We start from the raw sequence: 55,357 nt of genomic DNA, 5'->3' as shown, positions 1-55,357 counted from the left end.
CCGGTTGACCTGCCCGAGAACCTCGTGGGTGTGGCTCGACCAGCGCGACGTATCCTCGATCGTGGAGAGGTTGCGAAGCATCAGACCGGATGTCGCGAGGCCGGTGACGCTGATGAGCACCAGGACAACGCCCACCTTGACGGCGATTTTCAGATTGCGGACATGCGAGATCATGACGGATCCGGAGGCCTTGGGAGGGATATGGCCTCAGCAAAGACTTCCGGCATTAAGATGAGGTTACCGGGCCCACCAACATCGCACGATAGCACCCGAATTCTTGTCCGATGACCCCAAAATCGCGGCGATACCAAGTCGGAGCCAGCAAAAGAAGATTTGGGGCAACCAACACTGAAGAACGTCCGAAACAGGCATGGGTTCCCGGACGACCTCTGCGTCAGCGGAACGGCGGCTCGTCGAAGCTGCGCAGCTTGCGCGAATGGAGGCCGCTGCGGTCGCGCCGGAGGGCGTCGAGGGTGGCGAGGCCGATCAGCAGGTGCTCGCCGATCGCCCGCTCGTAGAACGCGTTGGCGGCACCCGGCAGCTTGATCTCGCCGTGCAGCGGCTTGTCGGAGACGCACAGCAGCGTGCCGTAGGGCACCCGCAGCCGGTAGCCCTGCGCCGCGATCGTGCCGCTCTCCATGTCGACGCCGATCGCCCGCGACAGGTTGATCCGCCGCCGCTCCTGCGACCAGCGCAGCTCCCAGTTGCGGTCGTCGTAGGTGACCACCGTCCCGGTGCGCAGGCGGCGCTTGAGCGCCTCGGCGCGCTCGCCGGTGACCGCGGCGGCGGCGTCCTGGAGCGCGACCTGGACCTCGGCGAGCGCCGGGATCGGCACGTCGGGCGGCACCAGCTCGTCGAGGATGCGGTCGCGGCGCAGGTAGCCGTGGGCGAGGACGTAGTCGCCGATGGTCTGCGACTGGCGCAGGCCGCCGCAATGCCCGACCATCAGCCAGCAATGCGGCCGCAGCACCGCGAGGTGGTCGGTGATCGTCTTGGCGTTGGAGGGGCCGACGCCGATGTTGACCAGCGTCGTGCCCTGCCCGTCGCGGCCGACGAGGTGGTAGGCCGGCATCTGGTAGCGGTGCCAGGGCGAGGCGGCGATGAGGGCCGCCGGGTCGGCCCCGGCGGCCTCGCCCGCCTCGACCGCGATGCCGCCGGGCAGGATCAGGCGCGCGTAGCGGTCGGGCGAGCCGGCGAGGGCCGACAGGCCGACGCGGACGAACTGGTCGACGTAGCGGTGGTAGTTGGTGAGCAGGATCCACGGCTGGATCCCGCGCCAGTCCGAGCCGGTGTAATGCACGAGCCGGCGCAGCGAGTAGTCGACCCGCGGCCCGTCGAACAAAGCGAGCGGCCGCGACTCGTCGGGCACGTCGAGCCACAGCCCGTCGGCGATCTCGTCGCCGACGCTCGACAGCATCGGGGTCGGGAACCAGCGGGCGAGCTCGCTCGACGTCGAGTCGCCGCGGTTCAGCTCGGCCCCGGGCTCGACCACGTAGGGGTACGGGATCTCCTGGGCGCTCAGCCCGACCTCGATCGTCGCGCCGTAATCCGCGATCAGCGGGTGCAACTGCTCCAGCAGGTAGGCGCGGAAATGGTCGGGCTGGGTGACGGTCGTGGCGTAGAGGCCGGGCCCCTGGAACTTCGCGGTGGCGCGCTTGATCCGCGGCATCGGCCCGGTCGGACGGTAGTTCAGGCGCAGCTCCGGGTAACGGAAGCCGAGGCGCTCGGTCGCGTCCGGCGGCGGCCCGCCGGCGAGGAAGCGCGACAGCGCCTCCCGCAGGGCCCCGGTCGCGGTCTCGTGCAGGGCGACGAGGCGGTCGACCGCGGTCTCCGGGTCGGCCACCGTCTCCATCGGCCTCAGCTCGTCGGCGTACTCGGTCGGCACGGAACCTCCTGTCGATGATCGCGTCTGCCGCGACCCTAACCCGGCAGGCGCGGCGGCGCGACGACATCTCACCCGGCCCGGTCGGCCTCGTCGCGGGCCATGTCGCCGGCGCGTTCGGCGAGGTCGTCGAGGTTGCGCCGGAGCTGGTCGAGGGAGAACGCGATCCAGAAGATCCGCCCGATCCCGTCGGTGGTGAGGGCGTCGGTGCGGTGGCTGCGGTGCATCTCGTCGATCGCGCCGCGATAGGCGGAGACAGCCTCGGTCAGGTCGCGGCTCTCGGGGGCGGCGGCGCGGCCTCCGGCCAGGGCGGCGGCGATCGCCCGCAGCCGCTCGGCGCCGGCGCTGGCGGCGGCGGCCCACGGCGCCGCGACATGCGCCCGCATCACGTCGGTGCCGGCCTCGCGCACGGTCCGGCGCAGCATCACGATGTCGTGGCGCAGGCGCAGCAGGGTGCGCAGCAGCGGGTCTGGATCGGCCAGCACCGCGAGGCGGCTGCGGCGCTCGCGGTCGGCCTCCGCGACCAGGGCTTCGAGCCGCGCGAGGCTGCGCCGGGTGGCGAGCGGCAGGGCGAGCGCCTCGACCGATTCCTCGGCCTCAAGGGTGGCGAGCGCCGCGAGCTGGTCGGCGAGGAGCTCGGCGGTGCGGCCGGCCTGCGCGACGAGGGCCCGCGTCGCCCGGGCCGGCGCGACGACGAGCGACACCAGCAGGCCGACGGCGCAGCCGAGGCCGACCTCCAGCAGGCGGTCGAGGGCGAAGGCCAGCGGTCCGAGCGTCGCCCCGGTGGTGCCCAGCAGCACGATGACCGCGGTGATCGGCGCGATCCGGAAACCCGCCGAGGCCGCCGCCGCGACGGCGAGCGGCGCCACCGCGAGACTCAGCGCGAGGGCGCTGGTCCAGCCGCCGTGATGGGGCACCACGAAGGTCACGAGGCCGCCATAGGCCGCGCCGAGCACCGAGCCGAGGAAGCGGTCGAAGGCGGCCTTCAGCGAGCTGCCGAGGCTGCTCTGCGTCACGATGATCGCGGTGATGACCGCCCAGTAGGCCTGCGGCAGGCCGAACGCCTCGCCGAGGCCGTAGGTGGCGAGGCTCGCCACCGTCATGCGCAGCGCCTGGACCAGCTTGGGCCGGTGGCGGAGGAGCCGGGACCGCACGCTCGCTCCGTTCACCTCGCCGTCACCCCGCTGTGCATCCCGCCCCGGATCGAGGGCGGACCGCCCGGATTGTCAAGCCTCGCGCCGCCGACCTTTACGGCCGCGCCGCCATCCGCGATGACTCGGCCCGCCCGGCGCCGTCTGCCGGGTCGGGAACGCCTCAGACGCCATGCGCCACGCCTCCATCGCCGCCCTCGCCCTTCTCGCCCTCGCCGCTCCGGCCGCCGCGCGCCCGCTCGCGGCGATCAGGCAGGACGGCACCCTGCGGGTCGGCCTCACCGGGGATTACGCCCCCTACTCGCTGCGCCGCGACGGCGGGACGTTCAAGGGCGCCGACGTGACCATGGCCGAGGACCTCGCCAAGGCGCTCGGCGTGAGCCTGACGATCGTGCCGACGACCTGGAAGACCCTGAAGGACGACCTCGTCGCCGACCGCTACGACGTCGCGATGGGCGGGGTCAGCGTGACGCCGGACCGGGCCGCGGTGGCGGATTTCTCGGTGCCGGTGATGACCGACGGCAAGCGGCCGGTGGTGCGCTGCGCCGACCGGGAGCGCTACGTCTCGATCGCGGCGATCAACCGGCCCGACGTGCGGGTGGTGTTCAACCCCGGCGGCACCAACGAGCGCTTCGCGCGGGCGAACTTTCCCGACGCCAACCAGCGCCTGCACCCGGACAACCGCACGATCTTCGAGGAGGTGGCGGAGAACCGGGCCGACGTGTTCGTCAGCGACGGCGCCGAGGTCGACTACCAGTCGCGGCGCCACCCCGGCGTGCTGTGCCCGGCGGCGGTGCCCGACAGCTTCGACCACGCCGACAAGGCGTACTGGATGACCCGCGACCCGGCCCTGAAGCAGGCGGTCGATGCGTGGCTCGCCCCGGCGCTGAAGAGCGGCGCCTACGAGCGGGCGCTGGCCGCGGCGGCGGAATAGCGGGCCGGCGGGAGGGGATTCTCCTCCCGCCGCTTCGTCAGCTCGCGAGCGCGTCCGGCGCCGCGGCGCGGGCGGCCTTGGGGACCGCGTCGTTGTAGGGGGCGTTGTAGCAGCGCCGCACCGAGGCCCAGTACGCCTCGCGCTCGGCCGGCGGGAGGCGCGAGAGCGCGGCGTTGAGGGCGGCCTCGCCCGCGGCCTCGTAGCCGCGCTGCTGTTCGGCGGTGAGGGAAGTGCCTGTGGTCATGGACCGACGATCCCGAGCGGAAGAGACTGGCGCCCTCCATGCCATAATCGTGCCGGAACCGCCACGCCTGCGCGCGGCTATCCTCGTTGTCCCGCAGGGCCGCGCCGGCCGGGCAGCACCCGCAGGCGGTCCTTGAGGTCGAGGATCTTCTGGACCTTCGCCCCGAGGGTGAGGAGCTGGACCAGCCGGTCGGTCTCCAGCCGCTGCACGTCGGCGTACCAGCCGGCGAACAGCTCGAACAGGTCGTGCATCTCCCGCAGGCGGTCCTGGGCGTGGCGCTCCTCGGGGCTGTGCGGCTCCTGCATCAGGAGTTCGCGCAGGAGGGTCAGGGTCGGGTCGACCTCGCGCTTCTTGCGCTCCTCGACCAGGGTGCGGACGATCTGCCAGATGTCGTCGGGCGTGGCGAAGTAGTCGCGCCGGTCGCCCGGCACGTGCTGGAGCCGCACGAGGTTCCAGGCCTGCAGCTCCTTCAGCCCCATGCTGACGTTGGAGCGCGAGACGCCGAGTCGCTCGACGATGTCGTCGGCATTGAGCGCGCGCTCGGCGACGAACAGCACGGCGTAGATCTGCCCGACCGTGCGGTTGATGCCCCAGCGCGAGCCCATCTCGCCGAAATGGAGCACGAAGGTCTGGACCAGCGGCGGCAGTCGCATCGTGTCAGCCCATCCTCAGCCAGGCCCGCAGGATCGTGGCGACGATCCCCAGGACGACGACGCTGCCGCCGTAGAGCGCGGCGAACCACAGCAAGCGCCGCCACAGCGGAGAGTGGGGAGCCCCGGCGCTCAATGGTAGCCCGCCGCGTCCACCTTCCCCCGGAACACCCAGTAGGAATAGGCGGTGTAGAGCAGGATCACCGGGATCAGCACCGAGGCGCCGACGAGCATGAAGATCTGGCTCGCCGGCGGGGCCGCCGCCTGCCAGATCGTGATCCGGCCGGGCACGACGTCCGGGAAGATGCTGATCCCGAGCCCGGCGAAGGAGAGCAGGAACAGCCCGAGGGCGATCAGGAACGGGGCCCTGTCGGCGCCGCCGCGCAACTGGCGGTAGAATGCCCACGCCGCGACGGCGACGAGGAGCGGCACCTGGGCGGTCAGCAGCACGCCCGGCATCGCGAACCAGCGCTCCCAGTACTTCCCTTCCAGGAACGGCGTCGCCGCGCTCACCGCCGCGATGGCGGCGAGGGTCGCGCCGGCGAGCCAGAACGACAGGCGGCGGGCCTTGTCGCGCAAGGCCCCTTCGCTGCGCATCACCAGCCACGTCGCGCCGAGGAGCGCGTAGGCGCAGACCAGCCCGATCCCGACCATGACGCTGAACGGCGTCAGCCAGTCCCACCAGCCGCCGGCATAGGCCCGGCCCTCGACCCGGATGCCCTGGAGCAGGGCGCCCAGCGCGATCCCCTGGGCGAGCGCCGCCACCACCGAGCCGCCCGCGAAGGCGACGTCCCACAGGGCGCGGTGGCGCGGGTCGCGCCAGCGGAACTCGAACGCGACGCCGCGGAACACCAGCCCGAGCAGCATCGCGACGATCGGCGCGTAGAGCGCCGGCAGGATCACCGCGTAGGCGAGCGGAAAGGCGGCGAACAGGCCCCCTCCCCCGAGCACGAGCCAGGTCTCGTTCCCGTCCCAGACCGGGGCGACCGAGTTCATCGCGGTGTCGCGCTCGGGACCCGGCCGCAGGGTCGGGAACAGGATGCCGATGCCGAGGTCGAAGCCGTCCATCACCACGTAGGCGAAGACCGCGAAGGCGATGACGAAGGCCCAGACCACGGTGAGGTCGATGCTGGCGATCATGACGGGCCTCCTCACTCGGCCGGATGGAGGACGCGGTCCGGATGGACCGACGGCGCCGGGGTGATGCCGGCGGTACGGATCGGCAGGCCGGGCTCGACGCCGGGCTCGCCCCGGTGCGGCGGCCGCGAGGCGAGGCGCAGGATGTAGATCACGCCCATCGAGAACACCGCGAAGTAGATCACCACGAAGGCGAGGAGCGAGGACGCGACCGCCGGCGCCGAGAGCGGCGAGGCGGACTCGGCGGTGCGCAGCAGCCCGTAGACCGTGAAGGGCTGGCGCCCGACCTCGGTGGTGATCCAGCCCGCCAGCACCGCGACGAAGCCGGCCGGTCCCATCAGGACCGCGAAGCGGTGCAGGAGCGCCCAGTCGTGGAGCCGGCCCCGGACACGCGCCCACAGGCTCAGCATCCCGAGGCCCAGGATGGCGAAGCCGAGGCCGACCATGACCCGGAACGACCAGAACACCACCGGCACCGGCGGCCAGTTCTCCCGCGGCACGGTGTCGAGGCCGGCGAGCGGCGCGTCGAGGCTGTGCTTGAGGATCAGCGAGGAGAGCTTCGGCACCTCGATCGCGTAGCGCACGGTGCCGGCGGCCTCGTCGGGCCAGCCGAACAGCACCAGCGGCGCCCCGTCCGGGTGGCTGCGGAAATGGCCCTCCATCGCCATGACCTTGGCGGGCTGGTGCTCCAGGGTGTTGAGGCCGTGGGCGTCGCCGGCGAGGATCTGGAGCGGCGCGACGACGGCCGCCATCCACATCGCCATCGAGAACATCGTGCGGGCGCCCTCGTTGTCGGGGGTCACCGCCCGGGTGCGGTCGCGCAGGAGGTGCCACGCCCCGACGGCGCCGACCACGAGCGCCGTCGTCAGGTAGGCGGCCAGCACCATGTGGACGAGGCGGTACGGGAACGACGGGTTGAAGACGATCGCCCACCAGTCGAGGGGGACGAACTGGCCGGCCTCGTTGACGCCGTGCCCCTGGGGCGTGTGCATCCACGAATTGACCGACAGGATCCAGAACGCCGAGAAGAACGTGCCCAGCGCCACCATCAGGGTGGCGAGGAAGTGCAGCCGCGGCCCGACCTTGTGCATCCCGAACAGCATCACGCCGAGGAAGCCGGCCTCCAGGAAGAACGCCGACAGCACCTCGTAGGCCATCAGCGGTCCGAGGACCGGCCCTGTCCTGTCGGAGAAGACCGACCAGTTGGTGCCGAACTGGTAGGACATGACGAGGCCGGACACGACGCCCATGGCGAAGGCGACGGCGAAGATCTTGATCCAGTACTTGAACAGGTCGAGGAAGACCTGCCGGCCGGTGGCGAGCCAGAGCGCCTCCAGCACCGCCAGGTAGCTCGCCAGCCCGATCGAGAAGGCCGGGAAGATGATGTGGAAGGCCACGGTGAACCCGAACTGGGCCCGGGCGAGAAGCAGCGCGTCGACCTGCGACAGCATGGCGGATCCCTCGGACGGACGAGCGCGGCCGACGGGGGCGGCGCCGGGCTCGGCGACCGCATATTACAAGTTTCAGAATTTTCTGAAAGATCAAAACGGACGGCGGACGGCCGCAGGGTCCCGGCCGGAGCGGATCCGGCCGGGAAGGGCGCCTCAGCGCGTCGCCGGCGGCGCCGTGGGGGCGGCGTCGGGCGGCGGGGCGCGGTCGCTCGAGACGTAGCGGCTGTCGCCGTAGAGCAGGGTGAGGACGAGCGAGACCGTCGCCAGGATCGCCGCCAGCAGGGCCGGCACCAGGAAGGCGGACTCGCCGTAGAACTGGTGCAGCGTGCCGCCGACCACCGCGCCGACCGTGAGGGCGAGCCAGAGCGGCGCCTGGAGCCAGAACGAGGCCGCCGGGTGGCCGAGCAGCATGTTGGCGAGCCCGGTGCCGAACCGCACCACCGCGCCGGTGACGTAGGTCAGGGCAATGCTGCGGCCCTCCTCGTCCTGGAGCACGGCGTTCTGGAGCCCGAGGGCGAACACGATCGGGTAGGCGTGGAACGGGAAGGCCATCGGGCCGCGCGGCAGCGTCATGCCGATGCCGAGCAGGGCGGCCTGGAGGCCCAGCAGCACGGCGAGCCGCCAGTGCCCGACCGCCGCGGCGAGCAGCGTGCCGGAGAAGGCGCCGAGGCAGAACACCAAGATCGTGGTGCCGACCCGGATCGCGTTGTCCCATTCGCCGAGGCTGATCGCGACGCCGAACCGGGTGGTGTTGCCGCTCATGAACGACATGAACAGCTCGGCGAATGCGAGGAAGCCGATGGAATCGGCGCAGCCCGCCAGGAACGACAACAGGATCGCGAACGGGATCCTGGTCTGGCCGCTCGCCGGAAACGCCCGCGTCTCTGCCTTCATCCTCGCATCCATCCTCGCTGGCCGGCCAGGCCGCGCGCCGGCCGTGACCGGACGTTCCGCAGCAGCACGATCCGGGTTGACCCTGTGCCGAACCGTGGCGGTCCGGCGCCCAGCGGAAGGATCTAGGTCAGGCGAGATAGGCGTCGAGTAACTCCGGCAGCGGCAGATGACGCGACAGGCCCGGAACTGTCGGCGGCTCGGCGCTCAGCGTGCCGCTGCCCGGATCGAACCCGTCGAAGAACATCACCGGCACGCCCTCGTGGCGCAGTTGCGCCGCCAGGGCGACGCCGAAGCCCGAGCCCGACAGGCTGTCGACGATGGCGAGTTCGGCGACCTCGTCCTGGGCCCAGATCAGCGCCTCGGCCTCGGTGGCGAAGGCGGTGACGACGCAGCCGAGGCGCTCCAGGGTCTCGGCGAGCTGGGCGCGCACCCGCGGCTCCGCCGCGAGCAGGAGCACCATGCGGTAGTAGTACCGGCCGCTGTTGGGCATCTCACTCCCTTCCATGCGCGGCCCCGCCCGGACGGCCATGCCGGCCGGACGAGAACTTCGCGACAGGATCGTTGGCGGCGGGCTCGCCGGCCCGCCATTGCGGCGCGAGGAGCCACGCGATTGCGGCCATTCCTGGGTGCGGACCGCCATCCGCGCCAGAAAACACGCGGAAATCAGCTTGCCGGCAACTTGACCGCCCGGGGTTCGTGTCTGGGGATGACCGGCACGATGCTCGTGCCGGACGGCGATCCGCCGGCCGGCGACTTGGCCGGTCGGGGATCCGGCGGGCCGGCAACTTGGCAGGCCGGCAACTTGGCGGGGCCGGGTCCCTGGTGTGCAGAACGTCCGGACCGGGGCGAAGATCCGCGGATCCCGCGCCTGCGGCGCTTCAGCGCCGCAATCCCAGGCCCGCCGCCCCCTGCGGCGCCTGCCGGACCAGGACGTGCGACCCGAGCCGGCCGCCGATCGAGACCGTGAGCCGGTCGCCTTCGAGGAGGCCGACGTAGCGCCGCGCCCCGATGTCGAAGATGATGACCGAGCCGCTGACGTCGATGATCGTCAGCGCGCTCCACTGGAACGGCTTCGACGGGTCGTCGTTGGCGAGCACGGCGTCCTGGTCGATGCGCAGTTCGAGCGTGTCGCCGACCCAGCGCCCTTCGAGGATCCGCCGCAGGCCGTTCAGCACCCCGGGCGCCGGCGAGGCGGCGAGGAGCGCACCCGCGCCGGCCGCCAGGACGAGGCGGCACACGACGCGGCGGGCGGGCCTCAACGCGGTCCCGGTGCCGCGACCGGCTGGCGGCCGGCGCAGATCCCGTCGAGCTGCGCCTGGAAGCGCGCGTCGCTGAACCAGCCTTCGGCGTCGCGGAAGTCGAGGTTCCGGCGCAGGATCGGCAGGATGCTGGAATGATCCCGGTGCTCGCCGCTGCGGGCGAGCGCCCGGGCGGCCTTCAGGGCCTGCCCGCGGCGCCTCGACAGTTCACCACCCATGCTCGCGCTCCCGGCCGCCCCCGGCGATAGGGTGAGCATGGTTAATGCGGCGCTAAGATGAAGGCTCAGGCGCCGGCCTCGGCCCGGTGCGCCGCCGCCAGCTCGGCCATGCCGGTGAAGCGGAAGTCGTAGCGCGGCATCGCGCCCGGGTTCATGGTCGCGCCGAAGCCCTCGTCCCCGTGCCGCCGGTGGATCCAGCACGAGGCGAGGCCGGCGGCGTTGGCCGGCTTGTGGTCGTGGAACAGGCTCTCGGCGGTGTGCAGGATCTGGTCCTTGCGCACGCCGAGACCCTTCAGCTTGCGCAGCATGTAGTCGAAGTTGCGCGGGCTCGGCTTGTAGGCGCCGATGTCCTCGGCGGTGTAGACCGCGTCGAAGGCGACGCCGAGCTTCCGGTTGCTGTGGCCGAACGACTCGTTGTCGACGTTCGACAGGATCACGAGCTTGTAGTGCTGCTTGAGGTAGGCGAGCGCCTCGGCGCTGTCGGGAAAGGCCGGCCAGTCGCGGACCGAGCGGCCGTAGGCGACGCACTCGTCCCAGGTCACCGGCACCGCCCATTCCTCGGCGAGGCGCTTGTACACCACCGCGAGCACGTCGCGGTAGAGCCGGCCCGGGATCTGCTCCTGCTGGGCCGATTCGTGGCGGGCATGCGCCTCCAGGATCGCGTTGCGGGTCAGCGGCGTGGCGGCCCGACCGGTCAGGCTCTCGAGCGCCGTCACCATCCCGGTCTCCCAGTCGATCAGCGTGCCGTAGCAGTCGAAGGTCAGGGCCTTGAAGTCGCGCAGCTTCATCGGTGGGTCCCTCAGTGGCGGCCGAGATAGAGGTCGGCGGCCCGCTCGTCGGCGAGCAGCGTGGCGGCGTCGCCCTGCAGCGCGACCCGGCCGCCGTCAAGGATGCAGCCGCGATGCGAGATCGCCAGCGACTGCCGGGCGCGCTGCTCGACGATCAGGGTCGAGACGCCGAGCGCCGGCATCCGGGCGATGAGCCGGAAGGCGTCCTCGACCTTGGCCGGCGAGAGCGCGGCGGTCGGCTCGTCGAGCACCATCAGGCGCGGACGGGCCATCAGGGCGCGGGCGAAGGCGAGCTGCTGGCGCTCGCCCCCCGACAGGCTGCCGGCCCGGGCTCGGCGGCGCTCGCCGAGCAGCGGGAACAGCCCGAACATCTCGTCGATCCGGCCTTTTCGGTCCTTCACCCCGGCGACGACCTGGAGGTTCTCGAGGATCGACAGGGCGCCGAACACGTTCGCGACCTGCGGCACGTAGCCGATGCCGGAGGCGGCGCGGGCATGGGCCGGCAGGGACAGGATGTCCCGGCCCGCCACCCGCAGGGTGCCGGCGACCCGCGGCAGCAGCCCGACGATCGCCTTGGCGAGCGTCGACTTGCCGGCGCCGTTGGTGCCGGCGACCGTCAGGATCTCGCCCTCGGCGAGGGTGAGGTCGATGCCGTCGAGGATGTCGACCTCGCCGTAGCCGCCGCGCAGGGCGGCGATGTCCAGGACGGTGGTCACGCCACGCCTCCGAGATAGGCGGCGCGCACGCCGGGATCGTCGAGCACCGCCGCCGGATCGCCCGAGGCGAGGATGCGGCCGCGGTCCATGACGTGCAGGACCGGCACGAGGCGGGTGAGCGCCTGGAGGTCGTGCTCGATGACCAGGAAGCCGATGCCGCGGGCGTTCAGCTCGCGGATGCGCTCGACGATCTCGGCGATCAGCACCGGGTTCACTCCGGCGAAGGGCTCGTCGAGGAGGATCGTGCGCGGCTCGACCATCAGGGCGCGGCCGAGTTCGAGCAGCTTCTTCTGGCCGCCCGACAGGCGGCCGGCCGGCACGTCGGCGACGCGGTCGAGCTTGAGGAAGGCGATGATCGCGTCGGCCTTCTCCGTCACCGCCCGTTCCTGGCGGGCGACCTCGCCGGGGCGGAAGAACAGGCCGACCAGCCCCTCCCCCACCTGCCCGGGCGCCGCCGCCCTGAGGTTGTCGCGCACGCTGAGATGCGAGAACTCCCGCGGCACCTGGAAGGTGCGCAGCAGCCCGGTGCGGGCCCGGGCCGAGGGCGAGAGGCCGTCGAGGGGCGCGTCGCCGAACCGGACCTCGCCGGAATCGGGGGCGATGAAGCCCGACACCACCGAGAACAGGGTCGACTTGCCGGCGCCGTTCGGGCCGATCAGCCCGACGAGATCGCCCGCCGCCATCGACAGGGTGACGCCGTCGAGGGCCTGGAAGCCGCCGAACGCCACGCGGATGTTGCGGATCGCGAGGGTCATTTGCGGGAAAAGTCCCCCATCAGGCCCTGCGGGCGGTAGATCGTGAACAAGACCAGCAGGATGCCGATGACGCCGAGGCGGATCGAGGCCATCTCGACCTCGGAGATGCCCGGCACCACGTCGCGGATGAAGCGCGAGCCTTCGAGCAGGATCATCAGCAGGGCGGTGCCGACCACCGCGCCGGAGATGCGCCCGACCCCGCCGATGATGATCGCCATCCAGACGTAGAAGGTGACGAGCGGGATGAACTGGTCGGGGACGATGTAGGTGATGTAGTGGGCGTAGAACGCCCCGGCGAGGCCGGCGAGGCCGGCGCCGAGGATCAGCACCTGGACCTTGAACCGGGCCGGCTCCTTGCCGAGCGCCCGCAACCCGTCCTCGTTGTCGCGGATCGCCTCGATGATGCGGCCGAACGGGCTCCTGACGATGCGCCGCATGGCGAGCACCGCAGCCCCCGTGACGGCGAGCAGCACCGCGAGGACGGCGAGCTGCGCGCCGATGCCGACGGTGAGGCCGGAGAACAGCCGCGGGATCGCCGGGATGCCCTGGACGCCGTTGGTCAGCCACTTCTCGCTGGTGATGACGAGGCGCACGGTCTCGGAGAAGCCGAGCGTCACGATGGCGAAGTAGTCGTCGCGCAGGCGCAGGGACACGAGGCCGATCGGCCACGCCGCGAGGCCGGCGAAGAACGCCGCGGCGACGAAGCCGAGGACCAGCGGCGCACCGTGGGTGGCGAGGATCGCCGCGGCGTAGGCGCCGATGGCGAAGAAGCCGACATGGCCGAAGTTGATGAGCCCGGTCAGGCCGTATTGCAGGGTGAGCCCGAGGGCGAGCAGGATGTAGATCAGCGCCACGATGGCGATGGCGGCGAGATAGGCGTCCATCAGCGCACCCCCTCGATGCGGCCGAACAGGCCCCGCGGCCGCACCAGCAGGACGGCGAGCAGGACGACGAAGGAGATCGCGAGCTTGTAGGTGAAGCCGACGAACGGCGTGGACAGTTCCTGCGCCACCCCGAGCAGCAGCCCGGCGAGCAGCGCGCCCAGCGGGCTGCCGATGCCGCCGAGGATCGTCGCGGCGAAGGCCGGCAGCAGCATCTCCCAGCCGAGGTCCGGCGACACTACGGTCTTCATCCCGAGCATCATCCCGGCGATGCCGGTGACGGCGCCGACGAGGAGCCACAGCGCCACCATCACCCGCTCGGGGCGGATGCCCGAGACGAGCGCGAGGTCGCGGTTGTCGGCGACCGCGCGCATCCGCCGGCCGATCGGGGTGAGGTGGAGGAGGCCGAACACGGCGGCCAGCATCACGGCGGCGACCGCGGCGAGCTGGAGGTCGAACGGGTTGACGATGACCTCGCCGAGGCGGATCGGGCGCACCAGCGGCACCGAGAAGAGCTGCTGGCCGTGGCCGAAGCCGAGGCCGAGCCCGGCCCGGATCGCGAAGCCGACGCCGATCGAGGCGACGAGGAGCGCCACCGCCGAGCGTCCGGCGAGCCGGCGGAACACCAGCGCGTAGCTGCCGAGCGACAGGGCGGCGGTGGCCGCCATGGCGGCGAGGCCCGCGGCGGCGAGCGACCCGGTGAGGCCGTGGCCGAGGAGGGCGGCATAGGCGCCGAAGGTCATCGCGTCGCCGGTCGCGGCGTTGGCGAAGCGGCCGATGCCGAAGACCAGCGTGATCGCGAGGGCGGCGAGCCCGACGATCAGGCCCTGCAGCAGCCCGTTGACGACGAGTTGGGCGTAGAACACGCGGGGATTCCTGATGGTGGGGAGGCGCGACCCGATCCTCCCCCTGCGCGCAAGGCTGTCCGGGGGAGCGTCCGGTGGACGAGATGGGCGCGGATCGTCTCCTCTCCCCACGGGCGGGGAGAGGACGGCGGACCCCTCGTCGGGTCCGCCGTGAGCGCAGGCGTAAGCCGGAGCGAGGGTGAGGGGGTGGTGCCGGAGGAGTCTCATCCGGAGACACCCCCTCACCCTCGCCCTGCGGGCTTCCCGAGTACCCAACAAGGGGTACTCGGGCCTCTCCCCGCCCGCGGGGAGAGGGGAAGACCCGCGTCTTTCCCTCCTGCGGACGCCTCCACTCGCAGCGGAGCTTCCGAAGCCCGGCCGGTCCCGGCCTAGATCTCGACCACGTATCGCCGCACCAGCTTGCCGCCGGTGACGAACGAGGCGCCGAAGTTCGGGGTCACGTCCCCGTACTGATCGAAATCCAGCGCCGAGGACGCGCCCTCGAAGTTGATCTTGCCGGCCTTCAGCGCCGCCTTGCCCTCGGCGAAGGACGACACGGCGGTGCCGGGCGGGTTGGCGACCTCGCGCAGCTTGGCGACCACCGCCGGCATCTCGGCGGTGCCGGCGGCCTCGATGGCGAGCGCCAGCACCGTCATCATGTCCCAGGTCATCGCCGCGTAGGTATTGGCCGTCCCCGGCTGCTTCATCGCCTTCTGGTAGTCGGCCTCGTAGAGCTTGAACGCCCCCGACCCCTCGTTCGAGATGCTCTCGACCGAGATGATGCCCTCGGTGACGTCGGGGCCGAGCGCCTTGATGAGCTCGGGGTTGGCCGCCCAGCCCGGGATGATCCAGCGGACATTCTGGCCGCTCTGGAACCACTCGCGCAGGATGATGGTGGTGTCGGCGAGGTAGGAGCCGGTGACGATCACGTCGGGCTTGGCGGCGAGCACCTTCATCAGCTCGGAGCGGTAGGTCGCCTGGTTCGGCTCGTAGACGACGCTCTCGACCACCTGCCCGCCCTTGGCCTTCCAGGCCCGGGCGAAGCCCTCGGTGTTGCCGATGCCCGAGGCGTTGTTGAACGCCATCGTGGCCGGGCGCTTGAAGCCCTCGCGGGTGCAGATCTCCGCGAAGGCGCGGCCGAAGCGGTCGTTGGTGGCCTGGAAGCGGAAGCCGAGCCCCTTGGCGTTGGCCGGCGGAGTCGACAGCGCCGGGGCGCCCGAGACGTGGAAGAGCGGGATGCCGGCATCGTTGCACAGCGGGATCACCGCCAGCGACACGCCCGACGCGAAGGTGCCGAGGATCGCCTGGACCTTGTTGGCCTCGATCAGCTTCTTGGCCGCCAGCACCGCCGCCTGCGGGTTGGTCTGGGTGTCCTCGGCGACGATCTCGATCTTACGGCCGGCGGCACCCCCGGCGGCGTTCACCGCCTCGGCGACGGCGACGATCATCTTCTGCATCCCCGAGCCGTAGGGGCTGCCCGAGCCGGTGATCGGGTTGAGGGCGCCGATGCGGATCGGCCCGCTGCCGCCCCCCTGCGCGCGGAGCGCCGCCGGGGCCGACAGGAGGAGGCCGGCGCCTGCGGCGCCGGTGAGGAGGGTGCGACGGTCGAGCATGACGTTGAGAAATCCTCGTGAGCGGGGGCGGCGGATTCAGGCGGCGAGCGCGTCCTTGACGAAGCGGCCGGCCTTCAGGATCGCCGGCATGTGGCGGCCCTGGCCGGTGAGCAGGGACAGATCCTCGAGCGGGTCGCCGTCGACGACGATCAGGTCGGCATGCGCCCCCGGAGCGATGACGCCGAGGCGGCCCTCCTGGCGCACCACCTTCGCGGCGTTGACGGTCGCCGAGCGGATCACCTCGATCGGCGGCAGGACCCGGCCGCGCAGCACGAACTCCTCCGACTGGTGGCGGTGCATCCCGCCGAGCAGGTCGGTGCCGTAGGCCATCATCACCCCGGCCTCGCGCAGGATTTCGAGTGCCGCAAGGCCCTGCTCGCGCACGTCCTCGATCTTGGCGACCGAATCCGGCGGCAGGCCGAGGGAGGCGCCCTCCTTGGCCAGCGCGTCGAAGGTGACGTTGGTCGGCACCACGTAGGCGCCGCGCTCCTTCACGAGGCGGGCGGTCGCCGGCGTGATGAGGTTGCCGTGCTCGACCGAGACCACGCCGAGCTCCACCGCCCGGCGGATCGCGTCGTCGGTGTAGAGGTGGGCGGCGACGTAGGTGCAGGCGCCGTTCGCCTCCTCGACCGAGGCCCGCACCTCGTCGGAGGACAGGCCGAGGAACGCGATCGGGTCGGTCGGCGACGAGACGCCGCCATTGGCCATGATCTTGATGAACTGCGCCCCGGCCTTGATCTCCTCGCGGCAGGCGCGGCGCACCGCGTCGACCCCGTCCACAACCCGCCCGAGGGTGCCGGCGCGGTCGCGGTAATACTCGACGTCGCGGGCGTGGAAGCGGCCGCGGTAATCGGTGTGGCCGCCGGTCTGCGACAGCGCCTTGCCGCAGATCACGAGGCGCGGCGCCTCGATCAGCCCCTCCTCGATCGCCATGACGAGGCCGTGATCGGCGCCGCCGAGGTCGCGCACGGTGGTGAAGCCGCGCATCAGCATCTCGCGCATGATCTTCGCCGAGCGCAGGGCGACCAGGGTGTTGGGCAGCTCGGCGTTGCGGCCGAGATCGGGAATCGACGCGATGACGTGGACGTGGCAGTCGATCAGCCCCGGCATCAGGGTCCTGCCGGCGAGATCCACGACCCGGGCCGAGGCGGCCCTGATCGGCCGGTCCGAGACCTCGCGGATCAGGCCGCCCTCGACGAGGACGTGGTGGTCGGCGAGCGCGCCCTCGGCGGTCCCGTCGAGGAGGGCGGCGTTCTGGAACAGGATCGTCGACATGGCGGCTCCGGGAAGTGCGAGGGGGTGCGCTCAGGCGGGCGGGGCGGCCCGGAACTCCCGGCGGAGGTTGTCCTTCCAGAAGTCGAGCAGGGCGCGAAAGTAAGCCGGGTCGTCCTTGACCGGGGTCTGGGCGATCATCCCGCGGATCATGCACATCGTCGCGTTCATCAGGACGAGGGCGCGGCCGACCTCGACCCCGGCCTGGGCGGCGAGTTCGGCCCAGACGGCGTTGAGGCCGTCGTGGAACTCCTTGACCACCGGGACGATCGCGGCGCGGAACGGCGGGTTGTGCCGCGCCTCGGGCAGGTACTCCATCGTCACGTAGAACAGGCGGTCGGTCATCATCGCCCAGATGAAGTCGACGATCTCGTCGGTGGTGCCGCCGGACGCCCGGATCTCACCGGCCATGGCGTGCAGGGCGGCGGTGGAGCGGCGGAGCTGGTCGGCGATCGCCGCGACGATGATCTCCTCCTTCGAGGCGAAGTGATGCGTCAGCGCCCCGCGCGACAGCCCGGCCTGCTCGGCGATGTCGGCGGTCGAGAGGCGCGAGAAGCCGCGGTCGTGCAGGAGGTCGATCGTCGCCTCCAAGAGCCGCGCCGTGGTGTCGGCGCTGCGCTCCTGCTGGGTCTTGCGGGTCCGGCGGACGGTCGTCGCTGCCTCGGTCATGCGGACACTGTGACGTGCGGACGAAGAAACCGTCAATCCTGTTTGTACAGGCAGGCCCGTTTATATCTGCGCCAAGTCATGCCGCATACCTGGGCAGGCTCTCCGGTCCGCGCCCTTGCGCCGCTCCCGCGCTTCTGCGACGGCGGGGCCTCGTCCGCGTCCGTCGAGGAAGCCCCATGAGCACCGATGCCCCCCGTTCCTGGTCGAAGCGCAGCCTCGCCGCGCAGGCGATGGGCCATGTCGACCTGCAGACGCGGGCGGTCGTCGCGCCGATCCACGTCTCGACCACCTACATCCGCGACCCCGACAACCAGTACAGCTCCGGCTTCGTCTACGGCCGGCCCGACAACGCCACCGTGCGCGAGGCCGAGGCCGTGCTGGCGATGCTGGAGGAGGCGCAGGCCGGCGCCCTGCTGTTCTCGTCCGGCATGGCGGCGGCCACCGCCGTGTTCCAGGCCCTCGACCCCGGCGACCACGTCGTCGCCCCGACGGTGATGTACTGGGCCCTGCGCCGCTGGCTGTCCGAGGAGGCGACCCGCTGGGGCCTCGAGGTCGACTTCGTCGCCACCGACGACCTCGACGCGCTGCGCGCCGCGATGCGGCCGGGCCGGACCAAGCTGGTGTGGATCGAGACGCCGTCGAACCCGCTCTGGACCGTCACCGACATCGCCGCGGTCGCCGAGATCGCGCACGCGGCCGGGGCGCGGCTCGCGGTCGACTCGACCTGCGCCTCGCCGGTGGTCACCCGCCCGCTGGCGCTCGGCGCCGATGTGGTGATGCACGCCGCCACCAAGGTGCTCAACGGCCATTCCGACGTGATCGCGGGCGTGCTCGCCGGGGCGGCGCCGGACGCGTTCTGGACCCGGATCCAGCGCATCCGCTCGGGCCAGGGCGCGATCCTCGGGCCGTTCGAGGCCTACCTGCTGCTGCGCGGCCTGCGCACCCTGCACGTGCGCATCGCCGCCCAGATGGCGGGCGCCGCCGACCTCGCCCGCCGGTTCGAGGCGCATCCCTCGGTGCACGCGGTGCTGTATCCCGGCCTGCCCGGGCATCCCGGCCACGCGCTCGCGGCGCGCCAGATGCAGGGCGGCTTCGGCACGATGCTGTCGATCCGGGTCGCCGGCGGCGCGGCGGCGGCGGTGGCGGCGGCGGCGGCGGTCGGGCTGTGGAAGCGGGCGACCTCGCTCGGCGGCGTCGAGAGCCTGATCGAGCACCGCGCCTCGATCGAGGGGCCGGGGACGCCGTGCCCGGACGACCTGCTGCGCCTCTCGGTCGGCATCGAGGACCCCGACGACCTCTACGCCGATCTCGACCGGGCGCTGAGCGCGCGCTGACCCGGCGCAAGGGGCCGCCGGGGAACCGGCAGGACAATCGCTTCAGCGATTGTCCTGCGGTCGCCCGCAGGGCGACACTGTATGCCGGGCGCGAAGAGCGCCCCGCGGAGCGGGTTCGAGGGGACGCTTGTCCACTCGAACGCAGAGCGGAGCGGAAGCCAAGTGAGCGGACGCGAACGCCGGCGCCTGAGGCCAAGCAAGAAACCAGGGTAATCGCTCTGAAGCGATTGCCCTGGGGGAACCGGCGGCCGGTCCCGCGCGTCGGTACGGCAAAGCCGCCCTGCCCCAGGACCCGACCATGCCTGCCGCCCTGCCCCTCGCGCTCTTCGGGGCGCATCTCGTCCTCGCCGCCGCCGACGGCCCGCCGAAGCTCGACATCGAGGGCACCTGCAACTCCGCCGGCCGGACCTCGGTCAGCCAGGACGCCAGCAGCGACGGCTGCCTGCGCTCCGAGCGCTCCGCCGGCGACGAGCTGCGCAAGCGCTGGGGCGACTTCTCGGCCGCAGCCAAGCGGCAATGCTCGGGCCAGTCGCAGGCCGGCGGCTTCCCGAGCTACGTCGAGACGCTGACCTGCCTCGAACTCGCCAGCGGCAGCGTGCCGACGACCAGCCCGTCCAACGGCGCCACCGCCGGCCCCGGCGGCCCGGCCACGACCGGCAGCGTCGGCCGCGGAGCCGGCCAGGAGGGCAGCCGGATGACCCGCGAGCCCGACCCGAGCCAGCGCACCGATCCGCTCAAGGTGCTGGGCAAGCCGGCCAGCTGAGGCGGCGCGGCCGTCCCACGGGGACGACCGCTTGCCACTCCTTCACCGTATAAAATATACGGATCGAACCTCCGCCGGTCCTGCGGGCGGGGCGTCGAGACCCGTGCCATGCCTCCTGCCGCCCAACCCACCACCGCCCGAGGCGGCCTGCGCCACAAGACCATGGCGGCGGCCGTGGCGGACGCCCTGCGCCAGCGGATCCTCTCGGGCGAGGCCGCGCCCGGCACCCAGTTGCGCCAGGACGCCCTGGCGGAGGAGTTCGGCATCAGCCGGATCCCGGTGCGGGAGGCGCTGCTGCAACTCGACGCCGCCGGCCTGGTGCGGATCGTCCCCCACAAGGGCGCGGTCGTCGCCGGCCTGTCGGTCGAGGAGATCGAGGACGTCTTTCGGCTCCGGGTCGACCTGGAGCCGCAACTCCTGGCCGCGTCGGCGCAGCACTTCACGCCGGCGGATTACCGCGACCTGCGCGGCATCCGCGACGAGTACAGCGCCGCCCTGGCGGCGGGACAGGTCGACCAGTGGGGCGAGCTGAACCGCCGCTTCCATCTCGGCCTGCTGCGCCATGCCGGCCGGCCCCGTTCGCTGTCGATCGTCTCGGCCCTGCTCCAGGATTGCGACCGCCCGACCCGGCTCCAGCTCTCGGTCAGCGGCGACGTCGCCCGGGCCGACCGGGAGCACACCACGATCCTCGACCTGTGCGAGGCCGGCGACATCCCCGCCGCCGCGGCGCTGCTGCGCGGCCACGTCGAGCATGCCGGCCGCTCGCTGATCGCGATCTACCGCCAGTCGGCCGCCGCGACGGCGTGAGCCGGCGGCGGTCGGCCGCTCACACCCGGCGGTCGACGACCTGCCCCTGGCCGGCCGGGGCCGGCGGCGCGGCCGAGGCCGCGGTCTGGGCGACGAGGTCGGCCACCGCGCGCTGCGACGCGAATTGCTGGCGCAGGACGGCGGTGCCGACCTGCTGGTTGACGGCGGAGGCCATCATCTGGGTGGCGGCGGCGGCAAGCGAGGACATCCCGCGAGGCTGGGCGCGATCCGTCACCGAAGGGTTACCGAGCGCGGCCCGCGCCCTCGCCATCCCCGATTGACACTCGGAATATTTTATACAATCTACGGAGCCGCAGACTAGAGGCGGGACCGTGGCGGCACACGCGCTGGAGACGAGGGGACTGACGAAGGCGTTCGGCGGCTTCACCGCCGTGCGCGACGTCGACCTCGCGGTCCGCCGCCACGCCATCCACGCGCTGATCGGGCCGAACGGCGCCGGCAAGACGACGTTCTTCAACCTGCTGACCAAGGTCCACAAGCCGACCGGCGGGCGGATCCTGTACGAGGGGGCCGACATCACGGCCGAGTCTTCGGCGGCGATCGCCCGGCGCGGCATCGTGCGCTCGTTCCAGATCTCGGCGACCTTCCCGCACATGAGCGTGCGCGACAACGTGCGGGTCGCGCTGCAACGGCGGCTCGGCACCCAGTACCGGTTCTGGCAATCGTCGCGCTCGCTCGCCGTCCTCGACGACGAGGCGATGCGGCTGCTCGCCGATGTCGGCCTCGCCGAGGCGGCGGAGGCCCAAGCCGCCGACCTGTCCTACGGCCGCAAGCGGACGCTGGAGATCGCCACGACGCTCGCCCTCGACCCGCCGCTGCTGCTCCTCGACGAGCCGACGCAGGGCATGGCGATCGACGACGTCGACCGGATCAAGCGGCTGATCCGCCGGATCGCGGAGGGCCGCACGATCCTGATGGTCGAGCACAACATGTCGGTGGTGGCCGACCTGTGCGACACGATCACGGTGCTCCAGCGCGGCGAGATCCTGGCCGAGGGCTCCTACGCCGAGGTCTCGCGCGATCCGGCGGTGCGCGCCGCCTATCTCGGGGGCGGTCATCTCGGGGGGACTCATGGCTGAGCGCCCGGTCGTCCTCGAAACCCGCGGGCTGGAGGCCTGGTACGGCGAGAGCCACGTCCTGCACGGGATCGACCTCGCGGTGCGCGAGGGCGAGTGCGTCACCCTGATCGGCCGCAACGGCGCCGGGCGCACCTCCACCCTTCGGGCGATCCTCGGCCTCACCGACCGCCGCGCCGGCTCGGTGCGGGTGCGCGGCCAGGAGGTGATCCGGCTGCCGCCCCATCGCATCGCTCGGCTCGGGCTCGGCTACTGCCCGGAGGAGCGCGGCGTCTACAAGTCGCTGACCACGCACGAGAACCTGACCCTGCTGCCGCGCCTCGGCGGCGACGGCATGCCGCTGTCGGAAGTGCTGGCGATGTTCCCCAACCTCGCCGAGCGGGCCGACAGCTACGGCGGCCGGCTCTCGGGCGGCGAGCAGCAGATGCTGGCGATGGGCCGCATCCTCACCACCGGCGCCCGCATCCTGCTCCTCGACGAGATCACCGAGGGACTGGCGCCGGTCATCGTCGAGGCGCTCGGCCGCGCCGTGTCCCTGCTCAAGAGCCGCGGCTTCACCATCGTGCTGGTCGAGCAGAACTTCCACTTCGCCCGCCACCTCGCCGACCGGCACTACGTCGTCGAGCACGGCCGGGTCGCGCTGGAAATTCCCGCCGCGGATCTGGCCGAGCGGGAAGAGGAGGTCGGCCGCCTGCTCGGCGTCTGACGGTGTTGCGCGGGCCATGGCCTGCGCCTGACGTTGCGTTCTCTCGGTCCTGTCCCAATCGGAGGCGAAGTCATGCGGTCGCGTGTCATCGGGTGTGCGCTCGGGCTGTCGCTCGCGCTGGCGTCGGCGGCGTCCGCCGCCGACAAGGTCAGCGACGGGGTCGTCAGGATCGGCATCCTCAACGACCTGTCGGGCATCTATTCCGACTTCACCGGCCGCGGCTCGGCGGTGGCGGCGCAGATCGCCATCGACGAGATGGGCGGCAAGGTGCTGGGCGCACCGGTCGAGCTGGTCGCCGCCGACCACCAGAACAAGCCCGACATCGCGGCGAACCTCGCCCGCGAGTGGTTCGACCAGGGCAAGGTCGACATGATCGCCGACTTCCCGACCTCCTCGACGGCCCTCGCCGTGATGGAGATCGCCAAGCAGAAGAACCGGGTGACGATGCTCTCGGCCGGCGTCGCTATGGCGGCGATCACCGACAAGTGCTCGCCGCTGAACGCGCAATGGATGGTCAACACCTACGCGCTCGCCGCCGGCACCGCCAAGGCGCTGCTCAAGGCCGGCAGGAAGAGCTGGTACTTCGTCACCGCCGACTACACCTTCGGCCACTCGCTGGAGAAGGACGCCTCGGCGGTGGTCGAGGCCGAGGGCGGCAAGGTGCTGGGCGTCTCGCGCCATCCGTTCCCCGGCGGCGACTTCTCGTCGTTCATGCTCAAGGCCCAGGCCAGCGGTGCCCAGGTGATCGCCCTGGCGAATGCCGGCAACGACACCATCAACGCGGTCAAGCAGGCGGCCGAGTACGGCATCGGCCGCTCCGACAAGCAGGTGATCGCGCCGCTGCTCACCTACATCACCGACGTCAAGAGCCTCGGGCTGGCGAAGGCTCAGGACATGTACCTGACGGAAGCGTTCTACTGGGATTACGACGACCGCTCGCGCGCCTTTGCGGAGAAATACTTCGCCAAGATGAAGCGGATGCCGAGCGCCTCGCAGGCGGCGGTCTACTCGGCGGCGCTGAACTACCTCAAGGCGATTCAAGCCGCCGGCACCGACGAGGCCGGCGCGGTGATGGCGACGCTGCGCACCATGACGATCGACGACGCGGTGATCCGCAACGGCAGGCTCCGCGCCGACGGGGCGCTCGTCCACGACCTGCTGCTGCTCCAGGTCAAGAAGCCGGCGGAATCGAAGCGCGACTGGGACTTCTATGACGTCCGGGCGGTGCTGAAGGGCGACGACGTCTATCCGAAGCCGAGCGACGCCTGCCCGCTGAACGCGAAGGGGTGAGGCGACGGTCCTGCCCCTCCCCCCTCCGCGGGGGAGGGTGGCGAACGCAGTGAGCCGGGAGAGGGGACGCCGCTTCCGGAAGGGGCTGAGCCTTGATGAAGGGCGCCACGTTCTGAGCCGTCGCGCTCCCCTCTCCCGACCCGGCCTGCCGGCCGGGCCACCCTCCCCCGCAGAGGGGGGAGGGACAACCCGATCCTCCCACCCGCCGGTCCCCATGTCCGACATCACCCTCCAGGCCTTCATGGCCCAGCTCACCGTCGGGCTCATCGGCGGCTGCTTCTACGCGATGCTCAGCATGGGCCTCGCGATCATCTTCGGGCTCCTGAACATCATCAACTTCACCCACGGGGCGCAGTTCATGATGGCGGCGTTCCTGGCCTGGATCGGGCTGACCCAGGTCGGCCCCTGGCTCGGCCAGCCCGACCTCCAGGTCAATTTCTGGCTCGCCCTGGTGCTGGCGCCGGCCCTCGTCGCGGTGTTCGGCATGGCGATCGAGCGCACCCTGCTGCGCCGGCTCTACCATCTCGACCACCTCTACGGCCTGCTGCTCACCTTCGGCGTCGCCCTCGTGATGGAGGGCGGGTTCCGGTATTTCTTCGGCGTGTCGGGCCAGGGCTACGAGCCGCCGGAGATCCTCCAGGGCCCGGTCGATGTCGGCTTCATGCTGCTGCCGAAGTACCGCGTCTTCGTGGTCGTCGCCTCGCTGCTGATCTGCTTCGCCACCTGGTACCTGTTCGAGCGCACCAAGCTCGGCGCCTATCTCCGCGCCGGCACCGAGAACCCGCGCCTGCTCCAGGCCTTCGGCATCAACGTGCCGGTGATGATCACCCTGACCTACGGCTTCGGGGTGGCGCTCGCCGGCATCGCCGGGGTGCTGGCCGCCCCGATCATGCAGGTGACGCCGCTGATGGGCGGCAGCCTGCTCAACATCGTGTTCGCCGTGGTGGTGATCGGCGGCCTCGGCTCGATCCTCGGCGCGATGGTGACCGGGCTCGGCCTCGGGCTGATCGAGGGCCTGACCAAGGTGGTCTACCCGGAGGCGTCCACCGTCGTGGTGTTCGTCATCATGGCGCTCGCCCTGCTGGTGCGCCCCGCGGGCCTGTTCGGACGCGAAGCGTGAGGCACCCGATGACCTCGACCCAGAAGATCTTCGCCGCGCTGGTCCTCGCCGCCCTGGTGGTGCCGTTCGTGCCGGGGCTGATCTACCCGATCTTCGTCATGAAGGTGATGTGCTACGGGCTGTTCGCCTGCGCCTTCAACCTGCTGCTCGGCTTCACCGGGCTGGTCTCCTTCGCCCACGCCGCCTTCCTGGGTACCGCCGGCTACGTCACCGGGGCGCTGATGATCCGGTTCGGCGCCCATCCCCTCGGGGTGCCGGCGGCCTTCGCGGCCGGCGTCGCGGCGGCGGCGCTGGTCGGCTTCGCCATCGGCGGCCTCGCGATCCGGCGCCGCGGCATCTACTTCGCGATGATCACGCTGGCGCTGTCGCAGATCGTCTACTTCCTGGCGGTGCAGTTCCGCTGGACCGGCGGCGAGGACGGGCTCCAGGGCATCCCGCGCGGCTCGCTGCTCGGCCTCGACCTCGCCTCCGACACGGTGATGTACTACGTCGCCCTGGCGCTGTTCTGCGCCGGCTTCCTGTTCGTCGAGCGGGTCGTGCACTCGCCGTTCGGCCAGATCCTCCAGGCGGTCCGCGACAACGAGGCACGGGCGACCTCGCTCGGCTACGATGCCGGCCGCTTCCAGCTCCTCGCCTTCGTGCTGTCGGCGGCGGTGGCGGGCTATGCCGGCGCGCTCAAGGCGCTGGTGTTCGGGCTCGTCTCGCTCAACGACGTCTCGCTGCACACCTCGACCGAGGTGGTGCTGATGACGCTGCTCGGCGGCGTCGGCACCCTGCTCGGGCCGCTGGTCGGCGCCGCCCTGGTGGTCGGGTTGCAGAACTACCTCGCGACGATCGGCGACCTCGTGACGGTGGTGATCGGGCTGATCTTCATCGTCTGCGTGTCGTTCTTCCGCCGCGGCCTCGTCGGCGAGTTCCTGCACTGGCGCCGCCGCCGGGCCGAGCGGGCGCGCCCGCTGCCGGCCCGCGAGCCGCCGGTGGTCGCCAAGGTCGCCTGAGCGTTTCCGCCGCCGCGCAGGGCCGATGCGCGCGGCGCCCCTCTCTTCCTTCGGCCACTCCCTTTCGAGGATCAAAGACCATGTGGAACGGTGTCATTCCGGCCGTCACGACCAAGTTCACCCCCGACGGCGAACTCGACCACGCCGAGATGGAGCGCTGCTTCGCGCTCCAGATGGAGGCCGGCTGCGACGGTCTCATCGTCTGCGGCTCGCTGGGCGAGGGCCCGATGCTGTCGCAGGACGAGCGGCTGGCGGTGCTCAAGACCGCGCAATCGGCGGCCAAGGGCAAGCCGGTGCTGATGACGGTCTCGGAGGCCGGCACCCGCGAGGCCTGCGCGCTCGCCGCCAAGGCCGCCAAGGCCGGGGCCTCGGGCCTGATGGTGGTGCCGAGCCCGATCTACCACACCGACGAGGCCGAGACCGTCGCGACCCTGCGGGCGGTGGCCGCCGCCGGCGACCTGCCGGTGATGATCTACTCCAACCGCGTCGCCTACCGGGTCGACGTGACGCCGCGCATCATGGAGGAACTCGCCTCCGACGCGCGCTTCGTCGCGATCAAGGAATCCTCCGACGACATCCGCCGCACCACCGAGATCATCAACCATCTCGGCGACCGCTACGCGGTGCTGACCGGCGTCGACAACCTCGCCTTCGAGGCGCTGAGCGTCGGCGCGGTCGGCTGGGTCGCCGGCCTCGTCGTCGCCTTCCCGGCCGAGACGGTGGCGATCCACCGCCTGCTCAAGCAGGGCCGCGCCGCCGAGGCGCTGGAGATCTACCGCTGGTTCCGGCCGCTGCTCGACCTCGACGTCTCGACCTTCCTGGTCCAGAACATCAAGCTCGCGGAGGCGCTGGCCATCGGATCGACCGAGCACGTCCGGGCCCCGCGCCGCCCGCTGGCCGGCGCCCGCCGGGCCGAGGTCGAGGCGATCGTGCGCCGCGCCCTGGAGCGCCGCCCGGCCCTGAAGCTGGCCGCGTAAGCGGAGACACGCCATGGAAGTCGCGGTCGTCGGGGCGGGCATCGTCGGCCTCGCCTGCGCCTTCCACCTCCAGGCGGAAGGGATGTCCGTCCGCCTGATCGAGCGCGGCGGCATCGCCGAGGGGGCGAGCTTCGGCAATGCCGGCGCCTTCGCGTTCTCCGACGTGCTGCCGCTGGCCTCGCCGGGCATCCTGCGCCGGGCGCCGGGCTGGGTGCTCGATCCCCTCGGGCCGCTGGCGATCCCGCCGGCCTACCTGCCGCGGATCGCGCCGTGGCTGCTGCGGTTCTGGCGCGCCAGCCTGCCCGACCGCTACGCCCGCTCCCTCACCGTGCAGGCCGGCCTGATGCGGCTCGCCGCCGCCGCGATGGAGCGGATGGTGGCGGGCGCGGATCTCGGCGCTCACCTGCGCCGGGACGGCAACCTCGAACTCTACGAGAGCGAGGCGCAGGTGCGGGCCGCGCTCCCCGGCTGGGCGGCGCGCGAGCGCGAGGGCATCGCCTTCGAGCACGTCCGCGGCGCCCGGATGGCCGCGTTGCAGCCCGGGCTGTCGCCGCGCTTCGTCGCCGGCACCTTCACGCCGGGTTGGATCACCGTCGCCGACCCGCACCGGTTCGCCCTGGCGCTGCACGACGCGGTGCGGGCCGGGGGCGGCCGCGTCGAGCGGGCGGAGGTCGTCGGCCTGACTCCCGCCGGGGAGGGCGTGCGGATCGCCCTCGGCGACGGGCGGAGCCTGCACGCCGACGCCGTCGTGCTGGCGGCGGGCGCGTGGTCGCGGGCCCTGGCACGGGGGCTCGGCGACCGGATCCCGCTCGAGACCGAGCGCGGCTACAACACCACCCTGGCCCCGGACGCCTTCGACCTGCGCCGCCAGCTCACCTTCGGCGGCCACGGCTTCGTGGTGACGCCGCTCGCCACCGGGCTGCGGGTCGGCGGCGCGGTCGAGCTCGGCGGGCTCGGCCTGCCGCCGAACTACGCCCGCGCCGACGCGATGCTGAGGAAGGCCGCCGCGTTCCTGCCGGGGCTGCGGGTCGAGGGCGGCCGGCGCTGGATGGGCTTCCGGCCCTCGCTGCCCGACAGCCTGCCGGTGATCGGCCCCTCGCGGGCGAGCGGGCGGGTGGTCTACGCCTTCGGCCACGGCCATCTCGGCCTGACCCAGAGCGCCGCCACCGGCCGCCTCGTCGCCGACCTGATCGCCCGGCGCGCCCCCGCCCTGCCGCTGGCGCCGTTCCGGCCCGACCGCTTCTGACCCGGAGACACCGCCATGGCGCGCCACAGCTTCTTCTGCATCGACGGCCATACCTGCGGCAATCCGGTGCGGCTGGTCGCCGGCGGCGGCCCGGTGCTCTCCGGCGCCACGATGATCGAGAAGCGGGCGCATTTCCTGGCCGAGTACGACTGGATCCGCACCGGGCTGATGTTCGAGCCCCGCGGCCACGACATGATGTCGGGCTCGATCCTCTATCCGCCGACCCGGCCCGATTGCGACGTCGCGATCCTGTTCATCGAGACCTCGGGCTGCCTGCCGATGTGCGGCCACGGCACCATCGGCACCGTGACCATGGCGATCGAGCACGGGCTGGTGACGCCGAGGACCCCGGGAACGCTGCGCCTCGACACCCCGGCCGGCCTCGTCACCGCGACCTACCGCCAGGAGGGCGGCCACGTCGAGGAGGTGCGGATCACCAACGTGCCGTCCTTCCTGTTCGCGCAGGGGCTGACGGCGCCCTGCGCCGGGCTCGGCGAGCTCACGGTCGACATCGCGTACGGGGGGAATTTCTACGCCATCGTCGAGCCGCAGGCCGGCTTTCGCGACATGGCCGACCACACCGCCGGCGACCTCGTGCGGCTGAGCCGCTGCCTGCGCCGCGCCCTCAACGAGCGCCACGAGGCGGTGCATCCCGAGAACCCGGCGATCCGCGGCATCAGCCACATCCTGTGGACCGGCGCCCCGACCGAGGAGGAGGCCCATGCCCGCAACGCGGTGTTCTACGGCGAGAAGGCGATCGACCGCTCGCCCTGCGGCACCGGCACCTCGGCCCGCATGGCCCAGCTCGCCGCGACCGGGCGGCTGACGGTCGGCGACGACTTCGTCCACGAGAGCATCATCGGCTCGCTGTTCCGCGGCCGGGTCGAGGCCGAGACGCGGGTCGGCGACCGCCCCGCCATCGTGCCGTCGATCGGCGGCTGGGCCCGGACGACCGGCCTCAACACGATCTTCATCGACGACCGCGACCCGTTCGCCCACGGCTTCGTGGTGACGTGATACGGTTTCCGATTGATCGCTCGGCGATCCCTGCGGGATCGCTTTCGCGATGCGGAAACCGGCTTCGCTCAAGCGCCGCGCGGGCTGGTGATACGAATTCCGAAAGCGATCTTCCGGATTTCGTATCACTGGGATGGACGCCAACGGCTCCCTACCTATCGGGTCGACCCGCCGCGCCGGCGGATCCCCCCGGGAAGGGCTGGCCATGGAATACGTCTGCGACGCCCCCGACGGCACGACCTGGTTCCGGATCGAGACCGAGGCCGAGGCGATGCGCGAATCGGCCCTGATGGGCCACGCCGTCGAGAAGCACTACCGGCAGGCGCAGGAGCGCGCCGCCGCGAGCTACGTCCCGCCGGCCGGCGGGCCGTGGATCGAGCAGGAGATCGGCAAGAAGGCGCATCTGCGCCGCACCATGCCGGTCTTCTTCACCCTGCGCGGGCCGGACGGCACCGGCCTCGCGACCGCGATGCTGCCGGGCGGGGACGGCGGCACCCTGTGCCCGGTGATCGTCGGCCCGGGCAACCGCGACCCCTACGCCGACCACGCCGAGGCGATCGCGGCCCTCGGCCGGCATGTCGGCCTGCGGCTCGACCGCGGCCGGTGCTATCCCTACGGGCAGCGAGGGTGACCTCGCGCGCTCACGCCGCGTCCTGCGCCTGCGCGACGGGCTCGATCGGCACCTCCCGCGGCGCGAGCGGCACCGTCACCGTGCAGACGAACCCGCCCGGCGCGTAGTCGAGCGCGGCGGTGCCGGCGAGTTCGCGCTCGATGCTGGCGCGGATCAGCCGCGTGCCGAAGCCGGCGCGGGCCGGCGGCGCCACCGGCGGGCCGCCGGTCTCGCTCCAGCGCAGGGCGAGCCTCCCGTCCTCCACCCCCCAGCGCACGGCGACCCGCCCCTCGGGCACCGAGAGGGCGCCGTACTTGGCGGCGTTGGTGGCGAGTTCGTGCGCGACCATGCCGAGCGGCACCGCGACGGCGGGCGGCAGCGCCACCGCCTCGCCCTCCAGCACCACCCGCTCGGGCACGGTCCCGGCATAGGGCTCCAGCTCCGCCGCCAGCAGGGCGGCGAGGCCGACGCTCTGCCAATGGTTGGCCGTGAGCACGTTGTGGGTCTGCGACATCGCCAGCAGCCGGGCCTCGAACGAGGCGATGAAGGCGTCGAGGGAGCCGGCGCCGCGGGCGGTCTGGCGGGCCATCGACTGCACGGTGGCGAGCGTGTTCTTCACCCGGTGGTTCAGCTCGTGGATGAGGAGCTGCTGGCGCTCGTCGGCCTGCCGGCGCTCCTCGGCCTGCCGGCCGAGGCTGTCGGCGGCGGCGGCGAGCGCCTGCCCGATCGCCTGCGTCTCCCGCACCGCGGTCTCCGGCGGCCGGACCCGCCCGCCCTGCGCGAGGGCGGCCGCCGCCACCGCGAGGCGGCGCAGGGGGCGGGCGAGGAGACCGGCGGCGTACCAGCCGATCAGGCCGGACACCGCCGCGACCGCGACGCCCCACAGCAGGATCTGCCGGCGCAGGGCGGTGACCGGCGCGAAGGCCCGCTCGGCGTCCTGGCGCACCATCACCGACCAGCCCAGGCCCGGATAGTCGCGGTAGCCGCGGGTCGGGTGCAGGCCGACGAGGTAGGTGTTGCCGTCCGGCCAGCGTTCGGTGGCGGCGCCCGCCCGCCGGGCCGCCTCGCCGGGCGGCTCCGCCGCGCCCGGCACCGTGCCCTTCAGGTCGGGCGGCCCGAGCAGCACGGTGCCGTCGCGGGCCAGCACCATCACGTCGATGCCGGGCCGGTCGCGGGTGGTCTCGCGCCGGAAGCCGGATTCCACGTCCCGGGCCCAGGCCCAGTCGAGATGCGCCACGACGATACCCGCCAGCCCGCCCTCCGCCGCGTGCACCGGCGCCGCGAGGTCGAGCACCCGCGGCGGGTCGGACGAGTCGCGGTCGGGCTGGAGGGTGGCGAGCAGTCGGGCGTCGTGGACGTCGATCGCCACCGGCCCCTCGCGGCCGCGCACGACGTAGTCGCGGTGGGACACGTCCAGCCCTTCGAGGACCCCGCTGCTGGTGACGAGCACCCGTCCCTCCGGCGAGATCAGGCCGAGGATCGCGTAGTCCGGATAGGTCTCCTGGGCCCGGCGCAGGACCCGGCGCTTGTGCGACAGGTCGGCGGCCGGGTCGCGGATGGTGTCGTTCTCGGCCAGGATGCGCATGTCGCGCCAGCGCTCGAACATCGACCGGTCGAGCTGGTGCGCCATCTGGCGCGCGAAATCGCCGAGTTCGCCCTCGATCCGGGCTTCCAGCCGCTCGCTCGCCGCGCGCGACGCGACGAGGGCGAGGACCAGGGTCGCGAGCAGGCCGGCCGCGCCGAGGCCCAGGGCCAGGAAGACGCGCAACGGCGGTGGCGGCATCGTCCGGGCTCCTCGTCGCAACCCCGCGGGCGCGCGGAGCTTAGCGGGACTCGCGCCGGTGCGGGGCCGATTCCCGCATGCGGCACGAAGCCGCCATGGTGGCGGCCGCGGCTTGCGCGACCGCGGGCTGCCGGCTAAAGTCCTGAAAGTGCTATAGTTTTCAATCGTTCTAAGGAACCGGCGACCAAACCGGACGGTTGGTTTTCCGCTCCCGGAGGCGGTGCGCGACACTCAGCATGATCGTCTGCTCCTGCAACGTCCTGTCCGACGGACAAGTCCGTGCGTGCCTGCTCCCGGGCCCCGGCTGTCCGCGAACCCCCGCCCAGGTCTATGCCTGCCTCGGCTGCAGCCCGAAATGCGGGCGCTGCGCCCGCACGATCCGGGGCATCCTGCAGCGCTCGGCGAGCGAGACCCACGCCGCCTGCGCCACCGCCTGCAGCGCGGCCTGTCCGCTCGGGACGGCCGCGGCGGAGCAGACCGCCGCGGCCGCGTGACCCGCGACTACTCGGCCTCGGGGGCGATCGGCTCCAGCCCGCCGATGTGGCGCTGGGAGTAGAGCGGCAGGCCGATCTGCTTGATGAGCTCGAGCTGCGTCTCGAGGAAGTCGATGTGGCCCTCCTCGTCGGCGGCCAGCTCCTCGAACAGGATCTTCGTCACGCGGTCGTTGATCGAGTCGCAGTACTTCGCGGCTTCGAGGTAGAGCGCGCGGGCGTCGACCTCGGCCGAGAGATCGCACTCGATGATCTCCTGCACGGTCTGGCCGATCCGCAGCGGGTCCAGCTCCTGGAGATTCGGGAAGCCGTCGAGGAACAGGATCCGGTCGATGAACCGGTCGGCGTGGTTCATCTCCTCGATCGACTCCTTGCGCCAGAACTTGGCGAGGTCGATGTAGCCCCAGTCGTTCAGGATGCGGAAATGCAGCCAGTACTGGCTGACCGCGGTCAGCTCGCTGCGCAGGCCGCGGTTCAGGTATTCGATGACCTTGGTGTCACCCTTCATGGTCGACCCTCCTTCTGCGCCACGGACGGACCTCGCCGCGGCGAAAACCGGCATGGCTTCCCATGGCACAGGCGGGATCGGCCGCCAAGGGTTATTTTTAGAATGGTTATAAACTGAGCCCCGCTCCCATGAGCCGAGGCCCGCTCAGGCGTGGGCCTCGGCGTGGGCGCGGCTGCGCGCGTCGGGCGACCCCGCCGGGTCGCCGCCATGGCCGCGGCCGCCGGCGCCCCGCGGCGGCGGCTTGATCCGGTACCAGCCGACGTAGAGGGCGGGCAGGAAGAACAGGGTCAGGAAGGTCGCCGCGATGATGCCGCCGATCATCGCGTAGGCCATCGGCCCCCAGAACACCTCGCGGGCGATCGGGACCATGCCGAGGCTGGCCGCGGCGGCGGTGAGCAGGATCGGTCGCATCCGGTGGCAGGTCGCCTCCACCACCGCGTCCCACGGCGCCATGCCCTCGGCCTCGTACTCGTCGATCTGGGTGACGAGGATCACTGCGTTGCGGATGATGATGCCGATGAGCGCCAACACGCCGAGGATGGCGACGAAGCCCATCGGCGCGCCGGACGGCAGCAGGGCCGCGACGACGCCGATCAGCCCGAGTGGCGCGACGCTGACGACGAGGATCGTCTTCTGGACGCTCTGGAGCTGCACCATGAGGAAGAACAGCATGACGAGCAGCATCACCGGCACCACCGCGGCGATCGGGCCCTGGCCCTTGGCGCTCTCCTCGACCGCGCCGCCGGTGGCGAGGTCGTAGCCCGGCGGCAGCTCGGCCTTGAAGCGCTCGATCGCCGGTTCGAGCGCCGCCACGATGGTCGGCGGCTGGGTCGCGTCGGCGATCGCCGCCCGCACGGTGATCGTCGGCATCCGGTCGCGGCGCCAGACGATCGGCTGTTCGAGGTCGTAGTGCAGGCGTGCGAAGGCGAGCAGCGGCACGGTGGAGCCGTTGGCGAGCGGGACCTGGAGCGCCTGGAGCGTGTCGACGGAGTTGCGCTCGACCGCCTGGGCGCGGCCGACCACGTCGACGAGGTAGATCGCGTCGCGGACCTGGGTGATCGAGGTGCCGCCGACGATGCCGTTGAGGATGCCGGCGATGTCCTGGCTCGTCACGCCGAGCTGGCGCGCCTTGTCCTGCAGGATCTCGACCCGCAGCACCTTGCCGGGCTCGTTCCAGTCGAAGGTCGGCACGCCGACGCTCGGGTTGCCGGCGACCACGGTGGCGAGCTTCAGCGCCTGGGCCCGCACCACCTGGAGGTCGGGGCCGCTGATCCGGTACTGGATCGGCCGCCCGACCGGGGGCCCGAGGTCGAGGGGGTGGACGAACACGTCGGTGCCGACGAAGTCGCGCCGGGCGAGGTCATTGAGCCGCGCCATCGTGCGGTCGCGCGCCTCCAGCGACGTCGTCTCGACCACGATCTGGCCGAAGAAGGCGTTGGCGAGCTGCTGGTCGAGGGGCAGGTAGAACCGGATCGCGCCCTGTCCGACATAGGAACTCCAGCGCCGGATGTCGGGGTCGCCCTTCAGCGCCGCCTCGAAGCGGTCCATCTGCACCTTGGTCTCGCCGATGCTGGCGTTCTGCGGCAGGGTCAGGTCGACCAGCACCTCGTTGCGGTCCGAGGACGGGAAGAACTGCTGCTGGACGTGGCCCATGCCGACGATCGAGAGCCCGAGCAGCCCGACGCAGAACGCCACGGTGAGCCAGCGGAACCGCATCGCCGGCAGCAGCATCGCCCGGAAGGCGGCGAGCAGGCGGCTCGGTTTGTCGTGGTGGCCCTTCATGGTCTTCGGCAGGATCTTCACGCCGATCAGCGGCGCGAACAGCACCGCCACCACCCACGACACCAGCAGCGAGGCGGCGATGACGACGAACAGCGAGTAGGTGTACTCGCCCGCCGCCGAGCCGTTGAAGCCGATCGGCAGGAAGCCCGCCACCGTTACCAGCGTGCCGGTGAGCATTGGAAAGGCGGTCGAGGTGTAGGCGAAGGTCGCGGCCTTGTGCAGGCTGTCGCCGAGTTCGAGCCGGGCGACCATCATCTCGACGGTGATCATCGCGTCGTCGACGAGGAGCCCGAGCGCGATGATGAGGGCGCCGAGCGAGATGCGCTGGAGCGTCACGCCCATCACGTCCATGACCACGAACACGATCGCCAGCACGAGCGGGATCGAGAACGACACCACCAGCCCGGCCCGCACCCCGAGGCTGAGGAACGACACCACCAGCACGATGACGACGGCCTCGACCAGCGCCTTGGTGAAGCCGCCGACCGCCTCCTCGACGATCCTCGGCTGGTCGGAGACGAGGTGGATATGGACGCCGACCGGGAGGTTGGCCTCGACCACCCGCATCCGCGCCTTGAGGTCCTCGCCGAAGGTCAGCAGGTTGCCGCTCGCCTGCATGGCGATGGCGAGGCCGATCGCCGGCTGGCCGTTGAACCGGAACAGCGATTCGGGCGGGTCGGTGTAGCCGCGATGGATCTCGGCGACGTCCGAGAGCCGGAAGAAGCGGTCGTTGATGCGCAGGTTGATCGCCTTGAGGCTGTTCTCGTCGGCGAACTGGCCGCCGACCCGCACCGAGACCCGCTCGGGCCCGGCCTGGATCACCCCGGACGGCGCCACCGCGTTCTGGGCCTGGAGCGTGCGGATCAGCGACTGCACGTCGATGCCGAGGCCGGCGAGCTTGCGGGTCGAGAAGTCGAGGTAGATCACCTCGTTCTGCGCGCCGAGGATCTGGGTCTTGCCGATGTTGCGGACCTTGATGATCCCGGTGCGGACCTGCTCGACGTAGTCGCGCAACTGGCGCATCGACAGGCCGTCCGCCGTGAAGGCGTAGACGTTGCCGAACACGTCGCCGAACTCGTCGTTGAAGAACGGCCCCTGCATGCCGGACGGGAAGGTGCCCTTGATGTCGCCGAGCCGCTTGCGCACCTGGTAGAACAGCCACGGGATCGTCTTCGGCGGCGTCGTCTCGCGCAGCTGCACGAACACCGTCGCCTGACCGGGCGTGGTGTAGCTCTTGGTGTAGTCGACCGCGTTGATCTGCTGCAGTTCCTTCTCGATCCGGTCGGTGACCTGATCGAGGGTGTCCTGGATGGTGGCGCCGGGCCAGTTCGCCTGCACCACCATGGTCTTGATCGCGAAGGCCGGATCCTCCTCGCGGCCGAGGTTGCGGTAGGCCATGGCGCCGGCGACGATCGACACCGCCATCAGGAACCAGACGAAGGAGCGGTGCGACAGCGCCCACTCCGAGATGTTGAACGATTTGAGCATGGCGGCGCGGTTCAGAGCGGGGACGGGGGCAGTCGGACGGCCTGACCGTCCTCGAGGCTGTGGGCGCCGGCGACTGCGACCCGCTCGCCGGCCTTGAGTCCGTCGGCGAGGGTCACGCTGGCGCCGTCGCGGCCGATCACCGTCACCGGGCGCAGCGCGACCGTGGCGCGGCCGTCGGGCGTCCCGGCGGCGGTCACGACCCAGACCCCGGTCCGGCCGTCGCGCTCCAGCAGGGCGGTCGCCGGCAGGGTGACCTGCGGGGCGATCGGCCGCTCCAGCGCGACCGTGACGGTGGTGCCGAGCCGGAACGCCTCGGGCGGGTCGACGAGCGTCATGCGCACCCGCCGGGTCCGGGTGGCGGCGTCGGCCAGCGGCCCGATCTCGCGCACCCGCCCCTGCGCGGTGATGGCGGGCGCCGCCTGGAGCGTGACGGTGAACGTCACCCCGGGCTTCACGTCGCCCATCAGCGCGTCGGGAATGTCGACCACCGCCTCGCGGATGTCGGGGCGGGCGACCGTCACCACCGCCTGCCCGGCGGAGACGACCTGCCCGACCTCGGCGCTCCAGGCGGTGACGACGCCGTCGAAATCGGCCTTCAGGGTGGCGTAGCCGAGCTCGTCCTCGGCCTTCTGGAGCGCCGCCTTGGCCTGCGACAGCCGGGCCGCGGCGGTGTCGCGGTTGGCGACCGCGGTGTCGAGCTGGGCCTGGGTGACGTTGCCGCCCTCGAACAGGGTGCGCTGGCGCGACTCGGTGGCGCCGGCATTGGCGAGCTGGGCCTCGGCGTCGGCGACGTCGGCCCGGGCCCGGGTCAGGGCGAATTGCGGCACCACCGGGTCGAGGGCCGCGAGCCGCGTGCCCTTGGCGACGAGGTCGCCGACGAACACGTCGCGGGCGACCATGCGGCCGGCGATGCGGAACCCCGCCTGGGTCTGGTAGCGCGGCTCGATCGAGCCGGCGAACGGCCCGAACGTCTCCGTGGTCCGGGGCGCCACGGTGGCGGTCAGGACCGGGCGCGGCGGCAGCGGCGCCTCGGCGTGCTCCTGGCAGGCCGCGAGGGCGAGGAAGGGCAGCACGAGGCCGACCCCGTTCCGGAAGGAGTTCCTCACAGGGCGCCCTCCCCCACCACGGCGACTTCCTGGCCCGGGCGCAGGAGCTGGATGCCGGCGCTCACCACCTGCTCGCCGCCCTCGACGCCCCCGGCGAGGACGAGGGCCGAGCCGGCGTAGCGGGCGATGCGGACCGGCCGCGGCTGCACCGTGCGGGTGGCCGGGTCGAGCACCCACACCGCCGGCCCGTCCTGCCAGCGGAACAGCGCGCTCCACGGCAGGGTCACGGCGTCCTGGGGGCGGAAGCGGCCGCGGCCGATCACGACGGCGCCGAGGCCCATCTCGGGCGGCACGCGGTCGAGACCGATCTTCACCCGCACGCCGCCGCTGTTGGGGTCGATCGCCGGCGAGATCTCCCGCACCGTGCCGGTGGTGCGCACCGCGGGGTTCGACTGGAGCACGATCTCGACCTGCTTGCTCTCGGGCGGCACCGCGAGCAGCGTCTCGGAGACGGTGAACACCGCGTCGCGCGGCCCGTCCTGGGCCAGGGTGAACACCGTCTGGCCGGCCTGCACGACCTGCCCGGCCTCGGCGTTGCGGGCGGTGACGATGCCGGCGACGCCGGGCGTCAGGTCGGTGTAGGACAATTGCTCGCGGGCGGTGCCGAGCGCCGCCTGGGCCGACTCGACCGCGGCCTGGGTCGTGCGCAGGGTCTGCTCGGCCTGATCGTAGGCGCTCCGGGTGGTATAGCCGCTGCGCATCAGCGTCTTCTGGCGTTCGAAGGTCAGCCGGGCCTGGGTGAGCTGCGCCTCGGCCGAGACCAGGGCCGCCTGGGCGGTGTCGAGGTTGACCTTCTGCTCCTGCGGCTCGAGGCGGGCCATCACGGTGTCGGCGGCGACGTGGTCGCCGACCTCGACCTTGCGCTCGGCGATCTTGCCGCTCACCCGGAACGAGATGTTGCTGAGGAACTTCGCCTGCACGTCGCCGGTGAGCACGACGGTGTCGGCGACCGGCTTGACCCGGGCCGTGACGGTGCGGATCTCGGCCAGACCCGGCCGGGACGGCGCCCGCACCGGAGCCTCCGCCGCCCGGTCCGGGCCGGCGGCGGGCACGGCGCCCGCCATGGCGAGCGTGGCGGCCAGAGCCGCCGGCAGGGCAACGCCCAGTCGCATCGTGGTCCTCGTCCTCCGGGCGCACGGCCTCGGCGCTGGATCGTGAAGGAGCGGCCGCGAGGGGGCGAGAGCGGCCGCTCCTTCCAGGAACCACGACCGTCCGGCCGCGCGTTCCTGTTCCTGGGCCCGGCGCGAGCCGGGCGGTGTTCCGACCGGGGGGCGGGCCTGCCGCTTGCCCCCGATGCGGACGCTGTACTATTGACTGACTGGTTGGTCAATAAGGAGGGGAGATGGAAGTGGCCCCGGCGGAGCGCCGACGCCGGCGCAAGGAGGCGCGGCCCGGCGAGATCCTGGATGCGGCGTTCGAGGAATTCTCGGCCGCCGGCTTCGCGGCGACGCGGCTCGAGGACGTGGCGAGCCGGGCCGGGATCACCAAGGGGACGATCTACGTCTATTTCCCCAACAAGGAGGAGCTGTTCCTGGCCACCATCAAGGAGCGGATGCGCCCGACGCTGGAGCACATGGAGGCGCTCACCGCCTCGCCGAGGGGCAGCGCGATGGACATCCTGCGCGAGCATTTCGGCTTCGTGTACGGCCGGATGGTCGAGGATCCGCAGGGGCGCGAGATGCTGCGCATGCTGATCGCCGAGGGCGGGCGGTTCCCGACCCTGACCGAGCGCTGGCACGCCGAGGTCATCAACCCGTCGGTCGAGGCGCTCCGGCGGGTGGTGCGCTACGGGATCGACCGGGGCGAGTTCCACGCCACGGCGGCGGAGGAGTTCCCGCACCTGATCTTCTCGCCGGTGATGATGGCCTGCACCTGGAAGACCCTGTTCGGCGACGCCCACCCCCTCGACATGGCCCGCTACCGCGAGGCGCATCTCACCATGCTGGCGCTCAGCCTGGAGCGGCGCCCCGGGGACGCCGCGCCGGGCGGATGACGCTCACGCCTCCGCGCTCTCCCCGAGGGTGTCCTCGACGTAGAGGCGGTCGAGCAGCACCTTGGCCACCGCCATGATCGGCAGCGCCAGCGCGATGCCCCACAGCCCGAACAGCACCCCGAGCAGGATCTGGCCGGCGAAGATCGTGGCCGGCGGGATGTCGATCGCCTTCTTCTGCACGAACGGGGTGAGGACGTAGCTCTCCAGCGCCTGCACCAGCAGGTAGACCGCGACGGCGCCGATCACGCCCTTGAGCCCCGAGGCGAGGCTCGCCAGCACGATGACGAGGCCGGCGACGAGCGCCCCGACCGTCGGGATGAAGCACAGGAGCCCGGCCTGGAGGCCGAGGATCAGCGCGCCGTCGAGGCCGAGCAGCGACAGGCCGAGCCAGACGCAGACGAAGATCGCCGCCATGATGACGAGCTGGCCGAACAGCCAGTGGCGCAGGGTCGTGCCGAGGTCGTCGGCGACGGTGGCGGCCCGCGCGCGGTGCCGCGGCGGGACGAAGCGCAGCAGCCCGTCGCGGTAGCTCCTCGGATCGGCGGCGACGAACACGCCCAGCACGATCACCACGAACACGTTGCCGATGGCGCCGAACACCCCGAACACGATGGTCGAGGCGCGACCGAGCACGCTGCCGGCATCCGACAGCAGGCTGCCGGGGCTCGGCAGCTCGCCGCCGAGCGGAGAGGACGTGCGCCCGTCCCCCGACTTGCCGCCTTCGGATTTGCCGCCGTCGGATTTGCCGCCGTCCCGGTCCGATTGCGGCAGCGGCAGGTCGATGCCGCGCTGCTTGAGCCACGTGCTGACCTCGCCCGCCTGCTGCTGGAGGGTGCGCCCGAGGCTGCCCGCCTGCTGCGACAGCGTCGCGCCGCCGAGGCCGAGGAGGCCGAGGAACAGGGCCGACAGGAGGACGGTCACGATGGCGAGGCGGACGCCGTGGCCGAGCGGCACGACGCGGCCGAGGTAATGGGTCAGTCCGTCGAGGAAGACTGCGAACAGCAGGCCGGCGAAGATCAGCAGCAGCGTGTCGGAGGCGTGCCAGACCAGGGCGAGCAGGACGACGAAGCAGACCACCCCGATCCCGGCGAGCAGGAGCGGCCGCGCGCCCGTCCCCGTCCGGTCGCCGGGGCGCGTCGGCCCCTCCCCGGTCTGCGCCCGTTCCTGCATGCCCGTCCCCCGTCGCGGACCGTCCCGCGCCGGACAGATAGGGCGGCGGCGCCCCGGCGGGCGCCGCGGCAACAAAAAACCCGGCCTCGCGGCCGGGTCCTCAATAAAAAAACCCGGTTTCGCGGCCGGGTTCCTGGACGCACCGTCCGGCGAGCGGGCTCGCCGGACGGTTCGTTCGGACGGATCCTACCAGGTGCCGAACTTGTAGTTCAGGCCGGCGCGGACCACCGCGAACTCGATGTCGCGGCGGGTCTGAGCCGTCTGGACCACGACGACGTTCGGGTTGGCGAGGTTGATCACCGCGCCGGCGTTGTTGACCGCGAACGCGCCGTTGAGGCCGTTGCCGCGATCCAGGTTCACGTACAGGCCTTCGACCTTCACCGTCACGGCCGACGACTTGAAGAAGTTCAGGAACGAGTCGGTGGGCAGGGCGTATTCGAGACCACCGCCGACGGTCCAGCCGGTCTTGAAGTCGTCGACCGAGGTGTTCGGCAGGCCGAAGTCGCGACCGCCACCCGAGCCGTAGGCGAAACCGCCGGTGGCGTAGATGAGGGTGCGGTCCCAGGCGTAGCCGAGGCGGCCGCGCACGGTGCCGAAGAAGTCCAGGCCCGAGATGCCGGCCGGGTTGAACACCTGCTGGGCGGCCAGCGGGCCGGTCGAGATGAAGCGGTTCCGGTCACGGCCGAAATCGACGTACTGGGCGTCCGCCTCGAGACCGACGACGATGCCGGAGCCCGGGGTGAACTGGTAGTTGTAGCCGATCTGGCCACCGCCGACGAAGCCGTCCGACGAGCGCTGGCCCGGGAAGGCGATCACGGTCGGAGCGACGACGAGGCCGGTGCCGGGACCGACGCCGACGATGGTGGCGCGGTTGTTGTCCTCGGTGGCGAAGCCGTAGCCGGCGTTGAAACCGGCGTAGAAGCCGGTCCAGGTGAACACCGGAACCGGCGTGAACACCGGCGGCGGGGCGACGCGGCGCGGAAGGTCGGCGGCCGAGGCGGCGGCGGTCAGCGCCGTGAAGGCTGCCAGCGAAGTCAGAAGCTTTTTCATCAGTGATCCCCCGAGAAAGTCCCTCATCGACTCGCAAGCTAGACCATTCCGGTGCTACCGGATGTAGCGCGGGGGTCACACCGAGGACGCGGCGACACAATCGCGCCCACGGCTTCGCGCCGCTCAGGCCGGGGGCGTGCCGTTGGCGGTGAGGACCGCGCCGGCGAGGTAGAGCGAACCGCAGATCAGCACCCGGGGCGGGCGCTCCCACTTGCGGTCGCCGAGGCCGGCCAGCGCCGCCTCGATGCTCGGCGCGGTCTCGGCGCGCAGGCCGATGCCGGTCGCGATGGCGGCGACCTCCTCGGGCGGCCGCGCCGCCATCTGGCCGCCGATCGGCACCGCCACGAGGGCGCGGGCGAGGCCGACGAAGTTGCGCAGGAAGCCCTCGGCATCCTTGGTCCCGAGCAGGCCGGCGACCAGCACCAGGGGCGCGTCGCCGCGCTCCTGCAGGTCGGCCATCGCGGCGGCGAGGATGCGGCCGCCATCGACGTTGTGGCCGCCGTCGAGCCACAGCTCGGACCCCGCCGGGACGAGTTGCGACAGCCGGCCGCGGGCGAGGCGCTGGAGCCGGCCGGGCCAGTCGATCGCCGCGAGCCCGGCCTCGAACGCCTCGGGACCGATGTCGCCGAAGCCCGCCGCGCGCAGGGCCGCGATGGCGGTGCCGGCGTTGACGATCTGGTGGCGCCCGGCGAGGCGCGGCCGCGGCAGGTCGAGCAGCCCGTCCTCGTCCTGGTAGACGAGGCGGCCGCGCTCCTCGTGGGCCGAGAAATCCTGGTTGCCGACGAGGATCGGGTTCGCGCCCGACGCCTCGGCGCGCTCGCACAGCACCCGGTCGGCGTCGGGATAGTCCTGCGGGGCGATCACCGCCGGGCAGCCGCGGCGGAAGATGCCGGCCTTCTCGCCGGCCACCGCCGCGACGGTGTCGCCGAGATACTCGGCGTGGTCGCGGCCGATCGGCGTCACCACCGCCGCGGCCGGGCGCTCGATGACGTTGGTGGCGTCGACCCGCCCGCCGAGGCCGACCTCCAGCAGCAGCACGTCGGCGGGATGCTCGGCGAAGAGCAGGAAGGCCGCCGCGGTGGTGATCTCGAACACGGTGATCGGGTCGCCGGCATTGACGGCCTCGCAGCGGGCGAAGGCCTCGGCCAGCCGGTCCTCGGCGACGAAGCGCCCGCCGCCGACCCGGCCCAGCCGGATCCGCTCGTGGAAACGCACGAGGTGGGGCGAGGTGTAGACGTGGGCCGCGAGCCCCCCCGCCTCCAGGATCGCCCGCATCGTCGCGATGGTCGAGCCCTTGCCGTTGGTGCCGGCGACGTGGATCACCGGCGGCAGCCGCCGCTCCGGATGGTCGAGCCGCGCGAGCAGCCGCTCGATCCGCCCGAGCGACAGGTCGATCGTGCGCGGATGCAGGGCGAGGAAGCGCGCCATCAGCGCGTCGGTGGACTCCATCGGAGGCGTTCCGTGCTCGGTCTCGGAGGGGAGCGGCGCAGTCTCGGTACGGCACGACGTCATGGGAGCCCCGGAGTCAGGGCGGCCGGTTCGGACGCGGCCGTGTCCCGGCAACTGGAGCGAAGACGAGGTCCCCCAACAATCCGACTTAAGGGCGGGCGCCGCCGATCAGGCGGCCTCGATCGTCTCCGGGGCGCGGGCGGGAACCGGCCGCTCGACCGGCGCCTGCATCAGCAGCCCGCACAGCCGCGCGATGGTCGGCTTCAGGTCTCGGCGATGCACGACCTGATCGACCATGCCGTGGTCGCGCAGGTACTCGGCGCGCTGGAACCCGTCGGGCAGCTTCTCGCGGATGGTCTGCTCGATCACCCGCGGGCCGGCGAAGCCGATCAGCGCGCCCGGCTCGGCGAGGTGGACGTCCCCGAGCATCGCGTAGGAGGCGGTGACGCCCCCGGTCGTCGGATTGGTCAGCACCACGACGTAGGGCAGCTTGGCGGCGTTGAGCCGGCGCACCGCCACGGTGGTGCGCGGCATCTGCATCAGCGACAGGATGCCCTCCTGCATCCTGGCCCCGCCGGAGGCGGCGAACAGCACGTAGGGCGTGCGCTTGTCGAGCGCCGTCTCGGCACCGCGCACGAAGGCCTCGCCGGCCGCCATGCCGAGGGAGCCGCCCATGAAGCCGAAATCCTGCACCGCCAGCGTCATCGGCAGGCCGCCGACCCGGCCGAACCCGACCTTGAAGGCGTCGGTCATGCCGGTCTTGGCGCGGGCGTCCTTCAGCCGGTCGGCGTAGCGCTTCTCGTCGCGGAACTTGAGCGGGTCGGCCGCCACCTCGGGCAGCGGCACGTCGAGCCAGGTGCCCTCGTCGAACATCGTCTTGAGGCGCTGCTGCGCCGTCATGCGCAGGTGGTGCTCGGAGCCCGGGATCACCCAGAGATTGGCCTCGACCTCCTTGTGGAAGACCATCTGGCCGGTCTCGGGGCACTTGACCCACAGGTTCTCGGGCGTCTCGCGCTTGAACAGCGTCTTGATCTTCGGGCGGACGACCTCGGAGATCCAGTTCATCGTCTCGACCTTCATCACGGTCGAACCTCCATCCACGAGGGCGATCAGGCGGCCTCGACCGAGCGCACGCCGGCGGCGAGGTCCCGCACCAGGGCGGCGACCGCCTCGACGCTGCCGGCGGTGGCGCGGCCCTCGCCGTCGAGGGAGCGCGCCAGGGCGTCGACCAGGGCCGAGCCGACCACGACGCCGTCGGCGCCGCGGGCGATGGCGGCGGCGTGCGCGCCGGTCTTGACGCCGAAACCGACCACGACCGGGAGCGGCGTCTGCGCCCGGATGCGGGCGACGGCCTCGGCGACCTTACCGAAATCGGGCGTCGCCGAGCCGGTGATGCCGGTGATCGACACGTAGTAGACGAAGCCCGCGGTGTTGGCGAGGACGGCCGGCAGGCGGGCCGCGTCGGTCGTCGGGGTGGCGAGGCGGATGAAGGCGAGCCCGGCCTCCCGCGCCGGCAGGCACAGCTCGTCGTCCTCCTCCGGCGGCAGGTCGACGACGATCAGCCCGTCGATGCCGGCCTCCGCGGCGGTCTTCAGGAAGCGGTCGACCCCGTAGATGTAGATCGGGTTGTAGTAGCCCATCAGCACGATCGGCGTGCGGGTGTTCCCCTCGCGGAAGCGCCGGACGACGTCGAGGGTCTTCTCCAGGGTCTGGCCACCCTTGAGCGCCCGCAGGCCGCCGGCCTGGATCGCCGGCCCGTCGGCCATCGGGTCGGTGAAGGGCAGGCCGAGCTCGACGATGTCGGCCCCGGATTCCGGCAGCGCCTTCAGCACCGCGAGCGAGGTGTCGAGGTCGGGGTCGCCGGCCATGACGTAGGTGACGAGGGCGGCGCGGCCCTCCGCGCGGCAGCGGGCGAAGGCGTCGTCGAGGCGGGTGGTCATGCGGTCTCTCAGGCCTCCGGGAGCGGCGGCCCCCGTGTCCGTCACGCTCGGGCTCGGTGCGGGGCGAAGCCGCCGCGCTACACCATTCAGGGGCCGAGGTGAAGCCGGCCGTGATCCGCCGGCTGGCAGCCCGAGAGATCGGCCGGGCGCGTCACGATGGGGCGTCAGCTCAAGTCGAGTCGATAAAAGCGCGTGTCCACGGCCATTCGCGGGAACGAGGGCGGGAGGACCTCCACCGGCACGGGATGGAACCCGTTCTTCTCGTAGAAGCGGTGCGCAGCGAGAAAGCGATCGGTGGTACCCAGATAGATCTCTTGCAGGCCACGCGCTCTGGCTTCGGAAAGCAAGTGGTGCAGCAAGCCGTGGGCGACACCGTGGTCGCGCCCACGAAAGTCGGATGCCACGAACATCTTGCGAAGCGCGCCCTGTCCCGACCCGATGTCTTTGAGACCGATCGTGCCGACGAGCCGGCCATCGATCTCCGCGACGAAAAAATCGCCGTTCCCAACCTGATAGAAGCCGGGAATGTCATGCAGGTCGGGCTGGTCCGACTCTGTGATCGCGATGCCGAACTCTTCTCGTTGAATCGGCAGGATGACGTCGATGACGGATCGCACGTCCACGGGGCTGAACCTGCGCACCTGAAGCGAGTTCATGACGTCAACCTATCATCGATGCCAACCCGCATGAAGACGAAAAGGCATGAACGGCCTCGCCTTCCGCAGGAATCGAGCGCGAGCTTGTCTTTGTCTGGCCCAGACAGAATTTGCGAAAGGGAGCATTCGCACGGCACTCACGATACCTGCAAGCCCTATTCTCCTACTCGCAACGATCGCCCCTTGCGAGCCGCCGTCAGGGACTATCACGGGTTGGGGCGACCGCCGCAGCCCTCAGGGACGTGAGCGTGACGCTTCCCTCCGTTGCGAGCCCGACGCGCTCCGAACCACCGGCGAGGAGGAGGCCGAGCGCATCCTTCAGGGAAGCGCCGCCGGGCAGGCGCGGGGCATCATCGGTCGCCTTCTCCGGTGAACGGGCTGCCGTGGCGGGGATGAGGGCGAGACGTCGGAGCCAGCGGTCGGCGCCGACGAACTCCTCCACGAAGGCGTCGGCCGGGCGGGCGAGGAGGTCGGCCGGGGCCGCGTCCTGGACCAGCCGCCCGTCGCGCATCAGCGCGACCCGGTCGCCGAGCCGCACCGCCTCGTCGAGGTCGTGGGTAACGAGGAGGACGGTCTTGCCGAGGCGGCCGAGGATCTCGCCGATCTCGGCCTGGAGCCGAACGCGGCCGAGGGGATCGACGGCGCCGAACGGCTCGTCCATCAGCAGCACCGCCGGGTCGGCGGCGAGCGCCCGGGCGACGCCGACCCGCTGGCGCTGCCCGCCCGAGAGCTCGTCCGGCCGCCGGTCGCGGTAGGCGGCGGGCTCCAGGCCGACGAGGTCGAGCATCGCGTCGACCCGCTCGCGGATGCGGCGCTTCGGCCAGCCAAGCAGGCCCGGCACGGTGGCGACGTTCTGCGCCACGCTCCGGTGCGGAAACAGGCCGACGCCCTGCAGCACGTAGCCGATGCGCCGGCGCAGGGCGACCGGATCGAGGCCGGCCACGTCCTCGCCGCCGACCAGCACCCGCCCGGCATCGGGGTCGACCAGCCGGTTGACCATCCGCAGCAGGGTGGACTTGCCGCAGCCGGACGGGCCGATCAGCGCCAGGGTGGCGCCCTCCGCCACGGTCAGGTCGATGCCGGCGACCGCGGGCCGCGCCTGCCCCGGATAGGTCTTCGCGACGCCCTCGAAGCGGATCATCGCCGGCCGATCAGCAGCCCTGGCAGATCGAGCCGAGGGTGCGCTTCATCCGCGAGTCCCACGCCTTGTCGCGGGCCTCGGCGGCGGCCTGCGCCTTGCGGGCGGCGGCATTGGCCTTGGCCATCGCGGCCTTGTCGGTGGCCGCCGGCGTGCCCAGGGCCGCCTCGGGGGCGGCCGGGGCCGCCGCGACGCGGGGCGGGCGCCGGCGCGACGGGGCCGCGGCGTCGGCGGCGGACGCGCCGGGTCCGGGCAAAGCCGCCGGGACGGTCACGGCGGTCTGGGCCAGGGCGGGACCGCCCGCGAGGGCGAGGGCGAGCAGGAGGGCGGAGCGAACGGGCATGGGTTCCTCGGGCGGCCGGACGGGCGGTCGGAGCATCTGACCCTGAAGGGGCACGTCCATGGGGCGGTTTCAAGACATCCGGAGGTTGATTGCCCTGCGGCATCGTCGATGCCACAGACGTCGCCCGTCAGCCCCTCGTCCGAAAGTCGTCCCCGTGATGCCGGATCCGGCCTGGATCACCGCCGTCACGCTGTTCGCGATCTCGACCAGCGTGTCGCCCGGCCCCAACAACCTGCTGCTGGTCGCCTCCGGCGCCCGGTTCGGCTTCGCCCGCACCCTGCGCCACGTCATGGGGATTGCGGTCGGCTTTCCCGTGATGGTGCTGGTCGTCGGGCTCGCCCTCGGCGGCGTGTTCACCGCCCTGCCGTGGCTGCACGACGTGCTGGCGGTGATCGGCATCCTCTACCTGCTCTATCTCGCCTGGACGCTGCTCGGCTCGGCCGGGGACGGGCCCTCGGAAAGAACCGCCGCACGGCCGATCGGCCTCGTCGAGGCGGCCCTGTTCCAGTGGGTCAACCCGAAGGCCTGGATCATGGCGACGACGGCGATCACCGCCTACACCGCCGGGGTCGACTTCGCGGCGGCTCTCGCCGGGATCGTGGCGATCTTCGGCCTTGTCGGCTGCGGCTCCAGCGCCCTGTGGGCGGGGGCCGGCACGGTGGTGGCGCGCTGGCTGAACACGCCGGGGCGCCGGCGCCTGTTCAACGCCGTGCTCGCGGCGATGCTCGCCGCCTCGGTGCTGCCGATCGTCCTGGATCTCGTCGCGGCGCACGGCCCCGGTTTCGTACCACGGTAGGCATTCGGGGGTAGGATCCGGCGAGTCGCCAACGAATCGCGTATCCAGTGCCCATGCCCGCATCCACCGACGCCGCCGTCGAGACCCTCACCGCCGAGGAGGCCGCCGCGGCCCACGCCGCCCTCTCGGCCGTGATCGCCGAGCACGACCGCCGCTACCACGGCGAGGATGCCCCCACCATCTCGGACGCCGAGTACGACGCCCTGCGCCGCCGGCTGGAGCGGATCGAGGCGCAGTTCCCCGACCTTGCCGGCACCGGCGCGGCCTCGGCGCGGGTCGGTGCGAAAGCGTCGGAAAAGTTCGCCAAGGTGCGCCACGCGGTGCCGATGCTGTCGCTCGGCAACGCCTTCGCGGACGAGGAGATCGGCGAGTTCGTCGAGCGGGTGCGCCGCTTCCTCGGCCTGCCGCCCGAGGAGCCCGTCGCCGTCACGGCCGAGCCGAAGATCGACGGCCTGTCGCTGTCGCTGCGCTACGAGGGCGGGCGCCTCGTCACCGCCGCCACCCGCGGCGACGGCGAGGTCGGCGAGGACGTCACCGCCAACGTGCGCACGATCCGGGACATCCCCGGGACCCTGTCGGGCGACGACGTGCCGGAGGTGTGCGAGGTCCGCGGCGAGGCCTACCTGTCGCATGCCGACTTCGCGGCGGTGAACGCGCGCCAGGAGGCGGCCGGCAAGCCGCTCTTCGCCAACCCGCGCAACGCCGCGGCCGGCTCCCTGCGCCAGCTCGACCCGGCGATCACCGCCTCGCGGCCGCTGCGCTTCTTCGCCTACGCCGCCGGCGAGATGTCGGCGCTGCCGGCGGCGAGCCAGTCGGAGCTAATCGCCGCCTTCGCCCGCTTCGGCCTGCCGGTGAACCCGCGCACGAGGCGCTGCCTGTCGGTGGAGGAGATGCTGGCGCATTACCGCGCCATCGAGGCGGAGCGGGCCGATCTCGGCTACGACATCGACGGCGTCGTCTACAAGATCGACGACCTCGCGCTGCAGAAGCGGCTCGGCTTCGTCGCCCGGGCGCCGCGCTGGGCGCTCGCCCACAAGTTCCCGGCCCAGCGCGCCGTCACGGTGGTCGAGGACATCGAGATCAATGTCGGGCGCACCGGCTCGCTCAACCCGCTGGCCCGGCTGCGGCCGGTGACGGTCGGCGGCGTCGTGGTGTCGAACGCGACCCTGCACAACGAGGATTACGTCCGCGGCCTCGGGCCGGAGGGCGAGGTGATCCGCAGCGGCATCGATATCTGGGACGGGTTCCGGCTGCGCGACGACGTCGACCTGTCGCAGGGCGCCGACGTGCGGGTCGGCGACACGGTAGTGGTGCTGCGCGCCGGCGACGTGATCCCGAAGGTCGCCGACGTGGTGCTGGAGCGCCGCCCGGCCGACGCGAAGCCCTACGTCTTTCCCGAGACCTGCCCGGCCTGCGGCAGCCACGCGGTGCGCTCGTTCAACGCCCGCACCGGCAAGCTCGACGCCGTGCGCCGCTGCACCGGCGGCCTGATCTGCCCGGCGCAGGGGCAGGAGCGGCTGAAGCATTTCGTGTCGCGCAACGCCTTCGACCTCGAAGGCTTCGGCGAGACGGTGGTGGCGGTGCTGTTCGAGGCCGGGCTGGTGCGCCAGCCGGCCGACCTGTTCCGCCTCGGGTTCGAGCCGCTGAAGGCGGCGATCGTGGCCCGCCGGCAGGCGCTCTCGGCCGAGCGCGCCGCCGCCGCCGGCAAAGCCCCCGAAGTCAAGAAGAAGGGCAAGAAGGACGACGAGGACAAGGCGATCCGCAACCTGCTCGACGCCCTGGAGGCGCGCCGGACGATCCCGCTCAACCGGCTGATCTTCGCGCTCGGCATTGAGCAGGTCGGCGAGGCGACCGCCAAAGCGTTGGCGAAGCGCTTCCCCGACATGCCGGCCCTGATCGAGGGGGTGCGGGCGGCGGCCGCCTGCCAGCCCGGCCCGGACTGGATCGCGCTCGCGGGCCTCAACCGGGTCGGCGCCGGCACCCGCGACCGGCTGCTCGCCGCGGCGGCGGCCGATCCGGCGGCGGACCTGCTCGCCGAGGGCGTGGTCGCGCGCCTCAGCGCGCACCAGCGCGAGGCGCTGCTGGAGGCCTACGGCGACGCCGCCGGAGTGCGGGCGGCGGTGGACCGGGCCCGCCTCCAGGAGCCCGGCGACGCCTATCGCCACCTCGCGGACGATGGCGAGATCGGCGCGGTCACCACCGATTCGCTGATCCAGTTCTTCGCCGAGGCCCACAACGTCGCCGCCGTGGAGGCGCTGATGGAAGAGGTCTCGACGCAGGAGCGGGCGGCGCCGGCCGCCGCCGCGGCGTTCGACGGCAAGACCGTGGTGTTCACCGGCACCCTGGAGCGGATGACCCGCAGCGAGGCCAAGGCGACCGCCGAGCGCCTGGGCGCCAAGGTCTCGGGCTCGGTCTCGGGCAAGACCGACCTCGTGGTGGCCGGGCCGGGCGCCGGCTCGAAGCTGAAGGACGCCGAGAAGCACGGGGTGCGGGTGGTGAGCGAGGAGGAGTGGCTCGCCATGGTGCAGGCGGCCTGACGCCCGCCCGCCCGAAATCCGGCCCAATCCCCGGATAGCCGCCGGCCATGAAGGTCATCGCGATCGATTTCGAGACGGCGAACGAGCGCCGCGACAGCCCGTGCGCGGTCGGCCTCGCCTGGATCGAGGAAAACCGCGTGGTGCGCCGGCACGCGAGCCTGATCCGCCCGGCGGAGATGCGGTTCCTGCCCGGCAATATCGGCGTCCACGGCATCCGCCCGCGGGACGTCGAGGACGCACCGGCCTTTCCCGAGGCGATGGCGGCTCTCCTGCCCGAGATCGACGGCGCGTTGGTGCTCGCCCACAATGCGAGCTTCGACGTCGGGGTGCTCGCCGCGACGCTCGCCGCCTACGGCCTGCCGCAGCCGGCCTACACCTCGCTGTGCACGCTCCAGCTCGCCCGGCGCCTGTGGCCGGGCCAGCCGCGCTACCGGCTCTCGGCGCTGGCCGAGCGGGTCGGCGTGACGTTCCGCCATCACGATGCCGGCGAGGACGCCTATGCCTGCGCCGAGATCGCGCTCGCGGTCCAGCGCGAGGCCGGCGCCGCCGACCTACCGGCGCTCGCCCGTCAGACCGGGCTCGCCCGCATCCAGGCGCCGCGGGCCGCCCGCAGCGAGGCCGGCCTCGCCGCCCGGGCGCTGCGCGCGGTCGCCGCGCCGGCGTCTCGGACGGCCCAGGAGATCCGCTTCGTCGTGCGCGGCAGCCGCGGCACGCCCTACGACGTGACGCTGGTGAAGGGCCGCGACGGCTACCGCCTGCGCTGCACCTGCGTCGGCGCCCGCTTCCGCCCCGATTGCCGCCACGTCGTCGCGCTCGCCAACGGCGAGGTCGAGCACCTCATCTCGGGCGACCTCGCGGCGGTCGCGGCCCTGCCCGCGCTGCTCGGCCTCGACGGCTGAGTCGTTCGCCGGGACCCCCGTCGTCCTGTGTGCCGTTCGAGACTTCGCGCGCCTGCCGCCCTGCTATCCAGCATGAGCCGGCAAAGAGCTGCCGCCGAACGGGACGACGCACGTGGAACGGGTCCTCGAAGAGATCATGTCGCAGATCGGGCCGATGGATGACGACATCCAGACGGTGCTCCGGATGACCGACGGCCGCTGGATCGTCCGCTTCGGCGAGATCGACGTCGAAGTCGAGCACGATCCGGCGACCAACCGGCTGATGTTCTCGACGCTGATCGCGCCGGTGCCGCCAGGCCGCGCGGCCGAGGTCCTCGAGGCGCTGCTGCTCTACGCGATGGCCTGGCGCGAGACCGGCGGCGTGCGGATGGCCCTCAACGGCCCCGGCGGCGCGGTGGTGCAGATGGCCGACGTCTTCGCCCCCGACGCCGACGCGCGAACGGTCGTCACCGTGGCGCGCAACCTCGCCGGCCGCGTGCCGTTCTGGCACGACTTCCTCGTCGCCCAGTCGCAGGCCGCTGGCGCCCCACAGGCCGGCGCGCCCGGCTCCTTCGCCTTCGAAACCATGATCCGCGGTTGAGGAGCGTCCGATGAGCCCCATCCAGAACCGGCTGACCGTCACGACCAACACCAGCATGGCGGAGGCCGCCACCTTCCTCAAGCACGCCTCCGACGACGGCATGAAGGTCTACGGCCGGAAGGTCGGCGACACTATCGAAATCTATACCAAGTCCGGCACGTCGACGCGCCTCGCGATGCGCGACAAGTTCAGCGAGGTGATCGCGAAGTTCAGGAAGACGGACCTCCCCGGATCCCACTTCAGCACCAAGCAGGAACTCGGCCGCCAGGGGCTGGAGACCATCCTGTCGAATCTCCTGCGCGATGCCGGGCCGGGTGCGCTGAGCGAGAAGGGGCAGGTCGCCGGCAAGGCGCTGTTCGACAGCCTGCGCGAGCCGATCGCGGGACAGGGAGCCGGATTGACGGTCGCCACGGCGCGAACGGTCTTCAACATCCGGACGACCGAGATCGCCATGCGGGCGATGGCCACCCTGCCCGACGCCTCGACCCTGATCGGCAAGACGCCGCGATCCGACGTCGCTCCGAGCCTGGAGCGCCTCAGCGGACCGGCGCTCGGTTCCGCGCTGCCGGGCGCCGCGTTGGGTCTGCGAGCCGGCGCCGCGATCGATCCCGCGGCGGTCGCCGCGCTCTCCGGCGCGATCGCCGACGCGACGAGGACGAAGGCGTCGAGCCCCGCCGAGGCCATGGCCACGATGATGGCCGACACCGCGCCCCTGGCGGCGGAACTGACCGACGCGCTGATGACCCAACTCGACATGGCCAGGCCCGGTCACGGGATCTCCAGGGCCGAGGTGGCCGGCTTCGCCGAGGCGACAGTCAGGAGCGCGCGCGAGAACGTCTGCGGCATCGAGGTCGACGACGCCAAGGTCCGGGTCGAGTGGGAGAGAGAGCCCAGAATCGAAGACCCCGACGGGCAGGACCTGACGGTCGGCGTCGACCTCCATCCCGTGACGGTCGGCGGACGGACATACCAGCCCGAGAGGTTCCTCGCGCAGGGTGGCTTCGGGATGGTCTTCCAGTACCGCGCCGACGACGGAGGCAAGCTCGTCCTCAAGCTTCCGCTCGACCAGCCCCCCGCCCAGCCGGGCTCGGGCCAGGCCCTGCCGGACGTCCGCGAGATGACGGTCGACGAGGTGCGCGGCCATCTCGGTGCGCAGGGAGCCGGCCACGCGAACATCCTGCACATGCACGGCGTCGCCCTGATGCCGAACGGGCAGTTCGGCATCGTCATCGAGCACATGCCCAACGGCACGGCGAGCGATCTCGAGCAGAGGATGAACGCGCCGGGGCGCGTCGCCCCGGACGGGCAGCCGCCCGCCAGCGGGCAGGTCACCCGCGCCGAGGCCCAACTCGTGGCCCTGGCGACCTTCGCGGACATGGCGCGGGGCATGCAGCACCTGCACGACACCCAGGGCGTCGTCAATTTCGACCTGAAATCGCCCAACGCCCTCATCGGCGCGAATGGCGACGTCGTCCTCGCCGATTTCGGCACATCGAAGCTCGGCGCCTCGACCCGGCTCGTCGATGCTCCGAGGATCGACAACCTGTTCTACAAGGCGCCGGAATTCCAGTCGGCCACCCACGAAATCAAGCTGTGCACCAACAGGGTGACCGACAACTTCAAGAAGATGTTCGACCCGTCGAAGACCGATGCGAAGAAAAGCGACATGGGCCGTGATCTCGGCAACATCTTCGGCGAAAGCGTGCAGGAATCGATCCTCTCCCGCGTCACGCTGGACGAGAAGGTCGACACCTGGGGTCTCGGCATCTCGCTGATGGAGCTTGCGACCGGCAATCCGGTCCTGCACGGGACGCGCCTGCAGGGGAACGCGATGGAGAAGGCCATCGTCGACTTCGGACGCGGCCATGGCGTGGCCGTCGCGTCGACGGCCGGGGATTCGACCCGGCCGGCGCAGGGGTCGCTGTTCGCCTCGTCCGGGGACGCGCAGATCGACGACCTCGCCAACCGGCTCCTGGCGCCCGCCGCAGGAGACCGGATCGACATGGCGACGGCCCTGGCCCACCCGGCCCTCAACCGGCCGGGCCTGACCTCGCCCGAGCTGCGCGGCCTCATCGTCGCACTGGCGGGGGGCACGGCGGACGCGATCGACACGGCCCGGGCGGCCCTCGCGGCGGCGATCGCCGCCGCACCGCCGTCGGTTCCCACGGCCGCCGACCTTCCGGCCGCGCCGACCCGTCCGGTTCCCCCGCCGCCCGAGGGATCCGCCATCCCCGGCGGGTCGATCCGGTCGGTCGGCGACCTGCATGCCGAATGGACAGTCCGGGTCTGAGCGGGCGCGGCGCAGAACAGATCCTTCACCACGCTCGCCGATCCCGCCGGCCTCCGCCGTCGAGGCCGGCGAATCGGCAAGCATCGCGGGCGATGATGGCGTTCCGCGCCCGGCGACGGCATGGTTCCGGCGGGCGCCGTGAAGGAGTGGACCGATGCCCCCCATCCTCATCGCCGGGGCCGGGCCGGTCGGCCTGACCCTAGCGGCGGAACTGGCGCGCTACGGCGTGCCGGTCCGGCTGATCGACCGCTGCTCGCACCCGACCGAGACCTCGAAGGCGCTCGTCCTGTGGTCGCGCACCCTCGAACTGCTCGACCGGGCCGGCTGCACACCGGCCTTTCTGGCGGCCGGCCTGAGGGCGCACGGCGCCACCCTGCGGCGCGGCGGCAGCGTGCTCGGCCATCCGAGCTTCGAGAGCATCGCCAGCGCCTACAACTACGCCCTGATGATCCCGCAATCGGCGACCGAGCGGCTGCTGGCCGACCACCTGCACGGCCTCGGCGTCGTGGTCGAGCGCGAGGTCGAGCTCACGGGTTTTCGCGATACGGGCGGCGGGGTCGAGGCGAGTCTGCGCCACGCCGACGGCCGCGAGGAGACGGTCGCGACGCCGTGGCTGATCGGCTGCGACGGCGCCCACAGCACCGTCCGACACGGGCTCGGCGTCACCTTCGCGGGCGCGGCCCAGGGCGACGACTGGCTGCTCGCCGACGTGCGCCTCGCCGGCGACGGCACCCCGCCCGGCGACGAGATCGCCACCTACCTGCACCGCGACGGGCCGCTGGTGATCTTCCCGATCCCCGGCGGCCGCGCCCGGGTGATCGCGGTGGTCGGGCCCATCGACCCGGCCCGGCCGGACGCGACCCTCGCCGAGGTGCAGGCGGTGGTGGATGCCCGCGCCGGCGGCGGGATCCGGGTCGAGGATCCGGTCTGGCTGACGCATTTCCGCATCAACGAGCGCAAGGTGTCGGAGTACCGGCACGGGCGGGTCTTCCTCGCCGGCGACGCCGCCCACATCCACAGCCCGGCCGGCGGCCAGGGCATGAACACCGGCATGCAGGACGCGATCAACCTCGCCTGGAAGCTCGCGATGGTGGTGCGCGGGCAGGCGGCGGAGACGCTCCTCGACAGCTACAGCCCGGAGCGCAACGCCGTCGGCGAGATGGTGCTGCGCAATGCCGGCCGCCTCACCGACATGGCGACGCTGGCGAACCCCGCGGCCCAGGCGGCGCGCAACCTCGCCCTGCGGGTCCTGCTCGGCTTCCACGCCGTGCGCGACCGGATGGCCGCGACGATGAGCGAGATCGAGATCGCCTACGCCGAAAGCCCGCTCTCCCACGGCCCCCATGCCGGCGACCGCTGGCCGCCCGAGCACGATGCCGGGCCGCCCCCCGGCGCCGGCGCGACGCCGCTGTTCGTGCTCTACGCCGACGACGCCGCGCAGGGAGCGGCGCTGACGGCGCGCTTCCCGGGTCTGGTCGAGGCGGCCCCACGTCCGGCCGGCGAGCCGGGCCGGCTCGTCCTGGTGCGGCCGGACGGCTATGCCGGCCTCGTCGCCGATGCGGGCGACTGGGAGACCGCCGGGCGCTACCTCGCGGAGTTGGCGGCCTGACGCGGCCGACCGGTCACGGCGTCACGCGGCGCAGCACGAAGGTGGTGCCGATCTCCGGGTCGCGCCGCCAGCGGCCGTCGCCGAGCGGGATGAGCTCGACGCTGTGGCCGCGGCGGGCGACGAGGGTGAGGCGGCCGGCCTCGTAGCGCCAGGAGGCTGGGTCGAAGGTCGCGAGGCCGCCGTCGCGGCAGCCCTCCAGCACCTGCACCGCACCGTTGGCGAGGGAGAGCCGGCAGACGTCCTTCTCGAGGAAGCGGTCGAGGGTGTAGGTCCCGGCCACCGCCCCGGCGTCCCGCGGCGCCGCCGCGGCGGTCGTCGCCGGGCCCACGGCACCGGCCCCCGGCAGGGCGACCGGCACGATCGCCGGCGGCGCGCCCCCGCCCGGGGGGGGGGGCGGCACCGCCCGATTTCGGTCATGACCTGAA

At 72.1% G+C, this 55,357-nt stretch carries 55 protein-coding genes (1 of these 55 cut by a window edge); 21 read left to right on the top strand and 34 right to left on the bottom strand.

Features of this window, described 5'->3' with window-relative positions; genetic code table 11:
• The 3 genes from EOE48_RS20025 to EOE48_RS20015 all read right to left on the bottom strand — a co-directional run.
• Nucleotides 1-171, bottom strand: the 5' end (the start) of a protein-coding gene (locus EOE48_RS20025; RefSeq protein WP_127732509.1) for a methyl-accepting chemotaxis protein. 1,518 nt of this gene lie to the left of the window's left edge; 171 of the gene's 1,689 nt are visible here — the first part of the coding sequence; its start codon is at nt 169-171; the stop codon falls past the left edge of the window.
• A gap of 223 nt (nt 172-394) precedes the next feature.
• Entirely contained in the window at nt 395-1,852 is a 1,458-nt protein-coding gene (locus EOE48_RS20020; RefSeq protein ID WP_127732507.1) for an AMP nucleosidase, read from the bottom strand.
• Between the two features lie 101 nt (nt 1,853-1,953).
• Nucleotides 1,954-3,036 (bottom strand): FUSC family protein, encoded by a 1,083-nt coding sequence (locus tag EOE48_RS20015; protein ID WP_246154619.1) that lies wholly within the window; start codon nt 3,034-3,036, stop codon nt 1,954-1,956.
• Nucleotides 3,037-3,205: 169 nt separating this feature from the next.
• On the opposite strand from EOE48_RS20015, the gene EOE48_RS20010 reads away from it, so the two are divergent.
• Nucleotides 3,206-3,967, top strand: a complete 762-nt coding sequence (locus tag EOE48_RS20010) for a transporter substrate-binding domain-containing protein (protein ID WP_127732433.1) — start codon at nt 3,206-3,208, stop codon at nt 3,965-3,967.
• Nucleotides 3,968-4,004: 37 nt separating this feature from the next.
• Here the strand turns inward: EOE48_RS20010 and EOE48_RS20005 are convergent, their stop codons facing one another.
• The 16 genes from EOE48_RS20005 to EOE48_RS19925 form a co-directional block, all read right to left on the bottom strand.
• Complete coding sequence (locus EOE48_RS20005) at nt 4,005-4,211, bottom strand: hypothetical protein (protein ID WP_127732431.1); 207 nt, start codon at nt 4,209-4,211, stop codon at nt 4,005-4,007.
• Nucleotides 4,212-4,288: 77 nt separating this feature from the next.
• Nucleotides 4,289-4,864, bottom strand: coding sequence for a GbsR/MarR family transcriptional regulator (locus EOE48_RS20000; protein WP_127732429.1), 576 nt, complete (start codon nt 4,862-4,864; stop codon nt 4,289-4,291).
• 129 nt (nt 4,865-4,993) lie between these two features.
• Nucleotides 4,994-6,001 carry a cytochrome d ubiquinol oxidase subunit II gene (gene cydB / locus EOE48_RS19990; RefSeq protein ID WP_127732425.1) on the bottom strand — a complete coding sequence of 336 codons (1,008 nt, stop codon included), beginning with the start codon at nt 5,999-6,001 and terminating at the stop codon, nt 4,994-4,996.
• A gap of 11 nt (nt 6,002-6,012) precedes the next feature.
• Complete coding sequence (locus EOE48_RS19985) at nt 6,013-7,449, bottom strand: cytochrome ubiquinol oxidase subunit I (protein ID WP_127732423.1); 1,437 nt, start codon at nt 7,447-7,449, stop codon at nt 6,013-6,015.
• 153 nt (nt 7,450-7,602) lie between these two features.
• Complete coding sequence (locus EOE48_RS19980) at nt 7,603-8,343, bottom strand: YoaK family protein (protein WP_127732421.1); 741 nt, start codon at nt 8,341-8,343, stop codon at nt 7,603-7,605.
• A gap of 127 nt (nt 8,344-8,470) precedes the next feature.
• Nucleotides 8,471-8,833, bottom strand: coding sequence for a response regulator (locus EOE48_RS19975; protein ID WP_127732419.1), 363 nt, complete (start codon nt 8,831-8,833; stop codon nt 8,471-8,473).
• Between the two features lie 388 nt (nt 8,834-9,221).
• Nucleotides 9,222-9,602 (bottom strand): hypothetical protein, encoded by a 381-nt coding sequence (locus EOE48_RS19970; RefSeq protein ID WP_127732417.1) that lies wholly within the window; start codon nt 9,600-9,602, stop codon nt 9,222-9,224.
• The gene (locus EOE48_RS19965; protein ID WP_127732415.1) at nt 9,599-9,820 is read right to left on the bottom strand and encodes a hypothetical protein; all 222 of its coding nucleotides are present in this window, start codon (nt 9,818-9,820) and stop codon (nt 9,599-9,601) included. The genes EOE48_RS19970 and EOE48_RS19965 overlap by 4 nt, the downstream gene beginning before the upstream one ends.
• 65 nt (nt 9,821-9,885) lie before the next feature.
• Nucleotides 9,886-10,608: a haloacid dehalogenase type II gene (locus EOE48_RS19960; RefSeq protein WP_127732413.1), complete on the bottom strand. Its 723-nt coding sequence runs from the start codon at nt 10,606-10,608 to the stop codon at nt 9,886-9,888.
• An 11-nt stretch (nt 10,609-10,619) separates the two neighbouring features.
• Nucleotides 10,620-11,324 carry an ABC transporter ATP-binding protein gene (locus EOE48_RS19955; protein ID WP_127732411.1) on the bottom strand — a complete coding sequence of 235 codons (705 nt, stop codon included), beginning with the start codon at nt 11,322-11,324 and terminating at the stop codon, nt 10,620-10,622.
• Entirely contained in the window at nt 11,321-12,079 is a 759-nt protein-coding gene (locus EOE48_RS19950) for an ABC transporter ATP-binding protein (RefSeq protein ID WP_127732409.1), read from the bottom strand. The genes EOE48_RS19955 and EOE48_RS19950 overlap by 4 nt, the downstream gene beginning before the upstream one ends.
• Nucleotides 12,076-12,963 carry a branched-chain amino acid ABC transporter permease gene (locus EOE48_RS19945; RefSeq protein WP_127732407.1) on the bottom strand — a complete coding sequence of 296 codons (888 nt, stop codon included), beginning with the start codon at nt 12,961-12,963 and terminating at the stop codon, nt 12,076-12,078. The genes EOE48_RS19950 and EOE48_RS19945 overlap by 4 nt, the downstream gene beginning before the upstream one ends.
• Nucleotides 12,963-13,826: a branched-chain amino acid ABC transporter permease gene (locus EOE48_RS19940; protein WP_127732406.1), complete on the bottom strand. Its 864-nt coding sequence runs from the start codon at nt 13,824-13,826 to the stop codon at nt 12,963-12,965. The genes EOE48_RS19945 and EOE48_RS19940 overlap by 1 nt, the downstream gene beginning before the upstream one ends.
• A gap of 368 nt (nt 13,827-14,194) precedes the next feature.
• The gene (locus EOE48_RS19935; RefSeq protein WP_127732404.1) at nt 14,195-15,418 is read right to left on the bottom strand and encodes an ABC transporter substrate-binding protein; all 1,224 of its coding nucleotides are present in this window, start codon (nt 15,416-15,418) and stop codon (nt 14,195-14,197) included.
• Nucleotides 15,419-15,454: 36 nt separating this feature from the next.
• Nucleotides 15,455-16,693 carry a metal-dependent hydrolase family protein gene (locus EOE48_RS19930; RefSeq protein ID WP_127732402.1) on the bottom strand — a complete coding sequence of 413 codons (1,239 nt, stop codon included), beginning with the start codon at nt 16,691-16,693 and terminating at the stop codon, nt 15,455-15,457.
• Nucleotides 16,694-16,723: 30 nt separating this feature from the next.
• Nucleotides 16,724-17,359 carry a TetR/AcrR family transcriptional regulator gene (locus EOE48_RS19925; RefSeq protein ID WP_127732400.1) on the bottom strand — a complete coding sequence of 212 codons (636 nt, stop codon included), beginning with the start codon at nt 17,357-17,359 and terminating at the stop codon, nt 16,724-16,726.
• A gap of 176 nt (nt 17,360-17,535) precedes the next feature.
• On the opposite strand from EOE48_RS19925, the gene EOE48_RS19920 reads away from it, so the two are divergent.
• From EOE48_RS19920 to EOE48_RS19910, 3 genes are all read left to right on the top strand, one after another.
• A complete protein-coding gene (locus EOE48_RS19920) occupies nt 17,536-18,693 on the top strand; it encodes a trans-sulfuration enzyme family protein (protein WP_127732398.1) in 1,158 nt (385 codons plus the stop codon).
• A gap of 298 nt (nt 18,694-18,991) precedes the next feature.
• Nucleotides 18,992-19,456, top strand: a complete 465-nt coding sequence (locus tag EOE48_RS19915) for a hypothetical protein (protein ID WP_127732396.1) — start codon at nt 18,992-18,994, stop codon at nt 19,454-19,456.
• A gap of 108 nt (nt 19,457-19,564) precedes the next feature.
• Nucleotides 19,565-20,263 (top strand): GntR family transcriptional regulator, encoded by a 699-nt coding sequence (locus EOE48_RS19910; protein WP_127732394.1) that lies wholly within the window; start codon nt 19,565-19,567, stop codon nt 20,261-20,263.
• A gap of 19 nt (nt 20,264-20,282) precedes the next feature.
• Here the strand turns inward: EOE48_RS19910 and EOE48_RS19905 are convergent, their stop codons facing one another.
• Complete coding sequence (locus EOE48_RS19905) at nt 20,283-20,471, bottom strand: hypothetical protein (RefSeq protein WP_127732392.1); 189 nt, start codon at nt 20,469-20,471, stop codon at nt 20,283-20,285.
• 124 nt (nt 20,472-20,595) lie between these two features.
• On the opposite strand from EOE48_RS19905, the gene EOE48_RS19900 reads away from it, so the two are divergent.
• From EOE48_RS19900 to EOE48_RS19860, 9 genes are all read left to right on the top strand, one after another.
• A complete protein-coding gene (locus EOE48_RS19900; protein WP_127732390.1) occupies nt 20,596-21,363 on the top strand; it encodes an ABC transporter ATP-binding protein in 768 nt (255 codons plus the stop codon).
• Complete coding sequence (locus EOE48_RS19895) at nt 21,356-22,066, top strand: ABC transporter ATP-binding protein (protein ID WP_127732388.1); 711 nt, start codon at nt 21,356-21,358, stop codon at nt 22,064-22,066. The genes EOE48_RS19900 and EOE48_RS19895 overlap by 8 nt, the downstream gene beginning before the upstream one ends.
• 72 nt (nt 22,067-22,138) lie before the next feature.
• Complete coding sequence (locus EOE48_RS19890; protein WP_127732386.1) at nt 22,139-23,356, top strand: ABC transporter substrate-binding protein; 1,218 nt, start codon at nt 22,139-22,141, stop codon at nt 23,354-23,356.
• Between the two features lie 214 nt (nt 23,357-23,570).
• On the top strand, nt 23,571-24,476 hold the full coding sequence (locus EOE48_RS19885; protein WP_127732384.1) for a branched-chain amino acid ABC transporter permease: 906 nt from the start codon (nt 23,571-23,573) through the stop codon (nt 24,474-24,476).
• A gap of 8 nt (nt 24,477-24,484) precedes the next feature.
• Nucleotides 24,485-25,474, top strand: coding sequence for a branched-chain amino acid ABC transporter permease (locus EOE48_RS19880; protein WP_127732382.1), 990 nt, complete (start codon nt 24,485-24,487; stop codon nt 25,472-25,474).
• Nucleotides 25,475-25,554: 80 nt separating this feature from the next.
• A complete protein-coding gene (locus tag EOE48_RS19875; RefSeq protein WP_127732380.1) occupies nt 25,555-26,451 on the top strand; it encodes a dihydrodipicolinate synthase family protein in 897 nt (298 codons plus the stop codon).
• A 13-nt stretch (nt 26,452-26,464) separates the two neighbouring features.
• A complete protein-coding gene (locus EOE48_RS19870) occupies nt 26,465-27,697 on the top strand; it encodes an NAD(P)/FAD-dependent oxidoreductase (RefSeq protein WP_127732378.1) in 1,233 nt (410 codons plus the stop codon).
• A 15-nt stretch (nt 27,698-27,712) separates the two neighbouring features.
• Complete coding sequence (locus EOE48_RS19865) at nt 27,713-28,714, top strand: 4-hydroxyproline epimerase (RefSeq protein ID WP_127732376.1); 1,002 nt, start codon at nt 27,713-27,715, stop codon at nt 28,712-28,714.
• A 205-nt stretch (nt 28,715-28,919) separates the two neighbouring features.
• Nucleotides 28,920-29,345, top strand: a complete 426-nt coding sequence (locus EOE48_RS19860) for a hypothetical protein (RefSeq protein WP_127732374.1) — start codon at nt 28,920-28,922, stop codon at nt 29,343-29,345.
• Between the two features lie 10 nt (nt 29,346-29,355).
• Here EOE48_RS19860 and EOE48_RS19855 read toward each other — a convergent pair whose 3' ends face one another.
• Nucleotides 29,356-31,107: a sensor histidine kinase gene (locus EOE48_RS19855; RefSeq protein WP_127732372.1), complete on the bottom strand. Its 1,752-nt coding sequence runs from the start codon at nt 31,105-31,107 to the stop codon at nt 29,356-29,358.
• 236 nt (nt 31,108-31,343) lie between these two features.
• Here EOE48_RS19855 and EOE48_RS19850 point away from each other — a divergent pair, with 236 nt between their 5' ends.
• Complete coding sequence (locus EOE48_RS19850; protein WP_127732370.1) at nt 31,344-31,601, top strand: (2Fe-2S)-binding protein; 258 nt, start codon at nt 31,344-31,346, stop codon at nt 31,599-31,601.
• Between the two features lie 7 nt (nt 31,602-31,608).
• Here EOE48_RS19850 and bfr read toward each other — a convergent pair whose 3' ends face one another.
• From bfr to EOE48_RS19830, 4 genes are all read right to left on the bottom strand, one after another.
• The gene (bfr, locus tag EOE48_RS19845) at nt 31,609-32,106 is read right to left on the bottom strand and encodes a bacterioferritin (RefSeq protein WP_127732368.1); all 498 of its coding nucleotides are present in this window, start codon (nt 32,104-32,106) and stop codon (nt 31,609-31,611) included.
• A 144-nt stretch (nt 32,107-32,250) separates the two neighbouring features.
• Nucleotides 32,251-35,376, bottom strand: a complete 3,126-nt coding sequence (locus tag EOE48_RS19840; protein WP_127732366.1) for an efflux RND transporter permease subunit — start codon at nt 35,374-35,376, stop codon at nt 32,251-32,253.
• Between the two features lie 11 nt (nt 35,377-35,387).
• Nucleotides 35,388-36,482, bottom strand: a complete 1,095-nt coding sequence (locus tag EOE48_RS19835) for an efflux RND transporter periplasmic adaptor subunit (protein WP_127732364.1) — start codon at nt 36,480-36,482, stop codon at nt 35,388-35,390.
• Nucleotides 36,479-37,594 (bottom strand): efflux RND transporter periplasmic adaptor subunit, encoded by a 1,116-nt coding sequence (locus tag EOE48_RS19830; protein ID WP_187371487.1) that lies wholly within the window; start codon nt 37,592-37,594, stop codon nt 36,479-36,481. The genes EOE48_RS19835 and EOE48_RS19830 overlap by 4 nt, the downstream gene beginning before the upstream one ends.
• A 230-nt stretch (nt 37,595-37,824) precedes the next feature.
• Between EOE48_RS19830 and EOE48_RS19825 the strand changes: the two genes are divergently transcribed.
• Nucleotides 37,825-38,475, top strand: a complete 651-nt coding sequence (locus EOE48_RS19825) for a TetR/AcrR family transcriptional regulator (RefSeq protein ID WP_127732362.1) — start codon at nt 37,825-37,827, stop codon at nt 38,473-38,475.
• A 3-nt stretch (nt 38,476-38,478) separates the two neighbouring features.
• Here the strand turns inward: EOE48_RS19825 and EOE48_RS19820 are convergent, their stop codons facing one another.
• The 8 genes from EOE48_RS19820 to EOE48_RS19785 form a co-directional block, all read right to left on the bottom strand.
• On the bottom strand, nt 38,479-39,645 hold the full coding sequence (locus EOE48_RS19820; RefSeq protein WP_127732360.1) for an AI-2E family transporter: 1,167 nt from the start codon (nt 39,643-39,645) through the stop codon (nt 38,479-38,481).
• 186 nt (nt 39,646-39,831) lie between these two features.
• Nucleotides 39,832-40,695: an outer membrane protein gene (locus tag EOE48_RS19815; protein WP_127732358.1), complete on the bottom strand. Its 864-nt coding sequence runs from the start codon at nt 40,693-40,695 to the stop codon at nt 39,832-39,834.
• A gap of 123 nt (nt 40,696-40,818) precedes the next feature.
• Entirely contained in the window at nt 40,819-42,144 is a 1,326-nt protein-coding gene (locus EOE48_RS19810) for a bifunctional folylpolyglutamate synthase/dihydrofolate synthase (RefSeq protein WP_127732356.1), read from the bottom strand.
• 168 nt (nt 42,145-42,312) lie between these two features.
• Nucleotides 42,313-43,224 (bottom strand): acetyl-CoA carboxylase, carboxyltransferase subunit beta, encoded by a 912-nt coding sequence (gene accD, locus EOE48_RS19805; RefSeq protein ID WP_127732500.1) that lies wholly within the window; start codon nt 43,222-43,224, stop codon nt 42,313-42,315.
• A gap of 29 nt (nt 43,225-43,253) precedes the next feature.
• Complete coding sequence (gene trpA / locus EOE48_RS19800; RefSeq protein WP_127732354.1) at nt 43,254-44,084, bottom strand: tryptophan synthase subunit alpha; 831 nt, start codon at nt 44,082-44,084, stop codon at nt 43,254-43,256.
• Nucleotides 44,085-44,248: 164 nt separating this feature from the next.
• Nucleotides 44,249-44,740: a GNAT family N-acetyltransferase gene (locus EOE48_RS19795; RefSeq protein ID WP_127732352.1), complete on the bottom strand. Its 492-nt coding sequence runs from the start codon at nt 44,738-44,740 to the stop codon at nt 44,249-44,251.
• Nucleotides 44,741-44,936: 196 nt separating this feature from the next.
• Nucleotides 44,937-45,881 (bottom strand): ABC transporter ATP-binding protein, encoded by a 945-nt coding sequence (locus EOE48_RS19790; protein ID WP_127732350.1) that lies wholly within the window; start codon nt 45,879-45,881, stop codon nt 44,937-44,939.
• Between the two features lie 10 nt (nt 45,882-45,891).
• Nucleotides 45,892-46,221, bottom strand: coding sequence for a hypothetical protein (locus tag EOE48_RS19785; protein ID WP_127732348.1), 330 nt, complete (start codon nt 46,219-46,221; stop codon nt 45,892-45,894).
• A gap of 157 nt (nt 46,222-46,378) precedes the next feature.
• On the opposite strand from EOE48_RS19785, the gene EOE48_RS19780 reads away from it, so the two are divergent.
• The 6 genes from EOE48_RS19780 (at nt 46,379) to EOE48_RS19755 (ending at nt 54,932) form a co-directional block, all read left to right on the top strand.
• On the top strand, nt 46,379-47,017 hold the full coding sequence (locus EOE48_RS19780; protein ID WP_127732499.1) for a LysE family translocator: 639 nt from the start codon (nt 46,379-46,381) through the stop codon (nt 47,015-47,017).
• A gap of 53 nt (nt 47,018-47,070) precedes the next feature.
• Nucleotides 47,071-49,554, top strand: a complete 2,484-nt coding sequence (gene ligA, locus EOE48_RS19775) for an NAD-dependent DNA ligase LigA (protein WP_127732346.1) — start codon at nt 47,071-47,073, stop codon at nt 49,552-49,554.
• Nucleotides 49,555-49,601: 47 nt separating this feature from the next.
• Nucleotides 49,602-50,453, top strand: coding sequence for a 3'-5' exonuclease (locus EOE48_RS19770; RefSeq protein ID WP_127732344.1), 852 nt, complete (start codon nt 49,602-49,604; stop codon nt 50,451-50,453).
• Between the two features lie 112 nt (nt 50,454-50,565).
• Nucleotides 50,566-51,033: a type III secretion system chaperone gene (locus EOE48_RS19765; protein WP_127732342.1), complete on the top strand. Its 468-nt coding sequence runs from the start codon at nt 50,566-50,568 to the stop codon at nt 51,031-51,033.
• Nucleotides 51,034-51,043: 10 nt separating this feature from the next.
• Complete coding sequence (locus EOE48_RS19760) at nt 51,044-53,323, top strand: protein kinase domain-containing protein (RefSeq protein WP_127732340.1); 2,280 nt, start codon at nt 51,044-51,046, stop codon at nt 53,321-53,323.
• Nucleotides 53,324-53,477: 154 nt separating this feature from the next.
• Nucleotides 53,478-54,932 (top strand): FAD-dependent monooxygenase, encoded by a 1,455-nt coding sequence (locus EOE48_RS19755; RefSeq protein ID WP_127732338.1) that lies wholly within the window; start codon nt 53,478-53,480, stop codon nt 54,930-54,932.
• Between the two features lie 13 nt (nt 54,933-54,945).
• On the opposite strand, the gene EOE48_RS29965 is transcribed toward EOE48_RS19755, so the two are convergent.
• On the bottom strand, nt 54,946-55,332 hold the full coding sequence (locus tag EOE48_RS29965; protein ID WP_342791864.1) for an AprI/Inh family metalloprotease inhibitor: 387 nt from the start codon (nt 55,330-55,332) through the stop codon (nt 54,946-54,948).
• Nucleotides 55,333-55,357 lie beyond the last annotated feature (25 nt).

Source organism: Methylobacterium oryzihabitans, from assembly GCF_004004555.2.
GTDB lineage: Bacteria > Pseudomonadota > Alphaproteobacteria > Rhizobiales > Beijerinckiaceae > Methylobacterium > Methylobacterium oryzihabitans.
Note: the sequence above shows the minus strand (reverse complement) of the source record. Positions and strands in the feature narration are given on the sequence as shown.

Bases quoted from the DNA above. Each gene is read 5' to 3' on its own strand.
- EOE48_RS19930 (WP_127732402.1), bottom strand. From the start codon at position 16,693: ATGTCGACGATCCTGTTCCAGAACGCCGCCCTCCTCGACGGGACCGCC.
- EOE48_RS19815 (WP_127732358.1), bottom strand. From the start codon at position 40,695: ATGAAAAAGCTTCTGACTTCGCTGGCAGCCTTCACGGCGCTGACCGCC.
- EOE48_RS20000 (WP_127732429.1), bottom strand. From the start codon at position 4,864: ATGCGACTGCCGCCGCTGGTCCAGACCTTCGTGCTCCATTTCGGCGAG.
- EOE48_RS19830 (WP_187371487.1), bottom strand. From the start codon at position 37,594: ATGCGACTGGGCGTTGCCCTGCCGGCGGCTCTGGCCGCCACGCTCGCC.
- EOE48_RS19860 (WP_127732374.1), top strand. From the start codon at position 28,920: ATGGAATACGTCTGCGACGCCCCCGACGGCACGACCTGGTTCCGGATC.
- EOE48_RS19975 (WP_127732419.1), bottom strand. From the start codon at position 8,833: ATGCCCAACAGCGGCCGGTACTACTACCGCATGGTGCTCCTGCTCGCG.
- EOE48_RS19760 (WP_127732340.1), top strand. From the start codon at position 51,044: ATGAGCCCCATCCAGAACCGGCTGACCGTCACGACCAACACCAGCATG.
- EOE48_RS19880 (WP_127732382.1), top strand. From the start codon at position 24,485: ATGACCTCGACCCAGAAGATCTTCGCCGCGCTGGTCCTCGCCGCCCTG.
- EOE48_RS19935 (WP_127732404.1), bottom strand. From the start codon at position 15,418: ATGCTCGACCGTCGCACCCTCCTCACCGGCGCCGCAGGCGCCGGCCTC.
- EOE48_RS19950 (WP_127732409.1), bottom strand. From the start codon at position 12,079: ATGACCCTCGCGATCCGCAACATCCGCGTGGCGTTCGGCGGCTTCCAG.
- EOE48_RS20010 (WP_127732433.1), top strand. From the start codon at position 3,206: ATGCGCCACGCCTCCATCGCCGCCCTCGCCCTTCTCGCCCTCGCCGCT.
- EOE48_RS19870 (WP_127732378.1), top strand. From the start codon at position 26,465: ATGGAAGTCGCGGTCGTCGGGGCGGGCATCGTCGGCCTCGCCTGCGCC.
- EOE48_RS19755 (WP_127732338.1), top strand. From the start codon at position 53,478: ATGCCCCCCATCCTCATCGCCGGGGCCGGGCCGGTCGGCCTGACCCTA.
- EOE48_RS19925 (WP_127732400.1), bottom strand. From the start codon at position 17,359: ATGACCGAGGCAGCGACGACCGTCCGCCGGACCCGCAAGACCCAGCAG.
- EOE48_RS20020 (WP_127732507.1), bottom strand. From the start codon at position 1,852: ATGGAGACGGTGGCCGACCCGGAGACCGCGGTCGACCGCCTCGTCGCC.
- EOE48_RS19920 (WP_127732398.1), top strand. From the start codon at position 17,536: ATGAGCACCGATGCCCCCCGTTCCTGGTCGAAGCGCAGCCTCGCCGCG.
- EOE48_RS19910 (WP_127732394.1), top strand. From the start codon at position 19,565: ATGCCTCCTGCCGCCCAACCCACCACCGCCCGAGGCGGCCTGCGCCAC.
- EOE48_RS19810 (WP_127732356.1), bottom strand. From the start codon at position 42,144: ATGGAGTCCACCGACGCGCTGATGGCGCGCTTCCTCGCCCTGCATCCG.
- trpA (WP_127732354.1), bottom strand. From the start codon at position 44,084: ATGACCACCCGCCTCGACGACGCCTTCGCCCGCTGCCGCGCGGAGGGC.
- EOE48_RS19795 (WP_127732352.1), bottom strand. From the start codon at position 44,740: ATGAACTCGCTTCAGGTGCGCAGGTTCAGCCCCGTGGACGTGCGATCC.
- EOE48_RS19945 (WP_127732407.1), bottom strand. From the start codon at position 12,963: ATGGACGCCTATCTCGCCGCCATCGCCATCGTGGCGCTGATCTACATC.
- EOE48_RS19770 (WP_127732344.1), top strand. From the start codon at position 49,602: ATGAAGGTCATCGCGATCGATTTCGAGACGGCGAACGAGCGCCGCGAC.
- EOE48_RS19855 (WP_127732372.1), bottom strand. From the start codon at position 31,107: ATGCCGCCACCGCCGTTGCGCGTCTTCCTGGCCCTGGGCCTCGGCGCG.
- EOE48_RS19890 (WP_127732386.1), top strand. From the start codon at position 22,139: ATGCGGTCGCGTGTCATCGGGTGTGCGCTCGGGCTGTCGCTCGCGCTG.
- EOE48_RS19825 (WP_127732362.1), top strand. From the start codon at position 37,825: ATGGAAGTGGCCCCGGCGGAGCGCCGACGCCGGCGCAAGGAGGCGCGG.
- EOE48_RS19960 (WP_127732413.1), bottom strand. From the start codon at position 10,608: ATGAAGCTGCGCGACTTCAAGGCCCTGACCTTCGACTGCTACGGCACG.
- EOE48_RS19840 (WP_127732366.1), bottom strand. From the start codon at position 35,376: ATGCTCAAATCGTTCAACATCTCGGAGTGGGCGCTGTCGCACCGCTCC.
- EOE48_RS19980 (WP_127732421.1), bottom strand. From the start codon at position 8,343: ATGAAGGCAGAGACGCGGGCGTTTCCGGCGAGCGGCCAGACCAGGATC.
- ligA (WP_127732346.1), top strand. From the start codon at position 47,071: ATGCCCGCATCCACCGACGCCGCCGTCGAGACCCTCACCGCCGAGGAG.
- EOE48_RS19780 (WP_127732499.1), top strand. From the start codon at position 46,379: ATGCCGGATCCGGCCTGGATCACCGCCGTCACGCTGTTCGCGATCTCG.
- EOE48_RS19875 (WP_127732380.1), top strand. From the start codon at position 25,555: ATGTGGAACGGTGTCATTCCGGCCGTCACGACCAAGTTCACCCCCGAC.
- EOE48_RS19820 (WP_127732360.1), bottom strand. From the start codon at position 39,645: ATGCAGGAACGGGCGCAGACCGGGGAGGGGCCGACGCGCCCCGGCGAC.
- bfr (WP_127732368.1), bottom strand. From the start codon at position 32,106: ATGAAGGGTGACACCAAGGTCATCGAATACCTGAACCGCGGCCTGCGC.
- EOE48_RS19965 (WP_127732415.1), bottom strand. From the start codon at position 9,820: ATGGGTGGTGAACTGTCGAGGCGCCGCGGGCAGGCCCTGAAGGCCGCC.
- EOE48_RS19785 (WP_127732348.1), bottom strand. From the start codon at position 46,221: ATGCCCGTTCGCTCCGCCCTCCTGCTCGCCCTCGCCCTCGCGGGCGGT.
- EOE48_RS19885 (WP_127732384.1), top strand. From the start codon at position 23,571: ATGTCCGACATCACCCTCCAGGCCTTCATGGCCCAGCTCACCGTCGGG.
- EOE48_RS19915 (WP_127732396.1), top strand. From the start codon at position 18,992: ATGCCTGCCGCCCTGCCCCTCGCGCTCTTCGGGGCGCATCTCGTCCTC.
- EOE48_RS19865 (WP_127732376.1), top strand. From the start codon at position 27,713: ATGGCGCGCCACAGCTTCTTCTGCATCGACGGCCATACCTGCGGCAAT.
- EOE48_RS19905 (WP_127732392.1), bottom strand. From the start codon at position 20,471: ATGTCCTCGCTTGCCGCCGCCGCCACCCAGATGATGGCCTCCGCCGTC.
- EOE48_RS19895 (WP_127732388.1), top strand. From the start codon at position 21,356: ATGGCTGAGCGCCCGGTCGTCCTCGAAACCCGCGGGCTGGAGGCCTGG.
- EOE48_RS19790 (WP_127732350.1), bottom strand. From the start codon at position 45,881: ATGATCCGCTTCGAGGGCGTCGCGAAGACCTATCCGGGGCAGGCGCGG.
- EOE48_RS19850 (WP_127732370.1), top strand. From the start codon at position 31,344: ATGATCGTCTGCTCCTGCAACGTCCTGTCCGACGGACAAGTCCGTGCG.
- accD (WP_127732500.1), bottom strand. From the start codon at position 43,224: ATGAAGGTCGAGACGATGAACTGGATCTCCGAGGTCGTCCGCCCGAAG.
- EOE48_RS19985 (WP_127732423.1), bottom strand. From the start codon at position 7,449: ATGCTGTCGCAGGTCGACGCGCTGCTTCTCGCCCGGGCCCAGTTCGGG.
- EOE48_RS20005 (WP_127732431.1), bottom strand. From the start codon at position 4,211: ATGACCACAGGCACTTCCCTCACCGCCGAACAGCAGCGCGGCTACGAG.
- cydB (WP_127732425.1), bottom strand. From the start codon at position 6,001: ATGATCGCCAGCATCGACCTCACCGTGGTCTGGGCCTTCGTCATCGCC.